Source organism: Phytoactinopolyspora mesophila (assembly GCF_010122465.1).
Classification (GTDB): Bacteria; Actinomycetota; Actinomycetes; order Jiangellales; family Jiangellaceae; genus Phytoactinopolyspora; species Phytoactinopolyspora mesophila.
In genome coordinates, this window is record NZ_WLZY01000007.1 from 1 (window position 1) to 57,671 (window position 57,671).

A 57,671-nucleotide genomic window follows, 5' to 3' on the forward strand; every position below is an offset into this window, starting at 1 on the left:
TCGTAAACGAATCCATTCAGGGATCGACTACAAGACTCCGCAAGAAGTCCGCAACGAATACCTGAATCGGCAGCTCGCAGCGTAACCGTCCGCAAATGGAGCGGTCCGGAAAGCTCCGGGCAGCCCAGCGGCCACCCATGAACTCACCCACGGATAGGTCAGAAGCCTCATTTAAGCGGCGCGGAAGATGGCGGCGAGGCGAGCTATACCGACCTCGATCTGTTCGGGACTGGCCACGGAGTAGCTCAGGCGCAACCCGTCGGTACGGCGCCGGTCCGCGTAGAACGCTTCTCCCGGCACATAGGCGACACCAGCCTCGATGGCGGCATGCGCCGTCGACGTCGTGTCGAACTCGTCCGGTCCGCTCACCCAGATGAACATCCCGCCATGCGGCCGCGTCCACCGAAACCCCGAGACCCCGGCCAGCTCGCGGTCCAGAGCCGCGAGCATGATGTCCCGACGGCTGCCATAGTGCTCGCAGACCTTGGCGATCTGCCCATCGAGAGAGCCGCCACGCGCGACCTCGAGCGCGAGCATCTGGGTGAATGTGGAGGTGTGCAGGTCGGCAGCCTGCTTGGCTCGGGTGACCGGCGCCAGGGCTTCCGGCGTGGCCGCGAGCCAGGCCAGCCTGAAACCGGGAACCATGGTCTTGGAGAACGTGCCCGCATGGATCACCACGTCCGGCGCCAGGTCCACGAGGTAGGGCAACGGGTCACCTTCGAAGCGCAGATCGCTGTACGGGCTGTCTTCCAGAATCGGCACCCCGTGGGCGCGGGCGAGGTCGACGATCGCGTGCCTGCGAGGCAGGCTCAACGTGGCGCCCGTGGGGTTGTCGAAATCGGGAATGACGTAGATCAGCTTGACGCCGGACTCCAGCGCCTCCGCCAGGGATTCCGGCACCATGCCGTCCTCGTCGATCTCCACAGCGCGAAACCGCACCTCGTACGCTTCGAAGGCGCGCAACGCCCCCGGATAGGTCGGTGCAGCCACCGCCACGACGTCACCCGGATCGAGATAACACTTGCCGACGAGGTCCAGGCCCTGCTGCGAGCCGGACACGATCTGCACGCCCTCGGGCCGCACGCCGGCGTAGCGAGACGCCACCCATGCACGCAGCTCAGGGTCACCCTCGGTGGTGCTGTACTGCAACGACACAGCACCGCGCTTACTCAAGATCCGTTCCGAGGCCTCCCGGATGGCCGCTACCGGAAACAGGTCGGGCGCAGGCAGGCCGCCGGCGAACGAGATGACCTCGCCTCGTTGGGTGAGCTTCAGGATTTCCCGGATGGCTGACGGCCGGAGCCGGCTGGTCCGGCTTGCCGCATGCTGAGACCACGCAATCATGAGACCAAGTGGACCACAGGACGCAACGGACAAGCAGGCCCGCCCTGGCGGCACCGAACCGATGCGACCAGCAGCGGCCGCCGGTTCTTACCTCTGGACCGAATCCGGGGCGCCGAACGATTCGAGGTCGCCACGATGCGGCAGACCTTCCCAGTCGCCGAGCGTGGTGCAGGCGAACGCACCTGCGGAAACGGCGGTATCCAGCCGCTTGTCCGCCGCCTCGCCGGCCATCCACTCGGCCAGGTACCCGGCCACGAATGCGTCGCCGGCACCGACGGTGTCCACGACGGGGACCGCCACCGCCGGGGTCTTGCGGATCTGGCCGTCGATGATCGAATAGGCACCCTCGGCACCTAGCTTGAGCACCACTTGGCCCGGACCGAGCCCGCTCACCGCATGGGCGAGTTCTTCGACAGACCCATCGGGCACGACAAGAGACGCCTCCTCCGGCCCGGCGAAGACCACGTGTGCGCGTTCCACCAGATGCGTCAGCGCCGCGCTCGCTTCTTCCCTGCTCCACAGGCTGGCGCGGTAGTTCAGGTCCAACGACACCAAGGTCTCGTGCTGCCGGGCAATATCCACCGCCTGTTGCACCGCAGACGCCGGTCCGGGACCGAGCGCGGGTGTGATGCCGGTGACGTGCAGCACGTCGGCCGCGGCAATCGCATCGGTGTCGATGTCGAACGCGGTGATGGCCGACGCCGCGCTGCCGGTGCGGTAATAGCGCACGTGGGTCCGCAGCGCATTCGGACGTTCCTTGATCATCAGGCCGGTGGGGCGGCTCGGGTCGACGCGAACGACGGTGTCAACACCTTCGGCTCGCAGCTCCCGTTGGATCAGTTCCCCGAATGCGTCGTCGCCCAGCCGGCTGATCCAGGTAGCCCGGCCGCCCAGCCGGCATACACCGATGGCGACATTGGTCTCCGCGCCGGCCACCGAGAGCCGCATGTCGCGGTTGCTGGCCAGTGCCCCCACCTGCGCCGCCGAGATCAGCGCCATGGTTTCGCCAAGCGTGACCAGCCCGCTCATGCGCTGCCCTGCCTGGCACGGCGGACCTCGCTGAGCGCCCGCTCGGCACGCTCGGCCAACGCGTCCAGGTCCCCGCCGGCCGCTGCGTCGCCCTGGAGCGGACCGCCCAGCCCCACGCCGATGGCCCCCGCACGGATCCAGTCACCGATGTGGTCGAGCGCCACGCCGCCGGTGGGCATGAGCCGCACGTCGGGAAATGGTCCTGCGACGTTCTTGAAGTACGACGGCCCGACCGCCGACGCCGGGAACACCTTGACCGCGCTGGCGCCCGCCCGCCACGCGGTGATGATCTCGGTAGGACTCAGCGCGCCCGGGTACACCGGCACGCCGGCCTCCGCACAGGTGCGGATCACGTCTAACTCGACGGACGGCGACACCACGAACCCCGCCCCGGCATCGAGCACGGCGCGGGCCTCGTCGGGGGTTGTGACAGTGCCCGCCCCGACGTCCACGGTCGAAGGCAGCTCCGCCCGAACCGACGCGATCGCATCGACGGCTCCCGGAGATGTCAAGGTGATCTCCAGGCAGCTGACTCCGGCATCGACAAGCACCCGGCATATCTCACCGAACCGGTCTGCGGAACTGGCCCGCAGGATGGCCATGACACCGGTCTCCTGCAGTTGTGGACTCGGCGCCAATCGGCGGAACGGGTCGGCCTTGTTCATGGCGGTATCTTCCCCTTTCGACTACCTCAGAGTAGACGCCCAACGCGTCGTTCTCATGCGCAGGCTCAGCGGAGTTCGCCTACCATGCGTGACGATCACGCGGTCCGGATCACCTGGTGTCCCGTCCGGCCTTGAACAGCTCGCGCAGCCAACGCAGCCGCTCATTCACCTGGAAGGTCTCACCGCCTTCGTGCTTGTTGAAGTTCCACACCCGGATCTCCTTGGGGCCGGCATAGTGGTTGTGAGAAGCGAAGACGGTCGACGGCGGGCACACCGGGTCCATCATGGCCACGCTGTACAGGGCGGGAGCCGTGCCGCGCGGCGCGAAGTTGATGCCGTCGAAGTAAGACAACGTGCGAAACACTTGCTCTTCGTGGTGGCGGTGGATCGACAGGTACGTGGTGATCTCGCCGTACGGCGCCCGGTCGGTGATCTCGGTGGCCCGCCGGTAGCCGGCGAGGAACGGGACGTCGATGCTGGCCCCGGCCAGCCCTGGAACCAGTGCCGCGACCGCCTGCGTGATCCCGCCGCCCTGACTGCTACCGGCGACGACGATCCGCTCGGCGTCCACGAGCCGATGCTGGGCGGCGGCCTCGACCGCTCGGACACCGTCTGTGAAGACCCGGCGGTAGTAGTAGTCGTCCGGATCGAGAACTCCCCGGGTCATGAAGCCCGGCGCCTGTGGGTTGGAACCGCCAACCGGGTCCGGAGTGTCACCGGGCGAGCCGGCCGAGCCTTGGCCGCGCGTGTCCATGACGAAGCTCGCGTAACCCGCCGCCGGCGCCGTCAGCCAGTCATGCGGCAAACCGCGTCCGCCGCCGTAGCCGATGTAGTTCACGACGGTAGGCAGGGGCTCCGTCGCCCCAGCCGGGACGAGGAGCCAGCCGGCGATCCGGTGACCGCCCCAGCCGGAGAACCGCACGTCATACACGTCGACCAGCGTCAATGCGGCGTCGTACGGGGTAAACTCCACGTCCAGCGGGAACGCTCGCGCCTCGGTCAGGGTCCTCGCCCAGAAGGCGTCGAAATCCGGCTGCTCGTCTCGTTCGGGACGATACTCACGCAACTCGGAAAGTGGTTTGTCGAACAACGGCACGGTCGGGCTCCTTCGGTCCGGGCGAGCGAAAGCTGCCTGCAGCCTATTCCGCCTGCGAAAGCAGGGCGCCGCCCGCCTCCTGGCATGAGCATCGATCCGCCTGGAATGAGCATCGATCCGCGGACGATCAACTGCCACGGGCTCGATGGTGCCCCTCCCGTCCCGGTGATCGTGAGCGGATTTCGGCTTCACAATCTAGACATTTCTCTCACCGCATCGGCTTGTCGCAGCGCGAATCCGCTCACGATCACCGAGATGGCGATCATCTTGCCCTGCAGGCAGACTCGTCGAAGGGTGCGCAGTGGCGTGATGAAAGACTCAGGGGAACAATTCATACCGACAACCTGACATTCTCATCTTCCGATGGAAGGATCCGTCCGATGCATGACGACCGCACACTGATCGAAGACCGGCTCGACCGGGTACTGCGTGAACGGATCCGGCCGGCTGTGTACCCGCGGAAGAGTCAACTGAGTGTCGAGGCGTGGCACGCCCCCGGTGAACCGGTTTCACCCGTCACCGGTTTGGCGGCCGACTACTCTCCCGCGTCGGTGGGCGATCCCTGGGGCCCGCCGTGGGGTACCACCTGGTTCAAGTTCACCGGCACCGTGCCGTCGGAATGGGCCGGACAGACGGTCGAGGCGGTCGTTGACCTCGGATTCACCGGTGGTGGCCCCGGATTCACCGCTGAAGGGCTCGTCTATCTGCCCGACGGCAGCGCTGTGAAGGGCCTGCATCCACGCAGCTACTGGCTGCGGGTCGGCGAGCCCGCGACCGGAAACGAGGAGATCCACTTCTACGTCGAGGCCGCGGCGAACCCGCTCATTCATGGCCCGGTCACGCCGCTCGGGGACACCAGGACCGCCGGAGACCAGCCGCTGTATCGCCTGGTCCAGGCTGATCTGGCCGTCTTCGACGAAACCGTCTGGGAGCTGTGCAACGACCTCGACGTGCTTGGGGAGCTGATGCGCGAACTTCCGGTCGAGCAGCCGCGGCGCTGGGAAATCCTGCGCGCCATCGGTCGGGCGCTGGACGCACTCGACCTGCACGACGTCGGCGGCACCGCCGCGAACGCCCGGGAGCTCCTCGCGCCGGCACTCGCCAGCCCGGCACAGGCGTCGGCACACCAGGTCAGTGCGGTCGGGCATGCGCACATCGACTCGGCGTGGCTGTGGCCGTTGCGGGAGACGGTGCGCAAGGTGGCCCGTACCTCGTCCAACACGGTCAACCTGATGGACGACTACCCCGAGTTCATCTTCGCCATGTCCCAGGCACAGCAGCTGGCGTGGATCAAGGAGCACCGTCCAGAGGTTTACGAGAAAGTCAAGAAGAAGATTGCCGAAGGCCGGTTCATCCCGGTGGGCGGCATGTGGGTCGAAGCAGACACGAACATGCCAGGCGGCGAGGCGATGGCCCGCCAGTTCGTGCACGGCAAGCGATTCTTCGCCGAGGAATTCGGCATCGAGACACAGGAAGTGTGGCTGCCGGACTCCTTCGGCTACTCCGCGGCACTCCCCCAGCTGGTGAAGCTCTCCGCGTCCCGGTACTTCCTCACCCAGAAGATCTCCTGGTCAACCACCAATCCCTTCCCGCACCACACGTTCCGCTGGGAAGGCATCGACGGGTCCCGCGTCTTCACCCACTTCCCGCCGGTGGACACCTACAACAGCGAGTTCACCGGCAAGGAGATGGCCCACCTGGTACGCAATTTCCGGGACAAGGGTTCGGCACGACGCTCTCTGGTCCCGTTCGGGCACGGCGACGGCGGAGGCGGCGCCACCCGGGAGATGCTCGCCCGGGCCTCCCGTTTGCGCGACCTCGACGGCTCGCCCCAGGTGACCATCGAGTCGCCGTCGTCGTTCTTCACCAAGGCCGAAGCCGACTATCCGGATGCGCCTGTGTGGGTGGGCGAGCTGTACCTGGAGTACCACCGCGGAACGTACACGTCGCAGGTCAAGACCAAACAGGGCAACCGCCGCAGCGAACATCTGCTGCGCGAGGCCGAGCTCTGGGCCGCCACCGCCGCCGTGCGCACCGGGTTCAGCTACCCGTACGAGCAACTGGACCGGATCTGGAAGACCGTGCTGCTCCACCAGTTCCATGACATCCTGCCCGGATCGTCCATCGCCTGGGTGCACCGGGAGGCGGCCGACACCTACGCCGCCATCGCCGACGAACTCAACCGCATCATCCTCGATGCGCTGGGCGCGCTGGCCGGCGAGGGCGACCGGCCTCTGGTGTTCAACGGCGCACCACACGAACGCTCAGGCGTCCCTGCCGGCGGCGCCCGGGTACGCGAAGACACCGGCGCCGACACCTCGGTCACGGCGACCGAGCAGGATGGCGGCTGGATCATCGACAACGGGCTGCTGCGCGTCGTCGTCGACGCCAACGGCCTGGTGACCTCCGTCGTCGACCACGAAACCGGACGTGACGCCCTCGTCCCCGGGCAGCCGGCCAACCTGCTGCAGATGCATCCCGATCTGCCGATCCAGTACGACGCCTGGGACATCGAGTCTTACTATCGCAACACCGTCACCGACCTGGCTGACGCCGATCTCGTGGAGATCGAGCGGTCCGGATCCGACGTCACTGTTCGGGCCCACCGCAGCACCGGCCGCAACGGGACCACCCTGGTGCAGTCCATCACCCTGCGTGCGGGCAGCCGCGTCGTCGACTTCGACACAACGGTCGACTGGCACGAGTCGGAGATGCTGCTCAAGGCCGCGTTCCCGCTGGACGTGCGCGCCGAGGTGTCGTCGTCGGAAACCCAGTTCGGGCATGTCAAGCGCGCCACACACACCAACACGTCGTGGGAGGCGGCCAAGTTCGAGATCTGTGCACACCGGTTCCTGCACGTAGCCGAGCCAGGCTGGGGGGTCGCGCTGGTCAACGACTCCACCTACGGGCACGACGTCACCCGCGACATGCGTGACGACGGCGGGACCACCACCACGGTGCGGTTGTCGCTCGTGCGTGCCCCCCGGTTCCCCGACCCGGAGACCGACCAGGGCCGGCACTCGTTCCGGTATGCGCTGGTTCCCGCGGCCGGCATCGGCGACGCCGTGCGCGAGGGGTACCGGATCAATCTGCCTGAGCACCACATCGGCGGGGGCCGCGAGGTCCAGCCGCTGCTGGCGGTGGACAACGACGACGTCGTGGTCGAGGCGGTCAAGCTGGCCGACGACGGCTCCGGCGACGTCGTCATCCGGCTCTACGAGTCCGCAGGTGGTCAGGCGACTGCTCGGGTGACAGCTGGGTTCCAGGTCGGATCCGCCGTGCCGACCGATCTGCTGGAACGGCCCTTCGAAGAAGCGACCAGCGGAGCGAAAGTGACGCTCGAGGGCGACACCGTGCAGCTCCGGCTGCGCCCATTCCAGATCGTCACCCTGAGGCTGGGCCGGGCCGCACAGACCTGATCCCTCGCCCGCTAGTTCCCCGCCTAGATGATCATGTTTGGTGGGTTTCCTCGCGCCTTACCAGGCCTGCAGGCCTATCGACGCACGGGGAAACCCACCAAACATGATCATCTAGGCGAGGGCTACGGGACAAACGCGCGCTGTGCCTCGCGGCGGAACTCCCGCGGTGTCAGCTCATACACGTCCCGGAAACAACGTGTGAAATAGGACTGACTGGAGAAGCCGCACCGATGGGCGATCGACGTCACTGAATCGGCGGTAGTGGCCAGCAACGACGCCGCCCGCTCCAGCCGGAGACCGGTCACGAAGCGCGTGGGCGTGGTCCCCGCGCAGACGCGCATGGTCCGGGACAGATGCGCCGGGCTGACGTTGCACAGATCCACCAGGCGGGCAACACCGCCACGCAGGTTCTCCTCGCGGCGCATCGCCGAGCAGGAATCGGTGAGCCACACCGGCCAGCGGCCGGCCGCGGACCACGAGTCATCGTCGCCTGGCTGCGCAACCACGGCGAGCACGTCCGTCCAGAACCGCACCAGATCCAGCTTGCTGGGCCGCCCGTAGAACCGCTCCAGCGCGGTCTCGAACGCTTGATGAGCCGAACCTGCCACGCCCTCGGGCGAACTGAAGACAACAGGATCGGCCTGGTGCTCCCAGCCATGGCTCGGGTCGGCCCCGGCCAGTTCCAGAAACTGCCGCCATGCCGTCGCCGGAAACGCCACGTTGATGAACTCGAGTCCATCGGGCGACAACCCGGCGAACGCGTGCTGATCCCGCGGACGTACCAGCACGATGTCGCCAGCGCTGAGCAAGTGCCGTCCGTCCGGGCGCAGGTGCTCCCCAGCCCCGGACGTCACGCCCATGAACTCATAGAAGTCGGCGTGACCATGCAGGCCCGACGTCGGGGCGCGGGGGCCGAAGTGCACCCGCGCGGCGTGATACGGGCGGCCCTGGGCATGCCGGTCGAACCACAGTAGCTGGCGCACATCAACAGAGTACAAATACTCGCAATCGGCGTACTATTCTCGCCCGAGCGTCGCAGCGCACCATGGCATCAACAGGCCACACCAGCCCCAGTCCCGCGGAGGACTCCATGGTCAACGAGGCACCATCCAGCTACTCCCACCAGGCCGATCGCCCTGTGACCGCGGCGGAACGTGAACGTGTGCGCAGCGATTTCCAACGCGATGGCTACGTCGTATTCCGGAACGTCGTGGATGCTGACCTCATCAAGGAAATGAACGGACATGTCGAGTGGCTCCAACGCCGCCACCCGGAAGTGCGGCCGGAGCAGCTGGGGCACACCTACCTGCGCGACGATCCGTTCTGGGTTCACGTGGTCAGCGACCAGCGTCTGCTCCAGGTCGCCGAAACGTTCATCGGCCACGACATCGCGCTATTCGCATCGCATTACATCTCCAAGCCGCCGTTCTCGGGGCAACCGGTGCTCTGGCACCAGGACGCTGCCTTCTGGCCGCTGGAGCCGATGGATGTCGTCACGTTGTGGCTCGCCGTGGACCACTCCACGCCCGAGAACGGATGTGTACGAGTCGTACCTGGATCACACACCTGGGATGTCGCCGAAATGACTGAGAACACGCAGGTGGAGAGTGTGCTCGGCAAAGAGATCGCGGTGGACGTCGACGAGACGCAGGCGCTGGATATGGTGCTGGCTCCAGGAGACGTCGAGGTGCACCACCCGAACATCGTCCATGGCAGCACCGCCAACACCTCCCCGCACCGACGATGCGGGCTCACCATCCGCTACATCCCGACCACGACGAAGATCATCGCTGCCGAACAGCCGTATCCAAGCGCATTTCACCTGCAAGGGGATCCAGGCGTCAACGTCTACCAGCCTCGGCCGCGGTACAACCCCGGCCGCCACTACGAGTTCAGCGCCGCCACCCGCTGGACCTGACACGACGCCGTGCGGCGCGCGGTGCGAAGATTTCCGGTCATGAGCAAGAAGAAGCAGGCCGGCAGGGGCACACCGGCTACCGTCATGCTGCAACGCTCCGGTACTCCACACACGGTGCATCCGTATGAGCACAACCCGGACGCCGAGTCGTACGGATTGGAAGCCGCCCATGCTCTCGGTGTGCCTCCGGAGCGTGTGTTCAAGACGCTGCTGGCCGATGTCGACGGCGGGCGGCTCGTCGTCGGAATCGTGCCGGTATCCGGCTCGCTGGATCTCAAGTCGCTGGCCAGCGCCGTCGGCGGTAAACGCGCCACCATGGCCGACATCGCCGACGCCGAGCGGGTCACCGGTTATGTGGCCGGTGGGATCAGTCCGCTGGGCCAACGCAAGCGCCTGCCGACGGTGATCGACGACACCGCGACCGCCTACGAGACCATCTACGTCTCGGGTGGGCGCCGGGGCCTGGACATCGAACTGGCGCCGGCGCAACTCATCGAGCTCACCGGGGCAACGACCGCTCAGATCGCTCGACCAGGCTTTGCCAGCTGATTCGCGATACCCAGGACGACCCACGAACGCCTCGGTTTGACTCGGGCCGGCCACACGAAGGGTGGTTCACCGCACTTGTGGGAAAATGTCGGGTGCCGCCGGCCGGCCTCGTTCAAGGATCAGCGTTGATCCCGCGAGCTGACGTCTTCAAGAGATCAAGGATCAACGTATGACCGACCGGGCGACCGGGTTACTCGACCGCCCAACGTCCCAGCAGCCACCTTCGCGCACCCACCGGCAACGAGTCGCGGCCTTCGTCGAGTCCAAAGGCTTCCAGCGGCTGATCGTCTCCCTTATCGTGCTCAATGCCGCTGTGCTGGGCCTGGAGACCTATGACGAGGTCACAGCACGCTGGGATTGGCTGCTGAGCCCGCTCAACCGTTTCATCATTGCGGTGTTCGTGGCCGAGATCGCCTTGCGGATCTTTGCCCACGGCCGCTCCTTCTTCCGCTCCGGCTGGGGCTTGTTCGACCTGTTCGTCGTCACGCTCGCGCTGATACCAGCCTCCGGAGACGCCGCCGTCCTGCGGGTATTGCGGGTCTTGCGGGTTCTGCGGTTGCTCTCCACGGTGCGGTCGATGCGGCGGGTCGTCGGCGCGCTGGTGACAGCCATTCCTGGCATAGCTTCGATCGGAGCTCTGCTGGTGATCCTGTACTACGTCGGGATCGTCATGGCCACCAACCTGTTCAGCGGGATCTCACCGGAACACTTCGGCAACCTTGGCCAGACCGCCACCTCCATGTTCCGCATCATGATCGGCGACGGCGGCCTCGGTGACATCGTCGAGCCGATCGGGCGGGAACAACCAGCGGCGTGGCTGTTCTTCCTCATCTTCGTCGTCGTCACCACCTTTGTGGTTCTCAACCTTTTCATCGCCGTCACGGTCGAGGCGCTGGACCGGCAGAGAGAGAACGAATCGCGCGACGACGACACTTCCAGCTCAGGCCCGGACCGCGAGGACCAGCTCCTCGAGGCGATCAAGGACCTGCAGCGCCAAGTCAGCTCACTGGAACGCCGCCTGGACGGCCCCGGCAATCCCCAGCAATAGTTCCGCCGCGCTCACTCGCCTCATCGGTGGTCCCAGATCCAAGGCGACCTGTCGTCACGGAACAACGACATCAACGTCACGACGATGATCGCCAGCAGCGGCCAGACGAACAACGCCGCCGGCGCTTCAAGTTCCATCGGAAGCTGCACCTCAGTGCCGGGTTCGTCGTTGACCGCGGACGGGCCGAGCAGGATGCCAACGCCCATGGCCAGCAGCGAGCCACCGAAACCACCTGTTGCGAGAGCGAGCAGAGTGGTCACCGGCCGCCGGCGGTGACGGGGACCGAACACGGCACCAAGAAGAATCCCGATGGCGGCACCGAGCAGCGAAAACACGGCCACCCGGTCGAAGAGCTGGCGAGCCTCGGCGATCGGAACAGCAACACCTTCTTCGGCGACCTGGCCGGTGATGTCAGGAGTGAACATCAACCACGCCACTCCGAAGAGCACACCGACGACCACTGACGTCACGCCGATCTCGGCGGCAACCTTACGGGTGCTGGGCAGCGGATTACGCCGGCCGGTCCTGGTTCGCGCCCCGGACGGCGTGTCGTCGCGGGTGCCCGGTGCCTGAGGTGGCCGCTCCGATGACGCGGGCCAGGCCCAGGGGTCACGGCTCATGCGAACCGGCCGGAGTCAGAATTTTCGCGCACACGCATCTATACCATCAGACCACACATGTCGGACCCAGTAGCGCCTTGAGATCACCCATCAACGCCGACGACGGTGTGACTCGCAGGCCGTCGGACAACCGCATCAGCGTGGTCCGTTCCGAGCCGGTCAGCTTGAGATGAACCTCGGTGGCGCCTGGGTGTGTCGCCAGGACATCTTTGAGCCGTTCGACAACCGGCGGCGTGCACCTGGTCAACGGCATGGTGACCATCAGCGGACCGGTGGGCGCGGCCGAGACGTCGGGCATGCTGAGTTCACTGGCGATGAATTGTGGTGCCTCGTCGCGCCGGTCCAGCTTCCCTTTCACAGTCACGACCTCGTCTTCGATCAGCTGCATGGCATGCAGCTGATAGGTGGCCGGGAAGAACAGGCACTCGATGGAGCCTTCGAGGTCTTCCACGGTGGCGATGGCCCACGTGTCGCCTCGTTTGGTGACCTTGCGCTGGATGGCGGTGATGAGCCCACCGATGGTCAGATTGGTGCCGCTCGGGACCTCGGTTTCGTCGCTGAGCGCAGAAATCGGCCGGTCAACCACTGAGGAGAGCACGTGTTCGATGCCGAGGAGTGGGTGGTCGGAAACATAAAGCCCGAGCATCTCGCGCTCGTAGCCGAGTTTGACCTTCTTGTCCCACTCAGCCAGATCAGGCACGCTGACCTCGAGACCCGCAGACTCCTCGCCGCCTGCTCCACCGAACAGGTCGAACTGGCCGATGGCTTCGTTGCGTTTCAACGTGATGACCGCGTCCACCGTCTCGTCGACGATGGATACCAGGGCTCGGCGGGCGTATCCCATGGAGTCGAACGCACCGGCTTTGACCAGCGACTCGACCACACGCTTGTTGCACACTGGCACCGGAACCTTGTTCATGAAGTCCGGGAAGTTCTCGTATCGGCCTTCGCTCTTGCGTGCGGCGACGATCCCGTCGACGACGTTGGTGCCGACGTTACGGATAGCGGCCAACCCGAAACGGATGTCAGTGCCGACCGGCGTGAAGTCACCCTCGGACTCGTTGACGTCGGGCGGGAACACCTTGATGCCCATGCGCCGGCACTGCCCCAGGTAGAGCGCGGTCTTGTCTTTGTCACCCCGGACGGAAGTCAGCACAGCCGCCATGTACTCGGCGGGGTAATGAGCCTTCAGGTACGCGGTCCAGTACGACACAAGGCCGTAAGCGGCGCTGTGGGCCTTGTTGAACGCGTAGTCGGAGAACGGAACGAGGATGTCCCAGAGCGTCTTGATCGCCGCTTCGGAGAAGCCGTTGGCTTTCATGCCGTCTGAGAAGCCGACGAACTCCGCGTCGAGCACCTCGCGCTTCTTCTTGCCCATGGCACGGCGCAACAGATCCGCTTTACCGAGCGTGTACCCGGCCAGCTTCTGGGCGATCTCCATGACCTGCTCCTGGTACACGATCAGGCCGTAGGTGGTACCCAGGATCGGCTCCAGCGCTTCGGCCAGCTCGGGATGGATCGGGGTGATCTCCTGCTGGCCGTTCTTGCGCTGGGCATAGTTGATGTGTGAGTTGGCGCCCATCGGCCCTGGCCGGTACAGGGCGCCGAGGGCGGAGATGTCTTCGAACGTGTCGGGTTGCATCAGCCGGCACAGCTGCTGGTAACCGGTGCCGTCGAATTGGAAGACACCGAGTGTGTCCCCCCGGCTGAGCAGCTCATACGTGGCCGGATCATCCAACGTGAGCTCGTCGAGGTCGACCGGATCCTTGCCGTTGCGGACGATGTTCTTCAGCGCGTCGTCGAGGATCGTGAGATTGCGCAGCCCCAAGAAGTCCATCTTGACCAGGCCGAGCGTCTCGCAGGTCGGATAGTCGAACTGCGTGATGATGGCGCCGTCTTGCTCGCGCTTCATGATGGGGATGGTGTCCAGCAGCGGCTCGGAGGACATGATGACCCCCGCCGCGTGCACGCCCCACTGCCGTTTCAGGTTCTCCAAACCCCTGGCGGTGTCGACGACTTTGCGCACGTCCGCGTCGGCCTCGTACAGCTGGCGGAATTCGCCTGCCTCCGAGTATCGCTTGTGTTCGGGATCGAAGATGCCGCTCAGCGGGACGTCTTTGCCCATGACCGAGGGCGGCATGGCCTTGGTGATCCGCTCCCCCATGGCGAACGGGAAACCGAGCACCCGAGAAGCATCCTTGACGGCCTGCTTCGCCTTGATAGTGCCGTAGGTGACGATCTGCGCGACGTGATCGCTACCGTACTTGTCGGTGACATAGCGGATGACCTCACCACGGCCGCGCTCGTCGAAGTCGACGTCGAAGTCGGGCATCGAGGCGCGTTCCGGATTGAGGAATCGCTCGAAGATCAGACCGTGTTTGAGGGGATCGAGGTCGGTGATGCCCATCGCATACGCCGTCATGGACCCGGCGCCGGAGCCACGGCCAGGACCGACCCGCACGCCGTTCTTCTTGGACCAGTTGATGAAGTCCGCCACGATCAGGTAATAGCCGGCGTACCCCTTGCCGGTGACGACGTTGGTCTCATACTCGGCCTGCTTGCGGACTTCGTCGGGAATGCCGTCGGGGTAGCGCATATGCAATCCCCGCTCGACCTCTTTGACGAACCACGAGGTCTCGTCCTCCCCCGCAGGCACGGGGAAGTGCGGCATGTACCGGCCGGCCTCCTCGATGAACTCGACCTCACACCGCTCCGCCACCAGCAGCGTGTTGTCACACGCCTCCGGGAGACCCGACCAGACCGAGCGCATCTCTTCGGCCGTCTTGAGATAGAAGTCTTCGGCGTCGAACTTGAACCGCTTGGGGTCGGCCAGCGTGGAACCGGACTGCACGCACAGCAAGACCTCGTGCGCCTTGTGGTCCGCCTTGTGGGTGTAGTGGAGGTCGTTGGTGGCCAGCAACGGCAGACCGAGCTGCTTGGCGAGGCGCAACAGGTCTTCCCGGATCCGCGTCTCGATCGACAGACCGTGGTCCATCAGCTCGACGAAGAAGTTCTCCTTGCCGAAGATGTCCCGGAACTCAGCGGCCGACGCGACGGCGTCGTCGAACTTGCCGAGCCGCAGCAAGGTCTGGACCTCACCGCTGGGGCAACCCGTGGTGGCGATCAGGCCGCCGGCGTAGGTCTGCAGGATCTCGCGGTCCATCCGCGGTTTGAAGTAGAACCCTTCGAGGGACGCCAGCGACGAGAGCCGGAACAGGTTGTGCATTCCGGCGGTGTTCTCGGCCAGCAGCGTCATATGTGTGTACGCACCGCTGCCCGAGACATCGTCCCCGCCGCCGTCACCCCACCGGACCCGGGTTTTGTCGAATCGGCTCGTCTTCGGCGTCAGATAGGCCTCGGTGCCGATGATCGGCTTGATGCCGTGGGCCTTCGCCTTGCTGTAGAACTCGTACGCGCCGAAGACGTTGCCGTGGTCGGTGGTGGCCACGGCCGGCATTCCCTGCCTGGCGGCTTCAGCGAACAGGTCATCCAGCCGAGCAGCACCGTCAAGCATCGAATACTCGGTGTGCACGTGCAGATGGACGAAGTCCCCGGAGCTGGACCCAGCACTCGACACGACTTAACCAGACCTCCTAGAACAGCCACACGCAGGCAGAAGCCAACAACTCCCACGCCGCACTCGCACCCCGCACTCACACTGGGCCCAGACGCGCGCGCAACCGAGAATAATGCCACTCTAGGTGGCCGCGCCGACAAGGTTGCGACGCCACCCCGAGGCACCCTGCGAACGCAGCCAGATACGGTGGCGGCCACAGTGACCGGCGTACGGTGGGAGCCGGGAGACCCGCCAGGGGCCACACCGCCGCCTCGCCGCATCGTGCGAGACAAACGACCAGAGGAGAGGCATGCACGTGCCACCCGCCTCATCTAGGCCCCGCTTCTCGCAGCAGATCCGTCGGCGCCCACCGGTGCCCGTGCCGAGCCTTCTGGACCAGGGCGTACGTCAGCTCAGCCAAGCAGCCAACAAGGGCCGGCTGTGGCTCGCCATCGCCGGCGTGGCCGCGTGCTTCCCGGGACGACCCCGGAGAGCTGCGATCCGAGGGGTCGCAACGCTCGCGGTGACGAGCGCGGTAGCCAACGGACTGTTCAAGCCGCTCATCCGCCGGAGGCGGCCGGACGCGGAACTGACACCGGTGATTCGCCGGCTGAAGCGCGAGCCGGTCACCACGTCGTTCCCGAGTGGTCATGCCGCGTCCGCGGCGGCGTTCGCCACCGGCGTCGCGATGGAGAATGCCGCTCTGGGGGCCGCCGTGGCGCCCCTGGCCGGTGCCGTCGCGTACTCCCGGGTTCATGTAGGTGTACATCATGTCAGCGACGTCGTGGCGGGTGCCACGCTCGGAGCCGGGATAGCCCTCGCCGGTCGCCGCTGGTGGCCCGTCCTGCCCCGTACGCCGTGGGGCGTGCACCCCTCGTCGTCGGCGCCGTCGCTTCCCGCGGGAGCCGGGCTGGTGATCGTCGCCAACCCCGGATCAGGGAACAACACCGATCCGTCCGAAGAGATCGGCCGGCTCCTCCCACGGGCCAGGATCCTGCACATGAAGCCCGGCCTCGACCTCGACTCCGCGCTGGATGAGCTGGACGATGTGCGCGCGCTGGGCGCAGCCGGTGGGGACGGCACCGTCACCACAGTGGCCGCCGTCGCAGTCCGGCGAGCTCTTCCGCTGGCCGTCTTTCCATGCGGAACCCTCAATCACTTCGCCCGCGATGTGGGAATCACCAATTTCGCCGACACTTGCGGTGCCACCGAAGCCGGCTCGGCGATAGCCGTAGACGTCGCCACCGCCGGCCCGAGGGCATTTCTCAACACCGCGAGCATCGGGGGCTATCCCGAGATGGTCCGACGCCGCGAGGTTCTCGAGAAGCGGCTGGGCAAATGGCTCGCGATGGCGGTGGCCACAGCACAAGTCCTGCGCACCCAGCAACCGCTGCGGGTGAACCTGGACGGCACGACGACCACCGTGTGGCTCGTTTTCGTCGGCAACGGCTGTTACGTACCGCGCGGAACGTTTCCGGCCTGGCGCCCGCGTCTCGACGACGGCAACCTCGACATCCACTATTTGTCCGCACGCGGGCGCTTCTCCCGGACCCGCGCCGTTCTGGCGACCCTCACCGGCGCCGGCGAGCGCAGCAGGGTCCACGTCGCACGCATCGCTGGGTCTTTGACGCTCGAGTCGCTGGACGGCGAGGTAGAACTAGCCTGCGACGGTGAGCCGGCGGGCACTGTCGCCGAGTGCGTATTCGGCAAACTGCCTGGGTCGCTGGTCGTCTACCGGCCGGACTCCGGCGCCCCCGCCCGGACTCACTGAGCCAACAGGTCCAGCGCACCCTGGAGATCGTCGGGGTACTCCGAGGCGTACTCGGTCCAATCGCCGGTGCCAGGGTGCTCGAAACCGAGCCGCACGGCGTGCAGCCATTGCCGGGACAGTCCCAGACGCGCGGCCAGGGTCGGGTCGGCGCCGTAGGTGAGGTCAGCCACGCACGGGTGCCGCAAGGCACTCATATGTACCCGGATCTGGTGTGTACGGCCTGTCTCCAGCCGGATCTCGAGCAGACTGGCCGCCGGGAACGCCTCGATCGTTTCGTAGTGGGTGACACTCGGCTTGCCGTTGGCGACGACGGCCCATCTGTAATCGTGATCAGGATGCCGGCCGACGGGGGCATCGACGGTGCCCCTGGATGGGTCGGGGTGGCCCTGGACCAGCGCGTGATAGATCTTCTCGACGACGCGCTCGCGGAACTGCCGTTTCAACGAGGTGTAGGCGGCCTCGGACTTGGCCACCACCATCAGCCCGCTGGTGCCGACGTCGAGACGGTGCACAACTCCCTGGCGCTCGGCCGCGCCGCTGGTGGAGATCCGGAAGCCGGTGCCGGCCAGCCCGGCGACGACCGTCGGGCCGCTCCAGCCCGGACTAGGGTGAGCAGCCACGCCGACCGGTTTGTCCACGACGACGATGTCGGCGTCGTCGTGCACGATCCGCATGCCCTCCACGTGTTCGGGGACCATTTCCACCGGGGCGGCAGGCTCGGGCATGTCGACCTCGAGCCAGCCCCCGGCGTGAACTCGGGCCGATTTGGGCTCAGGTACGCCGTCCACCCGGACCCGGCCTTCCTCCACGAGGTCAGCGGCTTTGCTGCGGGAGAGCCCGAAGAGGCGGGCCAGCGCCGAGTCGAGTCTTTCTCCTTCGAGGCCTTCCGGCACGGGCAACGCCCGCAGGCCACTCACCGTTCCCCTGCCTCGTGCTCGTCCGAAGCCGCGCCTATATGCCCCGGCCTGGTCGGCTCCGTGGGCGATTCGCTCACATCGGTGCCGGGCGGTGGTTGTGCGAGCCCGGTGTCGGCCCCGGCCGGTGTGCGCTCGTCCGGCGTGTCCGCGTCCGTGGTATCGCCGTCCGTGGCGTCCTCAGCCGCGGACTCGCCGGGCACGGGCTCGTCGGTTGCCGGGCCGGCACCGAGGGTCGAGAACGCCACCCCACGGAAGCTGAGCAAAGCGATCAGCGCGGCCGCGCCCACAATGGACGAATCGGCGATGTTGAATACCGGCCAGTTCGGCAGCTCGATGAAATCGACGACGTGCCCGCGCATAGGCCCAGGCTCGCGGAAGATCCGGTCGGTCAGCGTGCCCAGGGCTCCGCCGAGCAGCCCGCCCAATGCCACGGCCCAGACCAGGCTGGTCACCTTGCGGCTCAGCCAGCCGATGACCAGAACCACAGCCACCGCGATGACGGTCAGCACGACCGTCAGGTTGGTGAACATACTGAACGCCGCGCCGGGGTTACGTACCAGCCTGAACTGCAGCACGTCGCCGACGACGTTGATGACGCGGCCGTCTTGCAGCGCCTCGACCGCCCAGACCTTGGTCAATTGATCCAGCGTCAGTATGACCGCTGCGATCACCAACAGGGTCGCCGTGCGACGTCGTGTTTTCACACCTTTTGTGTCGTCGCGAGTCAGCGACGCTCCTGCCGTTGTTTGCATGTCACACACAGTGTGGCACGAGGGAACGCCAGGAGACGAGCTTTGCCGATCGGTTTGCCACAGTTCTCACAGACTCCGTACGTGCCGTCGCTGATGCGGGACAACGCCCGTTCCGTCTGATTCAGCATCTCCTGATGGCTGGCCGCGAGCGACATCTCATGCTCTCGCTCGAATGCCTTTGAGCCGGTGTCGACCTGGTCTTCGCCGCCGTCGTCGGTGCTGCGCCGCAACAGCTCAGCGATTTCCATCTCGGCGTCCGCGATCTCCTCTCGCAGCCGCGCAGCCTCGCTCTGCAGCGTTTTGTGAACCTCAGCCAGTTCGTCAGAGGTCCACGGCTCCTCATCGGTACCGACGACCAGCGCTGCCGCTTGGTCCGCCCTGGACACCGTCTCTGCACTCTCCGTGCGCTCGGTCATTCCGACGCACCCCCTAAGTCTTCCATGTGCCCGCCCACACTTTGTCCGGGTCAGGTGAGGATAGATCCTTCCTGGCTTTCCTTCAATCAGCTCTCCATACTCAGCGTTCTCACAGCATGACTGATCAGCCGTCGTTGTTGCCACGAAACAATGCCCATAACCGCCTCACGAGAAACGTGTCAGGTATCACGATCCGCCAGCGCACATGCTTTGCCCGGTACGTGCACCCGATTGTGGACCCACGCTGTGATGGCGCTCACGCATCGGCCGCCTGAGCCGAATCGGGCCCGTGGTCACAGAATTCGGGTGCGCCGATGCCGGTTGCGGCCAGTACACTGTCGGTGCGAGCAGGCGTTGATGAGGCCAGTAGCCCGCGTGGACAGCCATGAGCGAGCCGGGGACGGTGTGAGCCCGGTGGCACACATGCCGGTGAACATCACCTCGGAGCCGCCGGAAGAACAGTGCTCGGGCAGCTGTTGCCCGCACCTAGTAGAACCGGCCGCAGGAAACGAAGTGGGTCATCCGCATCGTGGATGGTCAAAGAGGGTGGTACCGCGGGGTTCGCCTCGTCCCTCTGTCGGGCACCAGCGACGGAGGAAACCACCACGATGAGCGACGCCAGCACCCGGCCCTCGCCGGACGGAGCGGCCACCGGTCCGGCGCACACCACGGATTCCGCGGCTGACCAGGTCACCGGCAACCAGTCCTACCGGCCGGTCCCGGGTCAGGTCGATCTGCCGGCCTTGGAACACGAGATCCTGGCTTTCTGGCGCGACCACGACATCTTCAGCCGAGCGCTCAAATCGAGCGAGGGCAAGCCGACGTGGATGTTCTACGAGGGACCGCCCACGGCCAACGGCACGCCTGGGACCCACCACATCGAAGCTCGGGTGTTCAAGGACGTGTTTCCGCGTTACCGCACCATGAAGGGCTACCACGTGCCCCGCAAGGGCGGCTGGGACTGCCACGGCCTGCCGGTGGAGATCGCGGTCGAGAAGGAGCTCGGCCTTTCGTCGAAGACCGAGATCGAGGCATACGGAGTCGCCGCGTTCAACGACAGGTGCCGCGAATCCGTTCAGCGCCACGTCGGCGCATTCGAAGAGATGACCGAGCGGATGGGCTACTGGGTGGATACCACCCGGCCCTACCGCACCATGGACTCCTCCTACGTGCAGAGCGTCTGGTGGTCGCTGAAGAAGATCTTCGATGCCGGGCTGCTGGTCGAGGACCACCGGGTCGCGCCATTCTGCCCACGCTGCGGCACCGCCCTGTCGTCGCACGAGCTCGCCCAGGGCTACGAGACCGTCGCCGACCCGTCGGTCTTCGTCCGGCTCCCACTGACTTCCGGGCCGCTCGACGGCGAGGCATCCCTGCTGGTCTGGACCACCACACCGTGGACGTTGGTCTCCAACACCGCCGTAGCGGTGCATCCCGACGTCACGTACGTAGCCGCGACGAACGGCGACGAGACGCTCGTCGTCGCCGAGCCGCTGTTCGAGGCCGTGCTGGGTGAAGGCTGGACCGCCACCGCCCGGTTCTCCGGCACCGAGATGGAGTTCTGGAACTACCAGCGCCCGTTCGAACTGGTTGACATCGCAGCCGACGGTCAGCCTGCCAACCATGTGGTGGTCGACGACTACGTCACCACCGCGGACGGCACCGGCTTGGTCCACCAGGCTCCCGCCTTCGGCGCGGACGACCTACGCGTCTGCAAGCGCTACGGACTGCCCGTCGTCAATCCCATCGAGCCCGACGGCACGTTCAGCGCCGACGTTCCGCTGGTGGGCGGTCAGTTCTTCAAACACGCTGACACCGCGCTCACCCACGACCTCGAGCAACGCGGGCTCATGTTCCGGCACACCACCTACGAACACGAGTATCCGCACTGCTGGCGCTGCCACACGCCCCTGCTGTACTACGCCCAGCCGTCCTGGTACATCCGGACCACGCAGTTCAATGATGCGCTGCTGCGCGAGAACGAGAAGACGAACTGGTATCCGGAGACCATCAAGTGGGGCCGCTACGGCGAGTGGCTGCGCGGCAACGTCGACTGGTCGCTGTCCCGCAACCGTTACTGGGGTACGCCGCTGCCGGTGTGGCGTAACGACGACGACCCTTCGCACCTGGTGTGTGTCGGCTCCCTGGCCGAGTTGTCCGAGCTGGCCGGCGAAGACCTGTCCGAGCTGGACCCGCATCGTCCGTACGTCGACGACGTCACCTTCACCCTGCCAGGTGTCGCCGGAACGTTCCGGCGTGAGCCGTACGTTATCGACGCCTGGTACGACTCCGGCTCCATGCCGTTCGCGCAATGGGGGTACCCGCACGAGCCGGGCAGCGAGCAGATGTTCGCCGACACGTACCCGGCGCAGTTCATCTGCGAGGGCATCGACCAGACCCGAGGCTGGTTCTACACGCTGATGGCCGTGGGAACGGCTGTCTTCGGCCGCTCGTCCTACGAGAACGTGCTGTGCCTGGGCCTGCTCCTGGCCGAGGACGGGCGGAAGATGTCCAAACATCTCGGCAACATCCTGGAACCCATCCCGCTGATGGACGACCACGGCGCGGACGCGGTGCGCTGGTTCATGGCCGCCAGCGGTTCGCCGTGGCAGGCTCGAGGGATCGGGCCGGGCGTACTCGGCGAGATCGTTCGTAAGGTGTTGCTCACCTACTGGAACACCGCGTCGTTCCTGTCGCTGTATGGACGGACCTCGTCGTGGGCACCGGCCGACGGCGCGCCGGAGCCGGCCGACCGGCACGTGCTAGACCGCTGGGCGCTCAGCGAGCTGAACCGGCTCGTCGCCGACGTCGACACCGCGTTGGAGAACTTCGACACACAGCGTGCCGGCGCTCGGCTGGCCGGATTCATCGACGACCTGTCGAACTGGTACGTCCGCCGCTCCCGGCGCCGGTTCTGGGACGGCGATCCGGCCGCCCTCGCGACGCTGCACGAGTGCGTCGAAAAGCTGACTCGCCTGCTCGCGCCCATGGTCCCGTTCATCACCGAGCGGGTGTGGCAGGACCTCGTCGTCGCAGTGGATCCGGACGCGCCGGAGTCGGTGCACCTGGCCGCGTGGCCGCAAGCCGATCCCGGTGTCGTCGACATCCAGCTTGCCGACGAGGTCGCGCTCACGCGCCGCCTGGTGGAGCTGGGCCGCGCCGCTCGCGCGGAGTCGAAAGTCCGGACCCGCCAGCCGCTGGCTCGTGCTCTGGTGGGCGCATGGGGCTGGGAGTCGCTGCGTGGCGAGCTTCGCGCTGAGATCGCCGACGAGCTCAACGTCGCCGAGGTCACCTCGTTGAGCGCGGCCGGCGCCTCCGCCGACTCCGCCGACGCACTGCTGGACGTTTCGGCCAAGGCCAACTTCCGTTCCCTGGGGCGCCGGTTCGCCAAAGACACTCCGAAGGTGGCGGCGGCGGTGTCCGAGGCCGACGCCGAGGCTCTGGCGTCGGCGCTGCGCTCGGAGGGCTCGGTGACCATCCCCGTGGCAGAAGTGGGCGAGGTGACGCTGGAACCGGACGACGTCGTTGTCACTGAAACGCCACGGGAAGGCTGGGCCGTCGCCCGTGAAGGTGAGACCGTCGCGCTCGATCTGACGCTCACCGACGAGCTGGTCCGGGCCGGACTGGCGCGGGAGGCGATCCGGCTGGTCCAGGAGGCACGCAAACAGAGCGGCTTCGATGTCGCCGACCGCATCGAGCTGGCATGGTCGGCGGCCGAGAGCTCCGGTCAGCTCGCCGAAGCGTTGAGCGAACACCAGGCGCTGCTGGCCGACGAGGTCCTCGCGGTCGCCGTGCACAGCGATCTCGACGCGCTGCCGGACGAACCCGACCACACCGACCGGGACCTCGGCCTCACCTTCCGCCTCCGCCGCGCCGCCTCCAAATGATCATGTTTGGTGGGTTTTCTCTTGCGTCACCATGTCTGCAGGCATGGTGACGCAAGAGAAACACCGGTCACGCAGGCGTACCAACCACGCTCGGTAGCCCGTCCGCGACGACGGCCCGGCTCCCGGGCGGGGCCTGAGACAGGTGGGCGCGCGCCACGCACGCGCCCACCCTGCCTTGGCTCGCACGAGCGCCCGCCCCGGCGTTACCAGGACTGCTCGCGCATCAACAGGTCTGCAGGCATAGCAGGGCACGAGGAAACCCACCAAACATGATCATTTAGGTGGGGTTAGAGGTAGCCGCGGAGCTTCGCAGCGCTGGCGACGCGTTCCACACCGATCTGGAAGGCGGCCTGGCGCGGCGTGATATTGCCAGCCGCGGCGGCCCGCTCCTTGACGGCGGTATACGCCGCCACCATGTGACGGCGCAGCTGCTCGTTCACCTGCTCTTCAGTCCACTTGAATTCTTGCAGGTTCTGTGTCCACTCGAAGTAGGAGACAGTAACCCCGCCGGCATTCACCAGGATGTCCGGCTGAACTTCGATGCCGCGGTCAGCCAGGATGTCGTCAGCGGCCGGGGTGACCGGATGATTGGCTGCCTCCAAGACCAGGCGGGCGCGGATCTGGTCCGCATTGTCCGACCGGATCGCCTCACCGAGGGCCGCCGGAATCAGGACCGTGACGTCGAGGGTGAGGAGCTCGTCGTTGTCGATGAAGTCGGTACCGGGCGTGCCCACGACACTGCCGCTCTCGCGAACATGCGTGTCCACGGCGTCGAGATCAAGACCTCCCGGGGCGTAGATGCCACCACGAACGTCGCTGACCGCAACCACCCGGAAGCCCTCGGCGGCGGCGAGCCGGGCAGCCCAGGAGCCGACATTGCCGTAGCCCTGAATCGCGACCGTTGTCTCCGCGGCGTCCCAGCCGCGGTGGGCAGCAACCTGTTCCAGGATCATCACCGTGCCACGTCCGGTAGCAGCGGCCCGCCCATGAGAACCGCCGAGCTCCACCGGCTTCCCAGTGACGATCGCTGGCGTATGGCCGCTTTTGCGACCGTATTCATCCATCATCCACGCCATGGTCTGAGCGCTGGTGTTCATGTCGGGCGCCATGATGTCCCGCCGCTCCCCGATCACATAGCTGACCTGGGACAGGTACCTGCGCGTCAACCGTTCCAGCTCAGCGCCGGGCAGGGTGGCGGGGTCAACCTGCACCCCACCCTTGGCACCCCCGAACGGCACATCGACCAGAGCCGTCTTCCAGGTCATCAACGACGCCAGTGCCCGTACCTCGTCGAGATCGGCGTCCTGGTGATAGCGCACGCCGCCCTTGTAGGGACCACGTGCGCCGTTGTGCTGGACCCGGTACCCGTAGACGATCCGGGTGGAGTTGTCAGCGGTACGTACCGGAACCTGCACCCGGATCTCGCGATACGTGCCGGAGAGAAGCTCGCGCGTGGAGTCGTTCAGCCCTAGTTGATCAGCTGCCCGGTGAAAGGAGTCGGTGACGGCCTGAAACGCCGACGGCTTGGTCAACCGGATCCCTCGTCAGCGCTGGTCGTCGTCGAGCAGGCTCGCAACAGAGCGCAACGAACCACCGGTCTGCGTGGTGGAGGTGTTCTCGTTGCCTCCGCCGCCCGGACGCGCCGGCTGCTGACCGGTGTTGTTCGGGACCGGCCGCTGCGGCTGCTGTGGCTGCTGTGGCTGCTGTTGTTGAGCCTGGGCGGCGGCGATCTCCGCCTCCGCGCGCTCGTCGTCGCTGGCACCGCCGACCTCGAGCTTACGAAGCTCGTTCTCCAGGTACGACTTGAGCCGGCTGCGGTACTCGCGCTCGAAAGCACGTAGACCTTCCAGCTGCCGCTCCAGGTCGGCGCGCTCGGTCTCCAGCTTGCCGAAGACCTGGGCACGACGCTTCTGGACTTCCTGGTCGATCGACTCAGCCCGCTGCCGAGCATCCTGCTCGAGCTTGGCAGCCTTGGCCTTCGTCTCGGAATCGAGCTTCTCCGAGCGGCTTCGAGCCTCGCCCATCAGGCGATCGGCTTCAGCCTTGGCATCGGCTACCAGCTCATCAGCGGTCTTCTGCGCCAGGGCGAGAACCTTGGCGGCAGCGTCGCTGGGCTGGGCACCAGGTGCCCCTCCTCCGGCCGTGACAGCTGGAGGAGCCGAAGTTGGAGGAGCCTTGGGCGCCTCAACCTGGCGTGGTGGCTGGACTGGTTCGGCTGAACCAACGGCCCCGGCTCCGCGGGTTACCGCGGCGAGCTTGTCTCGAAGCTCGTCGTTCTCGCGCTGTAGGCGCGCGATCTCAGCCTCGACCTCGTCCAGGAACTCATCCACCTCCTGCATGTCGTAACCTTCACGCAGGCGGACAGTCGTGAACTCTTTGTTCTGGACAGCCTCGGGCGTCAGTGGCATAACGTCACCTCGAATGTGAGCAGCGTCGTGAGTCACCGTACCGCGTCATCCCATCGATGCGACAACCGACTGGGCAATTCGCACCAGGATGATGAGCACAATGAACGCCAGGTCAATAGCAACCGAACCGATCCGGAGCGGCGGGATCACCCGTCTGAGCAGCCGAAGTGGAGGGTCGGTCACTGTGTACACGGCCTCCAACACTACAAGCAACGGGCCTTTCGGCTGCCACTCGCGTGCGAAGACCTGGATCCAGTCGACCACCAGACGGACCAGCAGGGCGATGAAGAAGAGCCATAGTGCTATCGACAAAGGCTGGGTAATGACCGACACGGGATCCGAACCTACCTGACGAAGGTTCCGTGTGCTGCCACCGGCACCCGTCTGTTGGCTTTTCTGGCTTCTGGTAGCACTGCTGATACATCAATTGATCAACTCTGGTTGAAGAACGCGCCGTCGGCGATGCGCGCCTTGTCCTCCGCTGTGACCTGCACATCTGCAGGTGTCAGCAAGAACACCTTCGCCGTGATCCGGTCGATACTCCCCCGCAGCCCGAAGATCAGCCCGGCAGCGAAATCGACCAGACGCTTGGCGTCAACGTCATCCATCTCCGATAGGTTCATGATGACTGGGACGCCGTCACGGAAGTGTTCACCCAACGTCCGTGCTTCGTTGTACGTACGTGGATGAAGCGTGGTGATGCGCGCTTCCCGGGCAGCAGGCGCCGACCGCGGCGTGGCCATTGGCCGGCGATCCGCCAAGGACGAGACAGTTGCCGAATGCTCCCGTTCACGCCTGGCGGGCGGCCGCTCTACCTCCTGAGGCTCGTATGCCTCGGGCGCGTCTTCTTCGTACTCCCGCTCATATTCATCGGCGTATTCATCGTATTCGTCCTCGTAGCGGTCCCGGTCCTCCACGAGGCCGAGGTAGACCGCAACCTTGCGCATTGCGCTGGCCATGCTCTCAAGTCCTCCGCACTAGTGGTGGACGGTCTCTACCTTGCACATCTCTGACACTAGCTCCAACCACCGCCGTGGACGAGTATTGCGCGACACGACACGCACGGTGTGTCGCCAGATGCTGGTGATACGTGTCGGCTCAGCAGTGATCACTGGGACCAATGCGTTCAATGAGACCGCTCGCGACGGCCTGACGCATCACCAAACGCCGCAGAATGGCCGATAGCAGTACGTTTCATCATCGGGCGAGAAATCCGTAGGCGTTCCTCGGGCCGACGGCTCAGCCGGCTTTCTCAGAGCGCCCAGCGTGGTGGGTCTCGATCCCGTCCGGACGGCCCCGTCCCGTCATCCCGCACACGGGGTTGACGGGGCACTAGGCGGCGAGCCAGGTGATTCCGGCGAAACGCCCGGTGATCCGGTCGCGCCGATACGAGAAGAACTCCTCGTGCTCGACAGTGCAGGGCCGCACGTCAGGCTTCCACGGCCCCTCCTCGAGCCGCACCCCCGCGTCTCGCAACTGCGCCGTCACACCAGCCGGGACGTCCAGTGCCGCAGTCCCCCATCGCGTGGTCGCCCACGACGACGGAACGGCCTCGGCGACTTCGGCTCGCAGGCTCTCCGGCACCTCGTAACACCCCCCGCAGACCGCCGGCCCGACGTGCCCCACCAGCTGCTGGGCGCCGAGGCGATACATGGTGTCGGTCACGGCCGCGACGACACCAGCCGCCATGCCCGGCCGGCCCGCGTGCGCAACCGCTGCGACTCCCGCCGCCGGGTCAGCCAGCAAGACCGGCACACAGTCGGCCACCAGCACCGCGAGAGCGAGGCCCGGCCGTGTCGTCACCATCGCGTCAACCTCGGGCGGTGGTACGTCAGTGGGCCATGGTCCGTCGATGACGGCTACGTCGGCGCCATGCACCTGGTTCATGTAGACCACGTTCTCGGTGCGGAGTCCGAGGTGCGCGGCCAGTGCGCTGCGGTTCTTCTCGACGGCAGCGGGATCGTCGCCGACGTGCCGGGCAAGGTTGAGCTGGTCGAACGGAGCCGCACTCGAGCCACCAGTGCGATCGGTGAAGGCGAACGAGGCGGCACCGTGGGTGCTGAAATGGGCGATCACGCTTCCATCCTGCCCGATCCGTGCCGGCACACACCTAACTGCGCTTCGCGATCAACCGCAGATCGGCCGACCTCGCCCAGCGGTGAACCGGTGGTCGTGAGTGGCTTTGCCTCGCTGTTGCGACGCTGCTCCGCTCACGACCACCGGACGGCCGGCGCGAGACGTTCACTTCAAGAAGTCGGGGACGTCGAGATCGTCATCCGGCGGGACAATTCGGCGCTGGTCACGGGGGCGCGGTGGGGCCGGCGGCTCACTACGCTCGGGACGCTCGCGGACGGCTTCGGCCTGCCCGGCGCCCTCGGCGCTGCCGCCACTCCCAGTGCTGGAATCGCCGTTGGTGGCGCCGGAGCCGGACTCGTCGGAACCGGTGGAGCCCTGCTCTGCCGGCGGCGGCACAGCCTGCCCCTCCGCCCGCCGGACGGTGCCGAGCTCACGTCTCGGAGGCATCCCTCCGTCGAAGCCTGCCGCGATGACCGTCACCCGGACCTCGTCGCCCAAGGCGTCGTCGATCACCGCACCGAAGATGATGTTGGCTTCGTCATGTGCGGCCTGAGCCACCAGGTTGGCAGACTCGTTGATCTCGAACAGGCCCAGGTCGGAGCCACCAGACACCGAGAGCAGCACGCCGTGCGCACCGTCGATCGATGCCTCGAGGAGCGGCGACGAGATCGCCATCTCGGCAGCAGCCACCGCGCGATCCTCACCGCGTGCAGACCCGATACCCATCAGCGCTGAACCGGCATTGCTCATGACGGACTTCACATCGGCGAAGTCGAGGTTGATCAGACCCGGCGTGGTGATGAGGTCGGTGATGCCCTGGACACCAGAGAGAAGCACCTGGTCCGCGCTCTTGAACGCATCGAGCACGCTGACCTGGCGGTCGCTGATGGACAGCAGCCGGTCGTTGGGGATCACGATGAGGGTGTCGACCTCTTCACGCAAGGCCTCGATGCCGGCCTCTGCCTGCATCGCCCGACGGCGGCCCTCAAACATGAAAGGCCTGGTCACCACGCCGATGGTCAGTGCACCCAGCGATCGGGCGATGCGCGCCACAACCGGCGCGCCCCCGGTGCCCGTGCCGCCTCCCTCACCGGCCGTGACGAAGACCATGTCCGCGCCCTTGAGCACCTCTTCGATCTCTTCGGCGTGATCCTCAGCGGCTTTGCGCCCGACATCGGGGTTGGCGCCGGCGCCCAGCCCTCGGGTGAGTTCCCGGCCGACATCGAGCTTCACGTCGGCGTCGCTCATCAAAAGCGCTTGAGCATCGGTATTGACCGCGATGAACTCGACACCTTTGAGGCCGACCTCGATCATGCGGTTGACCGCGTTGACACCGCCGCCACCGATGCCGACGACCTTGATCACCGCCAGGTAGTTCTGCGGAGCAGTCACGTCCAGTCGCCTCTCAATCGAGTCCCGTTCTAAACTCTCACCCTCAAGTTGAGGTTTATAGTTATGTCAACCTGAGCGATGGTTTAGACGCTAAGCGGGCCGGAGTCGCCTGTGGCGCAGACACGCCGAGAAGAGTCGTGATCGACATTTTTCGCAGACTGCGCCACGACCCTTCCGAGTCAGGGGTCAATGCCTGCTCACGACCCACTTCGATACCGCCAGGTCGAGGAATTGGCGATCCTCGGCCCGGAAGACCAACTGACGGTATCGAAGTGCGTCCGTGCGCGCAGGCACGTGTGCTGCGTCACGGTACGACGACGGGCCGGTCCGGCGCCGAGACGTCGTACCCCGAAGGCTGTTCCTCCTGGTCCTCGATGAGCGCGAGCAAGGCCGCGGCCTTGTCCTCGCCCCGGTCTGCCGTCCCCCACCGGACGGTGACGTCGTCGTCGAGGATCAGGCGCACGTCCGCTGCGGATTCGACCTCGACGCTGGCCACGATCTCTTCCACCCGCGCCGGCAGACCGGTCAGCACCTCGACGCCAATGGCGCGCGCCAGCACCGCCGAATCCTCCGTGGGAGCAATCAGGACAGGCACACCGTCAGCGGGTTGATCGGACCGGTCGAAGAGAGTTCCCGACTCGTCGACGCTCCACCACCGGCTGCCATCAGGTACGGCTGCTTCGGCGATTCGAGGCTCGACGGCGATGGTCAAGGTGCTCGGCCATGAGCGCTTGATCCGCACGTCGCCCACTTCCGGCAGGCCACGGACACGGTCTGCGACCTCACCCGAATCGACCCGGATGAGCGGCACCCCGATGGGCACCTCGGCGACGGCCGAAACCTCGTCCGACTTCTCGTCCTCGACGCCGGTGATGCGCACATCCTGAACCGCCAGCACGGATGACCAACCCACCAGCCACCCGCCGGCACCCACAACTGCGGCGCCGAACAGAGCGAGCAGGGCCAGGCCGACCCGCCTCTTGCGGCGCTGCCGGAGCCGAGCCGCGAAACGCTCCGCGCTCACCGACCGCGTCCCGCTCATCACACCCGCTACTCCCTGCCGACCCGGAACTCCACCCCAGGCCGCACGCTGGGCGTGCCGCGGCCCTCACGGTCCTGGGCGGCCCGCACGTGCGGGCCGGACGTGCCCGTCGCCGCCGCTTTCGACTCGAGCAGCTCGAGAATCTCCGGGCCCACCAGCGTGACGTCGCCGGCGCCGAGGGTCAGCAACACATCGCCAGGCTGAACCCAGGACGCGGCCACGTCCGGCACCGCCGACCAGGAGCGCTCAAAAGACACTTGGGTGGGGGGCAGCGTGACAGCTGAGGCCACGAGTTCGCCCGTGACACCTGGCTCGGGGTCCTCACGAGCCGCATAAACGTCCATCACGATGACCTCGTCGGCTGCCCCGAGGGCGGAGCCGAACTCTTCGGCGAAGATCCGCGTGCGGCTGAACAAGTGCGGCTGGAACACCGCGATCAGTTTGCCGTCTCCGGCCACCGAGCGCGCGGCCGAAAGTACGGCCGCCACCTCGGTGGGATGGTGTGCGTAGTCGTCGTACACGCGCACTCCGGCAGCCACCCCCTTGAGCTCGAAACGGCGGCGGGTGCCGGTGAACCCCGCCAGACCGTCACGCAGGTCGCCGCTGGAGAAGCCGAGCCCGAGTCCGGCGGTGAACGCTGCCGCGGCGTTCAGGGCATTGTGCCGGCCGGGTACTCGCAGCTGGATCCGGCCCTGCCTGCGGCCACGCGCCACCGGTTCGAACGACGCCCCGGAGTCGGAGAGCTCGAGATCGTCGAGGCGCACCATCGCATCCGGCGACTCTCCGTAGGTGTGGACGGTCACGCCGCTGGCGGCGGCCCGCTCGCTCAGAGCCCGCGCCCCCGGATCATCGATGCAGATCACGAGGAATCCGCGCACCCGTTCGACGAAAGCGTCGAAGGCGGCGATGTACGCCTCATCGGTTCCGTAGTGATCGAGATGGTCGGCCTCGAGATTGGTCACGATGGCGACCTCGGGGTCGTAGGCGAGGAACGACGCGTCGCTCTCGTCGGCTTCGGCGACGAACAGGTCGCCACTGCCGTTGTGGGCATTGGCCCCGGACTCGTTGAGGTGCCCGCCGATGGCGAACGAGGGGTCGGCGCCACAATGCTGCAACGCCACAGTGAGCATGGACGTGGTGGTGGTCTTGCCGTGAGTGCCGGCGACGGCAATGGCGCGGCGACCGGACATCACCGCCGCCAGCGCCGACGCCCGCGGCAGCACTCGGAGGCCACGTTCTTGTGCGGCCACGACCTCCGGATTTGTCTCCCGGATCGCCGTGGACACGACCAGGGTGTCGGCGTGCCCGAGGTTCTCCGCGGCATGCCCGACGTGAATCCGCGCTCCCAGAGCGCGCAGTCCGGTGAGCACACCGGAGTCTTTGGCGTCGCTGCCGGACACCTCGACGCCCCGGGCCAGCAGGATGCGGGCGATCCCGCTCATGCCTGCTCCCCCGATGCCCACGAAGTGGACGGCACCGAGTTTCTCGGCCGGCACGACGCCCTCCGGCGGTGGAACGATCACTTACTGACCTCCGCTGTCCGTGCCGTCCCCCGAATTTACGTCGCTACCCGACGCCTGCTCTACGGCATGCCGCATCATGCGCACGAGGTGGTCGTCGGCGTCCCGCCGGCCCAGGTCCGCCGCGGCGGCGCCCATGGTGCGCAGCCGATCAGCGTCCCGCAGCAACGGCACCACTGAGCCGATGAACTCGTCGGGGGTGAGATCGGAATCCCGGATCAGCACGCCACCGCCGGCTGAGACCGTCGGCTCGGCGTTCAGCCGTTGTTCGCCGTTGCCGTGCGGCAGCGGCACGTACACCGCGGGCAGGCCCACCGCGGCGAGTTCGGCGCAAGTGATCGCGCCTGCTCGGCACAAGACCAGATCAGCGGCCGCGTAGGCGAGGTCCATCCGATCGATGTAAGGCACGGGAACATAGCCCGGCCTGGCGGTCACCGAATCGATGTTGCCGGCGCCGACGGCGTGCAGGATCTGTGCGCCCGCGTCCAGCACGGCATCCACAGCGGCCATGATCGTGTCGTTCAGCCGCCGTGCGCCCTGGCTGCCACCGAACACCAGCAAGGTGCGTTTGTCGGGCTCCAAGCCGAAGAAGGCCCGCGCCTCGGCGCGCTGGGCGCTGCGGTCCAGCAGAGCGATGGAGCGCCGCAGTGGGATTCCCACGTGTTCGCCGTGTGCGAGCTGGACGCCGGGTGAGGCGACCGCGACGTGGGACGTGAAGCGGGCGCCGATGCGGTTGGCCAGGCCGGGCCTGGCGTTGGCTTCATGCACGACGATGGGGATACCCACCCGGCGGGCGGCCAGGTATGCGGGCAGTGCCACATATCCGCCGAATCCGACCAGCACCTCCGCTTGGCGCTCACGCAGCACCGTGGCAGCTTGACGCACCGATCCACGCATCCGGGCAGGGATCCGGACCAGCTCGACCGTGAGCCGCCGCGGCAACGGCACCGGCGGGATCAGCTCGAGGTCGTATCCGCGCTCGGGGACCAGGCGTGTCTCCAGTCCGCGCTCGGTGCCGAGCATAGTGATCTGAGCGTCGGGCTCGGCCCGGCGCAACGCGTCTGCCGTGGCCAGTGCGGGCTCGACGTGCCCGGCCGTACCACCTCCGGCCAATACGACCTTCACGCCGCCGCCTCCCGCCGGCGCAGCCGGCGCTCGCGTTGAGCGGCGAGTGCTTCCTTGGCTCCTGGCTCTTGCTTCGCCAGGGCCAGCAAGACCCCGACGGCGGCCACCGTCGCCACGATCGACGCTCCTCCGTACGAGACAAGTGGAAGCGGGACGCCAACCACTGGAAACACCGCCAACACCATGCCTAGATTGATCACGGTCTGCACCATGAACCAGCCGGTGATACCGGCCGCTGCCAACCGGACGAATGTGTCTTTCGTCCGCATCGCGATGCGCAGGCCAGCATAGCCGAAAGCCAGGAAGAGCACGATGACCATCAGGGAGCCGGGCAGTCCGAGCTCTTCACCGAGGATGGCGAAGATGAAGTCCGTGTGCCGCTCCGGCAACGTTCCCCACTTCTGTGTGCTGGCACCCAGGCCGGTTCCCCACCAGCCGCCGTTGGCGAAGGCGAATATCGAGTTCGCTGCCTGATACCCGGTGTTGGCGTAGTCGGCGAACGGGTCGAGGAATCCCAGGACTCGCTGAGTCCGGTAGCCCGTGGAGAAAATGAAATACACGCCTAGGACGCTCACACCTCCGACGGCAAGACCGAACAGCCAGGTCGGCACCCCCAGCACCCACAGCATGCTGAGCAGGATCAGCACCATGACCACCGACGTGCCCATGTCGCCTTGCCCGATCGTCAGTCCGATGATGATCAGCGACACCGGCGCGACCGGGATCAGCAGCTGCCGCCATTGGCGCACGAGCGCGCCTTTGTTGGCGAAGACGTGGGCCACCCAGACGATCAGCGCCAGCTTGGCCGCCTCCGAGGGCTGCAATAGGAACGGCCCGCCGAAATCCAGCCAGTTGCGGCTGCCGCCGCGAACAACGCCCAAACCCGGGATGTAGGTCAGCGCCAGGAGGCCGATGGCGACAATGACCAGCAATAACGCCATCGCCCGCAGGACGCGGATCGGCATCCGAGTGATCAGCCACGCGATGGGCAGCGCCACCAGGACCCAGACCAGCTGCCGGGTGAAGTAGTAAGCAGGATGCCCGAATTGCGTCGTGGACATATAGGTGGTGGATGAGAACACCATCACCAGGCCGAGCAGCAGAAGCAGACCAGCCGATCCGAGAATGAGGTAGTACGAGGCCAGCGGGCGACGCAGGAACCTGCTCAACGCCGCCCGGCCGGACCCCGGCGTCCGGACAGGCCCGGTTTCAGTCGCTGCCATAGCGGCGCACCGCCGCCGCGAAAGCCTCTCCGCGACTGGCGTAATTGACGAACATGTCCATGGACGCGCACGCGGGTGCAAGTAGCACGGTGTCTCCCGCCTGGGCGGCTCCGGCCGCCGCCTGCACTGCACGGTCCATAGCCATATTGTCAGTGTCAGGGAGCTCGATCACCGGCACATTCGGCGCGTGTCGCTCGAGTGCCTCCCTGATCAGGTGCCGATCCGCGCCGATCAGCACGGCGGTCCGCAGGCGCTCGCGGGAGCCGATCACGAGATCATCGAACTCCGCGCCCTTGGCCAGCCCGCCGGCGATCCACACGACAGATTCGTACGCGCCCAACGATGCGGCCGCGGCATGGGGGTTGGTCGCTTTGGAGTCGTCCACGTAGGCGACATCACCCAGGACCGCGACCTCCGAGGCCCGATGCGGGTCCGGGGTGTAGTGGCGAAGCCCGTCGCGCACCGCGACGGTGGGCACGCCGATGGAGCGGGCGAGGGCAGCGGCGGCCAGTGCATTGGTGATGTTGTGCGGGGCAGCCGGGTGGATGTCGGCGACGGTGGCCAGCTCCGCGGCCGACGTCTGCCGCTCGGCGATGAACGCTCGGTCCACCAGCACGTCGTCGACCAGCCCGAGCATGCCGACTCCGGGTACACCGAGCGTGACCCCGATGGCCCGGGCTCCGTCGGCGACGTCGGCGTCTCGGACCAGTTGCTCGGTGACTGGGTCGGCGAGGTTGTAGACGCAGGCTGACTCGACACCCTGGTAGATGCGGCCCTTGTCCGCGGCGTACGCCTCGAATGAGCCGTGCCAGTCCAGATGGTCCGGTGCCACGTTGAGCACGGCCGCCGAACGGGCCGCCAGAGTGTGAGTCCAGTGCAGCTGGAAACTCGAGAGTTCGACGGCGAGCACATCGTGACCGGCTGGATCGAGCACGGCGGAGACGATGGGATCACCGACGTTGCCCGTGGCTCCGACCCGTAACCCGGACGCCCGCAGGATCGACGCCAGCATGCGAAGCGTGGTGGTTTTGCCGTTGGTGCCGGTCAGAACCAGCCACGGGGTAGCCGGATCGCGCAGCCGCCACGCCAGCTCCACCTCTCCCCAGATCGGTATGCTCGACGCGGCCGCCGCCTCGAGTAGTGGTGCCGTGGGACGCCAGCCCGGCGATGTCACGACCAGCTGCACGCCAGGTGGGAGGGTGGAGGTAGAGCCGGGGCCGAGCCGGGTAGTCGCCCCGAGGATCTCGAGGATCTTCGCTCTCTCGCGCTCGCTGTCGCCATCACGCTCGTCGACGACGCTCACCTGTGCGCCCAGCTGAACCAGCGCGTCGGCCGCGGCAAACCCGGACACACCAATACCGGCCACGAGGACGGACAGCTCCGGCCAAGGGCTCTCCCGCTCCGCGACGTCCAACCAGTCAGGCACGCTCACACCCACACCGCCATCCTTCCCGTGACAGACAACGACCTATTCATACCGCAGACCCATGGCACGTTGGGTACACGCGATTCTGGCTGGCAAGCCGCTTCCCAACGTGTATCCAACGTGCCATGCCCCGAACCGTGCCGGGCGAGGCGCGGACCGGCACCAGCTGAGCAGAGGGCGGACGGGAGTGGTGCCCCGGCCATGGTGCGGACCGATCGTCCGTGGAAACCGGCGCACAACAAGTAGAGCGGGGAATGAGCGGAAGGAATCTCCCGGCCTTGGTGCGGACGGGCATCGGCGAGCGAGGAACGAGCGAGTCCGCGGGCGGGGCCGGGAGATTCCTTCCGCTCATTCCCCGCGGGCTTAACGATGGAATCAACGAGCGAGTCCGCGGGCGAGGCCGGAAATCTCTTCCCATCCCTCCCACACTCCCCTGTCACGACTCACAGCGTCGCGACCCACTCCGCGTAGAACAGCCCCACGCCGGCCATGACGAAAAGCCCGGCGATGATCCAGAACCGGATCACAATCGTCACTTCCGCCCAGCCTTTGAGCTCGAAGTGGTGTTGTAGCGGCGCCATTCGGAACAGCCGTTTACCGCTGGAGAGTTTGAACCAGGCCACTTGCAGGATCACCGAGAGGGTGATGATGGCGAACAGCCCGCCGAGGACGACGAGCAGCAGTTCGGTACGGCTCATGATGGCGAGCCCGGCCAGGGCGCCGCCCAGGGCGAGTGAGCCGGTGTCGCCCATAAATATCTTGGCTGGCGCCGCGTTCCACCAGAGGAAGCCGAAGCATGCGCCCATCAGCGCAGCGGCAACGACGGCGAGGTCATGTGGGTCGCGGACTTCGTAGCAGCCGGGTCCCGGCGACACGCTGCAGCTCTGGTTGAACTGCCAGATACTGATCAGGGTGTAGGCACCGAAGACCATCACCGATGCGCCGGTGGCGAGTCCGTCCAGACCATCGGTGAGGTTGACCGCGTTCGAGGTGCCCGACACCATCAGCAGGGCCCAGATGACAAACGCGGCGGCGGGAAGGACCACTGGCGTGTCGCGGAGGAACGAAATCGCCTCGGAGCCTGGGGTGTAGCCCTGCTCGTTCGGGAAGTTCAGCGCCATGATGCCGAAGGCGACGGCCACGCCGATCTGGCCGGCCATCTTCGCCCGGCTGCGGAGTCCGAGGCTGCGCTGTTTGGAGATCTTGATGTAGTCGTCCAGGAAGCCGACCAGACCAAGTCCTACCAGCAGAAAGAGGACGAGAAGCCCGGACGCGCTCGGGGCGGACGGCCGCACGAGGTGTGCTAGCGCATATCCCGCGACCGCGGCGATGATGATGACCGCGCCGCCCATTGTGGGCGTGCCCCGCTTGGTGTGATGGCTGGTGGGGCCGTCGTCTCTGATGAGCTGGCCGTAGCCGCGCTTGACCAGAACCCGGATCGCGACAGGCGTGCCGAGAATCGAAATGACCACGGCGACGAGGCCGGCCGTGAGGATCGAGATCACGCGGTTCCCTCCCCCGCTGGCGCGGCCTCGGCCAGCCGTTCGCCCAGGACGCGGAGTCCGGCGTCACGGGACGATTTGACCAGCACGACGTCTCCGGCCCGCAGCTCCTTGGTCAGGAGCTCCTCCGCGGCTTCGCGGTCGGGGACCCAGACGGACTCGCCTGCCCATGAGCCTTCCAGGGTCGCACCCTGGTGCATCGGCCGGGCTCCTTCGCCGACGACGACGAGCCGGTCGACATTCAGCCGGACCACGAGCCTGCCGATGGCGTCGTGTTCGGCCGCCGAGGCGTCCCCCAGCTCCAGCATCTCGCCGAGCACGGCCCAGGTCCGGCGCCCGGTGGCCATGGACATCAACGACTTCAGGGCCGCACGAACGGCTTCCGGGTTGGCGTTGTACGCGTCGTTGACGATCGTCGTGCCGTCCGGGCGTTCGGTGACCTCCATCCGCCAGCGCGACAGCGCCTTCGCTGCTGACAGTTGGCTGGCGATGACATCCGGTTTCATGCCGAGAGCGAGCGCCACCCCGGCGACGGCCAGCGCGTTGGAGACCTGGTGCTCGCCGACGAGTTTCAACGCGACGCCGGCTCCACTCGGGTTCTCGGGCGTGACCAGTGTGAACGAGGGCCTGCCCGTCTTGTCGAGCTGGACGTTCTCGGCCCGGACCTCGGCATGTACCGACTCACCCACCATCAAGACATTGGCGGCGGTGCGTTCGGCCATGCGGCGCACGACGGGGTCGTCGGCGTTGAGCACCGCGATGCCACCCAGTGGCAGAGCCTCGACGAGTTCGCCCTTGGCCCGGGCCACGGTGTCACGGTCGCCGAACTCGCCGAGATGCGCGGAGCCGACGTTGAGCACGACGCCGGCCCGTGGCGGGGCGATGCCGCACAGGTAGCGGATGTGTCCGACGCCGCGGGCGCCCATTTCGACGACCAGGGTCCGGGTCGATTCGTCAGCCGTGAGCACGGTGAGTGGAACGCCGACCTCGGTGTTGTACGAGCCGGGGGGCGCGACGACCGGCCCGAGCGGGGCCAGCACCTGTGAGAGCAGGTCCTTGGTGGTGGTCTTCCCGGACGAACCCGTGACTCCGACGACGGTCAGCTGCGGCAGCCGATCAAGGACGCTTCGGGCTAGACGGCCCAGAGCTCCTTCGGAGTCGCCGACCACGACCTGGGGAATCGATGCTCGCACGGGGCGCTCCACAAGAGCCGCGACCGCGCCCATCTTCGCCGCCGAGACCACGTAATCGTGGCCGTCGCGTTCGGCGCCGACCCGCGCCACGAACAACGCGCCGTCGACAGCCAGCCGTGAGTCGATCACAACCGGGCCGGTCACCCTCAGCCCGGCGTGCTGGGCCGAATCTTGCGCGGTGTCGTCGACCTCACCACCGACAGCATCGGCGATTTCGGCCAAGGTCATCGGTATCACCGCGTCGCCACCTCTATTTCACTCACCATGTCTGCCGATCTTGTCCAGGTGCTCCTCCCGGAGCACATCGCGGTCATCGAACGGGTGCACCGTGCCGCCGATCTCTTGGCCGGGCTCATGTCCCTTGCCCAGGACGACCACCGTGTCCTGAGGTCCATGAGCGCGAGCCAGAGCAGCGCGGATCGCGGCTCGCCGGTCCGCGACCTCCACCACCTCAGCACGCTCCTCTTCACTTATACGTTCCGCGCCGGCCAGAACTGCCGCTCTGATCTCCGGCGGATGCTCGAGCCTCGGATTGTCATCCGTCACTATCACGACGTCAGCGTTGCGTGCCGCCGCCGCCCCCATGAGTGGCCGTTTGTCTCGATCCCGGTTGCCGCCCGCCCCGGTCACGACCACGAGTCTCCCAGCCGGCCGCCCGGGCGTCTGGCTTCGCAGTGCTCGCAGTACATTCTCGATGGCGTCAGGTGTATGTGCGTAATCGACCACCATCATCGGCGCGTCAGGGTCGTCGACTCGCACCTGCTCCATGCGCCCGGGAACGCCTGGGCATCGTCCCACTCCGGCGGCCGCCACCTCCGGGTCCACACCGGCCTGTACGAGCATCACGACGGCAAGCGCGGAGTTGGCGACGTTGAAATCACCAGGCAGCGGGACCTGGAGTTCCACCGACCGGCCGCCGTCGACCAGCCTGGTCACCTCTCCCCGTTGGACTCGCCAGCCGGCTCGCGGATCCGCGGCCGGCCCGGGCGCCGACGCCGCGGCAGAGCTCGCTGCGGGTGCGGGCCCGCCGCTGGAGGCTGTGGCGACGGTGACGACCGGGATCTCGACCTCCGCCGCCAGCCGGCGTCCATGGGTGTCGTCGACGCAGATCACCGCCTGCCGGCTACGTCGCACCGAGAACAACCGGGCCTTCGCGCCGAAATAGTCCTCAAGATCGGTGTGGAAATCCAGATGGTCCCGTGACAGATTGGTGAATCCGGCGACGTCGTAAGAGATTCCGTCGGCGCGACCGAAAGCCAGGGCATGGCTGGACACCTCCATGACGCAGGCTTGAATGCCCCGCTCACGCATGACGGCCAGGATCGCCTGCATATCGGTCGCCTCGGGCGTCGTCCGCACGCTGGGCACCACCTCGTCCCCGACCCGGATCTCCACGGTGCCGATCATGCCGGTCACATATCCCGCATGACGGAGGCCGGACTCGAGCAGGTAAGCGGTGGTGGTCTTGCCGTTGGTGCCGGTCACGCCCAGCATGAGCAGGTCGTGCGCCGGATGCCGGTACACGGCCGCCGCGATCCCTCCGAGCCAGGCCCGCGGATGATCCACCACGATCATCGGCACCGCACCGCTCACCGAACCCCCAGCGGGTGTGTCCGGCGCCGCCCAGCCGGCGATCTCGGCGCCTTCCTCGTCGGTGAGAACCGCCGCCGCCCCGGCCCCGACGGCTGCGTCGATGAATCGCGCACCGTGTGTCACAGCTCCGGGCAAGGCCGCGTACAGGTCTCCCGGTCGTACTTGCCGGGAGTCATGTGTGATGCCCGATACCGTCAGGTCCCCGACCTCAGGTACCGCTCCGAGCGGAAGCAGCGACCTGAGGTTGGCCACTGGGTACGGCGCAAGGCCGCTCGGGCGCAAGCCTGACCACCCCGGACCAGATCCTGGGCCGGCGCTTCGCGGGGCTGCACCCGCACCAGACGCGTGCTCCTCAGTCATAGCTCAACCCCAGCGCGTTCCCCATCCCGGTCAAGAGATCGCGCGATTCTCGGGCGCATAGCCAGTCTCCGGGCTCGTCGGCCCGGAGACAAGGCTCGTCCACCCTGTACGGGTTCAGGAACAGGCTCTCGGCGGCTCTCTGCGACACGGCAGCAAAATCTACTCGGCGCGCAGCACGACGTGTGCGACGGCTCCGCCGTGAGCCGCTCGGTCAGCGCGTGTCTCAGGTGTCCGCGTCATCGTCCTCATCATCGGAGTCGCTTTGGTCCTCAATGATCTCGTCGGCGAAGAGCGGTAGTCGCGGCGGGTCGTCGGGCGAGGGCTGAACGCCCTCCATCTCCAGCGCAAAGCGGAGGATGTCCGCGAAGGCAGGCCCCGCGAGGCCACTCCCGGAGTTTCCGTTGCGTGGGTTCATGACCGAGACGGCGACGACGTACTTGGGGTCGTCGGCCGGGGCGAAGCCCATGAACGACGAGTTGAACTGCCGGTAACAACCGCAATCGGGGTCGATCCGCTGAGCAGTACCGGTCTTTCCGGCCACCCGGTACCCCTCGAGGGCCGATCCCTGCCCGGTGCCGCCCTCACCCATCACCGCTTCCATCATGGCGGTGACCTCCGCGGCGGTCTCCTCGCTGACCACACGTACCGGCTCGGCCTGATCGACCGGGTGCTCGTTGCCGTCGGCGTCGATCGTCGCCGAGATCAACGTCGGGTCCAGCCGCACTCCGCCGTTGGCGATGGCGGCGTACGCGGAGGCGATCTGGACGGCGTTCACCGAGACACCCTGCCCGAACGACACGTTGTCGCGTGTCAGGTCGGACATGTCGGACGGCAACCGCCCCGCGGTCTCGGCAGGTAGACCGATGCCCGTCTGGCTGCCGAGCCCGAAGTCCGCCAGGTAGTCGTACAAGACGTCCTGGTCGACCGCTTCGGTCGCCAGCAACGTCCCGACGTTGCTGGACTTGGCCATGACGCCGGTCAAGGTCATCTGCTGTTCGGGGTGGTTGTAGTGGTCCCGGATGGTGTGACCGCTACGCCGGATCCGGTCCGGTACCGAGAAGACTGACTCCGTCGTTGCCGCGCCTTCCTCGATGACCGCCGCCAGGCTGAGTGGCTTGAAGACCGAGCCGGGCTCGTAGGCCTCCTCCACCGCCTTGCTACCCCGGTCGGCCGCTTCCACGCTGTTGGGATCGGTTGGGTCGAGCGAAGGCACGCTCGCCATCGCGGTGATCTCGTGCGCGTCTGGTTCGAGTTTGATGACGACGGCGACGCCTGAGTCCGCGGCAGCGTTCTCTACCGCCTCGGCGAGCACTTCTTCGGCATACCACTGCATGTCCCGGTCGATGGTCAGTCGTAGTCCGTCTCCGGTGACCGGATCCTGCCGCGCGACGGCACCGGTGGGGATTCGCTGCCCGCCCGGGCTCTGCCGGTAGACGACCTGGCCGTCCTCGCCGGCCAGGAGATCGTCCTGGGAGAACTCCAACCCGGCGAGCGGGGTTCCGTCGGAGCCGATGAACCCGACGATGCTGCCGGCCACCGACCCTGCCGGATAGTCACGAAGTTCGGCGTTCTCCGCGCCGATGCCGGGAAGCTCCAGCTCCTGAATCTCTCGCCATACAGAGCCGGAAACGCTCTTCGCCACATAGGTGAACTGGCGATCTCCGGTCATCTTCTCCTGGAGTTCTGCGGCGCTATGCTCCAGGATGTCCTCCAGCTGGAGCGCGTAGCGGGCGGGGTTAGTGACCTCCGTCTGATCAACGAAGACGTGATATGCCTCGACCGCTTTGGCGAGAGGGGCACCGTTGCGGTCGACGATATCGCCACGGTCGGCGACCAGAGGTGTGGTCGTACGACCGATCTGGCTGGCGGTCACCGCGTAGGTCGACGCGTCGAGCCCCTGCAACTGCACCAAGCGACCGGCGAACAGGGACAGCAGCACACACCCGGCCACCATCAGCACCTTGAGCCGCTTGCGCGGATCGGCCAACCGGAGCATCCGCGGCGGGTGCTTCTTCTTCGCGACCTTGGGTTTCGGTGGCCGCCGAGCCGGCGGTCTGGCGGCCGGCTCACGTGCCGGCCTGGTACGACGGGTGGTCGCGCTCGGCGCGGAGCGGCCCGCCGCCGAGGGCGCACGGCGCGGTGCCGGCTTGGCCGCGCGCTTGGGACTGCCGGCGGACGGCGCAGATCTCCTGGCGCTCCCGGACGACGCCGGCCGTTTGCGTCCGGACGGCGGTTTGCCTTGGCCCCGGCCGGTGGACGAGGCAGCCGGGCGCGGAGTCCGGCGAGACTTGCCTGTTTGCTTGGGTTTGCCCCCCGACGAACGGCGGCGCGGCGGCTCCCGCCCGGTCACTCGCCCCCACCGCCTCCCGACGGCGTGCCCAGTTCTATGAACTCCAGGTTCTCGCCCGGGACCATCCCGAGCTCTTCGGCCCGCTCAGCCAGCCCCGCAGGGGACTCGAGAACGGCAACCTCGCTCGCCAGCATCTCGGCGCGGTCCCGCAACGCGGTCGTCTCCGCCTCGAGGCGGGCCAAGGCGAACGAGCCCTGTTGCAGTGCGGTGTTCAGCAGAAGAAGCCCAACCAGGCCGACACCCAGCAACAGCAGCACCAGCACCACGAACGGTGCCCGGGGCGACCGGGACGTACCCGGCAGCACGCGCAGCGTGTTATGCCGCCGTGGTGATCTCTGGATTCTCGGCGGCGTCAGCGCCTTTTCCGCACTCATGGGCATTCCTCCCCGTGTCCCCCGTGCCGGAACGTCTTCGCGACATTCCGTCTTTCACCCGAGCCGGCGCCACGTTCTCCCTCGCGAATCCGCTCGACGGCGCGTAGCCGGGCCGAAGCTGCGCGAGGGTTGGCATCGATCTCGGACTCGGCTGGTGCCTCCGCTCGGATCAGCAGCCGGAGTTCAGGGCGGTGCTCGGGAAGTTCGACGGGCAGGCCGGGCGGCGCAGTGCTGGACGCGCCGGCCGCGAAGGCCCGCTTGACGATGCGATCCTCGAGCGAGTGGTACGAAAGCACGACGGCGCGGCCACCCACGGCCAGAGCGCCCAAGGCAGCCGGTATCGCCCGGCGAAGCGAGTCGAGCTCGGCGTTGACCTCGATGCGCAGCGCCTGGAAGGTGCGTTTGGCAGGATGGCCACCGGTGCGCCGCGAAGGCGCCGGGATGACGTCGCGCAGCAGCTGTACCAGGCGCCCGCTGTCGGAAAACGGGCGCTCCTGCCGGGCCCGCACGACCGCCCGCGCGATTCGCGAGGCGAATCGTTCCTCGCCGTACTCACGCAGGATGCGGGTGAGATCCCCAGCGCTGTACGTGTTCAGCACATCGGCGGCCGTAGGCCCCTGAGAGTGCTGGTCCATACGCATGTCGAGAGGGGCGTCGTGGGCGTAGGCGAAGCCACGCTCTGCCTCATCGAGCTGGAGCGAAGACACTCCGAGGTCGAAGAGCACACCCTGCACCTGGCCGACCCCTTGGTCGGCCAGCACGTCCGTCAGCTCGTCGTATACGGCGTGCACGGGTGTGAAGCGGGCTCCGAACCGGGCCAGGCGCCGGCCGGCGCGCCGCAGCGCTTGCTGATCACGGTCTACGCCGATCAGCCGTGCTTCAGGACATGCCTCGAGCAGGGCCTCGGCATGTCCACCGAGGCCCAGCGTGGCATCGACCACGACACTGCCGGGCTGCTGCACGGCCGGGGCGAGCAGCTCGGTGATCCGCGGTAGCATAACCGGGACGTGGGCGGCGTCCGGCGAACCTTCTTCGGCCACGGTCGCCTCCTCACTGGCTCTGCTTCCCGGCAGGGAGTTTCTTGGTCCCGGTTCCTTCGCTCTGGCTCGACCGCTCATGCGACCAGGTCCCCGCCCGCTCGATTTCGTCGGTACTGCCTGGCACCGGGGAAGGTGCGCCAGGGAGTTGTGAGCGGGCCGGAGACCTCGTCGCACGAACTGAATGGGCCTGAACGGCTCGGTGACGGCTCGAGGCAAGTGCGCGGCCATCAGAAGATTCCCGGTAGCACCTCCTCGGAGATGTCGGCGAACATCGGCTCTTTCTCGGACTGGTAGGTCTCCCACGCCTCGGAGGACCAGATCTCGACCCTCGTCATGGCGCCGACGACAGTGCACTCCCGCTCCAGCCCCGCGTAGGTGCGAAGCCCGGCCGGAATGGTGATGCGCCCCTGCTTGTCCGGAACCTCGTCGCTGGCTCCGGCGGCGAGCATCCTGGCGAAATCCCGCGTGCCTTTGTGGGTGAACGGTGCGGCGCGCAGTTGCTCGGTGAACCGCAGGAACTCCGCGCGTGGCCACACGTAAAGACAGCGCTCCTGCCCCCGTGTGATCACAACGCCCTCCGCCAGGTCTTCCCGGAACTTCGCGGGGAGAAAGAGCCGCCCTTTGTCGTCCAGGCGAGGGGAATGGGTGCCCAGAAACATGAGCCCCACCTCCCCGTCGGCTAGGCCACTCTCGCTCCATTGACCGCCACTCTACTCCACTTTCCCCCACTTGCAACCACATGGCGCCCCACCACTCCCCCTCGTGCCCCACCGCCGCCCAATTCGCCCGTGATCATGAGCGCCGCAATGTCGCCCAGGCGACCGAAATCTGCTCATGATCACGGCGTCGAAACTCAACCGCCACGCCACGGCCCAGGCGGTGAGCCGCGATTCAAGCGGCGCCCCGAGCGGGCGGGGGCTCGTTTCTCGGCGCGCAATTTGCGAGACTCGGAACACGAGCACCACGCTCGAAGCCGGTCCGAAGGAGAAGCCCAGTGCCCGAGCCCCCGCCCCCGCCTCCACCTGCCGGGCCCGCCAGTACCGGCACGCCCCGTGAGGACCGCTCAGGTGAGCTCGATCTTTCGGATCTCACTGAGACCGCGGATCGCCTTCAAACCGCTATCGGCGCGGTCGTCGAGGGCAAGCCGGAAGCCATCGAGCTCGCCCTCACGGTGCTCTTCGCCGAAGGCCACCTGTTGATCGAGGACGTACCTGGTGTCGGGAAAACGCTGCTGGCCAAATGCATCGCACGGGCCGTGGACTGTTCGGTCCGCCGGATCCAGTTCACCCCGGATCTCATGCCCAGCGACGTCACCGGTGTTTCAGTGTTCAACCAGGAGAGCCGTCAGTTCGAGTTCAGGCCCGGAGGTGTCTTCGCCAACGTCGTCGTCGGCGACGAGATCAACCGCGCCTCACCCAAAACACAGTCCGCCTTGCTCGAGTGCATGGAAGAGCGTCAGGTCACCGTCGACGGCACCACATACCAGCTCGAGTCCCCGTTCATGGTGGTGGCCACTCAGAACCCCATCGAGATGGAAGGCACCTATCCCCTGCCCGAGGCCCAGCGCGACCGGTTCATGGCGCGGTTGTCCATGGGATATCCGTCAGCGTCCGCCGAACTCGACATGATCGACACGCACGGCGCCTACACCGGACTCGACGCTCTCGAACCGGTCACCGATGCCGCGCACATGACCAAACTGATCGGGCTGGTCCGGTCGGTCTACGTCTCCGACGCCGTCAAGCAGTACGCCGTCGCGTTGTCCAGCGCGAGCCGCAACTCCCCCGAACTGCGGCTCGGGGCTTCCCCCCGGGCCACCCTCCACCTGGTGCGAGCCAGCAAAGCGTGGGCGGCACTCGACGGCCGTGACTACGTCCTCCCCGACGACCTCCAAGCGCTCGCGGCGCCTGTCCTCGCACATAGGCTGCTGCCCACGGCCGAGGCACAGATCGGCCGACGCGAGGCCGCCCAGGTGGTCACCGATCTTGTCCAGCACGTTCCGGTTCCGGAAGGTCATCCGCGCGCGTGAGTCGCTCTCTCTCCGGCCTCACTCGCCGCGGCTGGATGTTCGTGTCGCTCGGCGGGGGGATAATCCTGGGCGCTGTGCTCGTCGGACAGCGTGATCTTCTGCGGGCTGGAATCCTGCTGTTCATTCTTCCGCTCGGCAGCCTGATCGTCGCTGCCCGCAGCCGCGTTCGGCTCGAAGCGCAACGCACCATCGACCCCGCTCGAGTAGAGGCAGGCTCCCGCGCCACCGTCCATCTGAGACTGTCCAACCGCAACCGGATACCGAGCGGCGTCGTTCTCGCCGAAGACACCCTGCCTTACACGTTGGGCCAGCGGCCCCGATTCGTCCTCGACCACGTCTGGTCACGTTTCAGCCGCGACGTCACTTACACCCTCCAGCCATCCTTGCGCGGCAGGTTCTCCATCGGGCCGCTCGCCATCCGGATCACCGACCCCTTCGGGCTGGTCGAGTTGCGCCGGTCGTTCAGCGACGTCGGCACCCTCATCGTGACCCCCACGGTGCGGCCGCTCCCGCCAGTCCGGCTGACCGGCGAGTGGAGCGGCAGCGGCGAGACCCGGCCCCGGGCGATCACCACCTCCGGAGACGAAGACGTCACGGTCCGGGTGTACCGCGACGGCGACGACATGCGGCGGGTACATTGGCGTGCCACCGCGCACCACGGCGAGCTGATGGTGCGCCGCGAAGAGCAGCCATGGCAGAGCCGGGCCAGCATCCTGCTCGACAACCGCCTCAGCGGGCACGCGGGAGACGGCCCTGATTCCTCCCTCGAATGGGCCGTGAGTGCTGCCGCCTCGATCGGCGTCCACCTCGTCGACCGCGGATATGTCGTTCGGTTGCTGAACGACGACGACGATTCCCAGCCCGCGGACTGGCACCACTCCGTCCGAGAGCCGGCCGACTCCCGGATTCACCTCCTCGACACGCTTGCGGTCGCCTCGGCCAGCCGGCGTGCCTCGGTCGCGCATTGGGCCGACTTGATCGCGGGCACGGAGTCTGCCACCGGCATGCTGATCGCTGTCCTCGGCCGAATGCAGCCCGAGGAAGCGAAGCTGGTTGCCCGGCTGCGCCAGGGCACGTCCGCGGCGCTCGCGGTACTCGTCGACGCCGCTTCATGGACAGCGATGGCCGAATCGGAGACCGAACGGGTCAGGCAGACCGAGGTCACCCAGATCCTGCGTCGTGGCGGATGGACGGTCATCGACGCTCAACGCCACGAATCGGTCTCCACGGTGTGGGAGCGGCTGGGCCTCGAGCGCACACTCGGAGGTGCAGCGTGAACAGCCGGACCCGGCCGACCGTGGTGGGTGGCATCGCCGCACTGGTCTCGATCGTTCCGTTGCTCGAGCTCACGGTCGACGCCAGCTGGGTCGCGCAGGCCGTGCTGGCAGTTGTCATCGTGGTCGCCATCGGCTACACCGGCCGTTACTTCCGCGTCCCCGCGGTGCTGACGCTACTCGCGCAGATCTTGGCCCTGACATGGTGGATCGGCCTGCTCATCGCCGCCGATCTCGCATGGTTCGGCGTGTTCCCCAGCACCACGTGGCCGGCTCGATTCATCGATGTGTTCACCCAGGGCGCGGAGAGCATCAGCGTGCTCAGTACGCCGGTGCCCATCACCGACGGCATCCTTGTGTACCTCGTGGCGGGCGCCGGCGGCATCGCGATATTCGTGGACCTGCTCGCAGCGGCCCTGCGCCGTTCGGTCCTGGCCGGCGTGCCTCTTGCCGCGGCATACACCGTCACCGCCAGCATCGAAGGCGGCGACATCGGGTGGTGGTGGTTCGTGCCGCCGGCCGCAGGTTTCATGGCGCTGCTGGTGGTCGAAAGCCGTGCCCGGGTCTCGGCGTGGGGGCACCCAACCGATCCACATCGCAACGCGTCGGGATTGCCCGCCACCAACGCGTTGGCACGCAACGGCCGCCGGGTGGGGGTTGTCGCGCTTTCAGCGGCGATCGCCGTGCCGGCATTCGCTCCCGTCCTCACCGATGGCCTCGTCGACGGACGCGGTGGTGGCGGCGGAGGAAGCGGCGACGGCCGCACCATCCGTACCGACAACCCCATCCTCGATCTGCAACGAAACCTGACCCGCCCGGACAACGTCGACGTCTTACGCTACGCCGCGTCGGACGAAGCGCCCCACTACATTCGCACCGTGACGCTGGATGCGTTCGACGGCGAGGTATGGAAGACCTCGGACCGGCCGGTTCCGGAATCGCAGCGAGTAGCGGATGGCATGCCGGAGCCGCCGGGCCTGGATCTCGACGATCCGGCGGAGGTCGAGTTCGAATTCGCGATCACCGACAACTACAGCTCTCGATGGCTGCCTCTGGCGTATCCCGCGCAGCAGATCGAGATTGCCGGAGACTGGCGTTACGACGTCACCACCCTCGATGTGGTCTCCACCGACGAGGATGTCCTGGGCGCGGACTACACCGCCGTCAGCCTGGACATCACCATCGAAGCCGAACAGCTGCAAGAAGCCCGCTCACCCAATCCCGACGTCGAGGAGCTGACCGAGCTCCCCGAAGAACTCCCGGCCATCGTCACGGACCTCGCCGACGAAGTCACCCAGGACGCGGAGGACGACTTCGCGAAGGCCGCGGCACTCCAGCAATGGTTCCGAGGTCCGGCATTCACCTATGACCTCTCCACGCAGCCCGGGACATCATCCTCCGCGCTGGCGGACTTCCTCGAAGACCGACGCGGATACTGCGAGCAGTTCGCCGCGACCATGGCGATCATGGCTCGCTATCTCGACATCCCGGCCCGGGTGGCCGTCGGATTCACACCTGGGACGTTCGAGGGCGGCGGCACCTGGCTGGTCCGTGCCCACGACGCCCACGCCTGGCCCGAGCTCTATTTCGAAGGTGCGGGTTGGGTGCGATTCGAACCCACCCCCGCATCGCGTACCGGCACGGCGCCGAGCTGGACCATCGAACCGAGCCCGGACACCCCCGACGACCAGCCCGACGAGCCCGACGCCACCAGCACGGCCGACTCGCGGGACAATCTCGACCAGTTGCCTGAGGACGATCTGCTCGGCGGCGGCGGCGGAGCTACCCCCACGGATTCCTCGCCTTGGCCTCAAGCCGTGGCACTGGCATTGCTCGGCGCGTTTGTGCTGGGCAGCACACCATCCGCGATCGCGCGGCTACGTCGCTGGCGGCGCTGGCAGCGCGCCGGTCAGGACACCACGGCCGCCGCGGCGGCAGCATGGTCTGAGGTCAGTGAAGCCGTCCGGGACGCCGGTTACTCGTGGAATCCCGCGGCGACTCCGCGGGTGGCGGGACGCACTATCGCTACCAGCACCGGCATCAGCGGAGAGATGCGCACGCTTCTCGATCATCTGGTCAGTGTGGTGGAGCGCGCCCGCTACGCCCGCTCTGCCGAGCCGGTACCGGAGCTGCGCACCGATACCGCCCTGTTCTGCAGATCGCTGCTACGTTCGCAACCGGTACATCGGCGAGCGCGCGCCTTCTTGTGGCCCGCCACGCTGACCGATGCCTGGACCAATGCGGCACAGAAGGTCAGCGCGGCCCTGGATTGGCTCGACGACGCCGGGCCACGCCTCCGGGCGTCCCTGGCTCGTTCGCGACGATAACGCGCTGGCTCCCGACGCTGCCCGGGTATGGCTGCGCAGCGCTTGCTGGCGGGAGCATTGATCGGCGCCCGTCCCCCAGCCACACCCCGCCTGGGCGCCACAGACGGAAAGAGACCGGCATTACGGAGCACTAGCCCGCTGCCGTTTCGGAAAGGACCGACGCGAGCAAATCGGACAGTCTGTTGGCGAGCGAGACGAAAAGCCCCGCCTCACCACAGCCGTGGTTGGGCGGGACATCACGACAAGGCCGCAACACCGCGAAAGCGGCAACGAGTGACCTACCGGCCGACCCGAACGGACGTCGTCAGTTGCCGAAGCCGCGCTCGCGCCGCTGGCGCCAACGTTCCTCCAGGCGCTGCATATACGAGCTGTTGGGTTGCCTTCGGCCGGACGAGCGACGCTGCCGTCGCGGCGCGCCCGGACTGATGTCAGGCACGTCTTCCGGCTCCGCGGTGGCTTCGGGCGTGCGTCTCCAGGACGTGACGCCGAGCCATGCCGAGCCCAGCATGACGACGAACCCAGCGACACCGACCGGGATCACCTGGGTGATCGCGCCAGACATCAACAACACGACACCAATGACGAACGCGATGCCAGACCAGACGGCGCGGCGCACGTATTGGCGACGTAGGTCCGAGCCACGCATGGTGGTGGCGAACTTCGGATCCTCGGCCTGGAGCGCCTGCTCCATCTGCTCGAGCAGCCGCTGCTCATGATCGGAGAGAGGCACCGTTCCCCTCCAACGAACGCGGGCTTACATCTGTCTACTGCTGTGACTTCAAGCATATGCCCTGATAGCGCCAGGGGAAAGCCAGGGTCGCCTATGTTGGACGTTCGATAGGCCTCAGCCGGCCGGCCCGGCCGGTGACCCGCCTGCTCCAGGCCGCTTTACGGGGCTCGACGCATCGAAACGATCGCGTGCAGGGCGCCGGCGAGGGGACGCAGTTCCGGGTGGGAAGCGGCTTGAGCTTCCAGCGCTGAGAGCGCACGGACGTCGGCGGGATCGTCGACGAGTGTCCCCGGCACCAGGTCGGTGAAGATCCGTACGCCATGAATCTCGTCGACGACGAATCCCACGCTGGCGAGCAGCGCCCCCAGGCCGGCCTCGCTGAATCGTCGCGGCAGTGGATCCGTGGCGCCCCAACGTCCGTCCGGATCCTCGAGCAGGTGCTTGGCTTCTTCCAGATGCCCCGCGACTGCCTTTCCGATGACAGCCGCGTTCCGCTGGGCCGTGACGATGCTTCCGATCGCCGAAGGGCGCAGGCAGGAGGCGATACCCGCCAACGCCGTGGCGGGGTCGTCGGCCACTTCCAGCACGCCGTGGCAGAGCACGACGTCCGCCGTTTCCGCTCCGATGAGCCCAGGAAGCCCGGCAGCGTCTCCCTGAACTGCTTCGACCTGATCGGTGACCCCGGACTCCAGTGCCCGTTGCCTCAGCGTCGCCAGCGCGTTCGGACTAGGATCGACGACGGTGATCCGGTGCCCTTGCGAAGCCAGCGCGACCGCGAAGACGCCGCTGCCGCCGCCCACGTCGAGGATGTCGAGCGCGGAGTGTCCCAGCTGCGCTTTCCGGCGCTCGAGCAAGGCGACCACCTGGCTCCACAAGGCCGCCGTGCGAGCTCCCTGGTGCGGATTGTCCGGCATCTGGTCTCCAGTGTTGGTCCGGTGCATGAGCGTGGAGTCGACGACGACAATAGGTCCAGTATCGGCTGATCGTCACCCGAATGGCTGCCATGACACGGCGACCGGTCCGCTGACGCTCCCTTTCGCGGCGGGCCCGCGCCGACGATCATCGCGGCTGTGGCGGCCCGGGTCTCGGGTGCGGAACAAGGATCAGCTGTCGCTCGAGCGCGCCCACAGGTTGAGCCCGGCCTCGAACAGATGCTCGTCGATGGTCGCGATCTCGTCAGCGGTCAGCTCCGCATTCTCCAACGCGCCCAGGCTGTCGGTCAGCTGCTCGACAGTGCGGGCACCGATCAGGACTGACGTCACCCGCTCATCTCGCAAAGCCCAGCTGAGCGCGAGCTGTGCCAGAGTCTGATTGCGCCCGGCCGCGATCTCGTTGAGCGCGCGAAGCCTCGCACGTATGTCGTCGGTGATGATCGAGGCGTCGAACGATCCCGGCCGCGCCGCTCGGGCGTCGTCGGGAATACCGTTCAGATACTTGCCGGTCAAGAGTCCCTGCCCCAGCGGCGAGAACGCGATCACTCCGACACCCAGTTCGCCCACGGCGTCCAGCAGATCGTTCTCGATCCACCGGTTGAACATCGAGTACGAGGGCTGGTGGATGGTCAGCGGCGTTCCGAGTTCGGCCATGATCCGCGCGGCTTCTCTGGTCCGGTCCGCAGAATACGACGAGATACCCGCGTACAACGCCCGGCCGGACCGCACAGCCGTGTCCAGCGCACCCATCGTCTCTTCCAGCGGCGTGTCCGGATCGAACCGGTGAGAGTAGAAGATGTCGACGTAATCGAGGCCCATCCGCTCCAGCGAGGCGTCGAGGCTGGCCAGGAGGTACTTACGCGAACCCCACTCTCCATAAGGCCCCGGCCACATGTCGTAACCGGCCTTGGTGGAGATGATCAGCTCGTCACGATACGGCCGGAAGTCCTCGGCAAAGATCCGGCCGAAGTTCTTCTCGGCCGAGCCAGGGGGCGGCCCGTAGTTATTGGCCAGATCGATGTGATTGACGCCATGGTCGAAGGCTGTCCTGATGATCTGGCGCTGGGTGGCCAGCGGCGTCTCGTCGCCGAAGTTCTGCCACAGGCCGAGTGAGACCTCCGGCAATCGCAGGCCGGTGCGGCCACAGCGCCGGTACGTCATGGACTCGTAGCGGTCCTCCGCTGCCCGGTGCGGAGCATGGACACTGAGGTCTTTTGGTGGTCGTTGACTCATACATGGGAACCTACATCTCGTGCCGAAACGCCGTTCACGCCGCCGCCCGGATCCGCAGCCGGGGCAACATCCTATTGACACCGGCACCGCTGAGCTCGTTCCAGACGGCGACGGATCCGGCGGCTGGACCGTCGTCGTCAACGGCGCACCCAGTTCATATGTTGATCTCGACAATCCCACGCGACTCGAGTTCGAGTACGTTCAATGGACCGGTCACATACTCGACGTGGTGGCTCCCGAGGCAGCACCGATCGACGCCGTGCACATCGGCGGCGCCGGCTGCACACTCGCGCTCTACACAGCCGCCACCCGGCCCGGGTCTCGTCAGCTCGTCTTCGACGTGGACGCCGCGCTGGTCGTCCTCGCCCGCCAGGCATTCGGCCTGAAGAACGTCAACGGTCTACGACTAAAGGCAGCCGACGGCCGCGCCGGCCTCGCCACTCTCCCCGACGCCAGCGCCGACGTCGTCATCCGGGACGCGTTCGACCAGACGGCGGTGCCGCCCCATCTCGCGACGGTGGAGTACCACCGGGAGGTGGCCAGGGTGCTGCGTCCAGACGGTATCTACGTGGCCAACGTCGCCGACAACGTCCAGGTGCGCGACTCGCGGGTGGAAGCGGCGGCGGCCCAGACCGTCTTCACCGACGTAGCCATGGTGGCCGAGCCGGCGCAGCTCCGCGGTCGCCGCTACGGCAATGTGCTGATCCTCGCGTCACTGACGCCCCTCCCGGAGGACGCGCTCGTCCGCCGCCTCGCGGGCGGGGCGGTACGGGCCCGGTACGTCGGCGGCGAGCGCGTGCGCGAACTCACCTCCGGCCACCACCCCCACCACGACCCCACCTAGATGATCATGTTTGGTGGGTTTTCTCGTGCGTCACCACGCCTGCAGACATGGTGACGCACGAGAAGTCCTCGGTATGTGCCCGTCGGTCATCGGCCCGCAAGCCTGCCGCGGCATCGCGCCGAACTCCTAGCCGAGCTTCTCCTTCAGGATCCGCGCGTCGACCTGCCGGCGGGACTCGAGATAGTGCTCGGGGTCGTAGCTGAACGAGTTGTATCGCAGCTCGCCCCCCTGATCCACATAAGACCGCGCTGTCGCGTCATCGGTCAGCTCGCGCAGCAGTTGCAGTGCTCGGTGGTCGTCCATGGCCTGGGTGAAGACCCGATGACGCAACGAGAGCAACGGGTGTCCGTCATCGCCGGGGTAGACGATGAACGCGTCACCGGCCGGGAACGCCCCACCGGCACATGTGTCCTGGAACGGGTTGACGGCCCGGAGCGAGAACTGGGTCCGCCAAAAGTTGAAACCCCAGTGCAGGAACCCCGGAGCTCCGGCCACGAAGAGCTGACGCCCCAGGACCCGGTTCCGCAGCGAGGGCAGGCCGATGAATCGGTTGGCGACATCGCGGTGCTGGGATACGCAGTGGTAGACCCACGGGCTGGTGCCGCTCTCGAGGAACGGCCGCACGTGGTTGGTGGCCACGATGGGTGTTTCCACAACGCCGTCTTGCACGAATGTGAAGTCGCTGAGAGCGTCTGCCACCGTCGCGCCCTGAAGAAGGTCGGCCACGACCGCACGCGCCGAACGGTAGTCCTCGAGCATCTCCTCACGAGGCTCGTCGCTGATGTGAAAGAAGACGTCGCCACCCCAATGTAAGTCGAGGTAACGGCGCAGTTGCGGGATGAGCTGCTCCATCAGATCCCGGTAGCGTGAATCGGTGGCGGGGATGTGCCAGCCGAAGCGGTGCTCGATTCCTGCCGGGGTGTCGACATAAATCGCGGGTGTGGCGCGGGCACCCCACTGGGTGAACAGATGGGCTATCTCGAGCGTGCGGATGCCGTGCCGTTCACACATCCGTAGCCACCGCTCCAGCCGCTCGAACCCGAACCGGTAACCGCTGCCGTCGTCGGCGATCTGAATCAGCTGGACAGGGGTGCGGGTATGTCCGACAGCGGTGTCGAGCGGCGGGGTCCAGGTCGGCGTGAGGATCGAGTTGACGCGCATCTGGGCCGCGGCGGCAACGTAGCGGTCGAGGATCTCCCAGTGATCCTCGCTGAAGACGTCGGCCCCGTAGTACTCGGCAAGGCAGTCAGCGTGAAGCCAGTGGGTGTTGATGATGTCGAGCTCCGGCAACGCCACCGGATGGATCGTGACGGGCAACTCGGTCCGGTATAGCTGTTCGTCCGTCCTCTTGTCGGTCACGACGATGGCGAGCTCGTGCTGACCCGCGAGCGCGGGGTCGTCGAGCTGAATGTCGATCCAGATCGAACGCCAGTAGCCGACGGCAGGAGCGATCTCGTCCTGGGGACCGAGCGGGCGCAGCAGGTCCGGGTACAGGCCGGGGGTGTCTCTCAGGTAACCGTCGTCGTGCCCGTCGAACGCGAGGAGTGTGGCGGGTACCAACTCGACCACACTCATCCGCACATGTTCCGCCAACGGTCCTTCGGCCCAGGCGCGCAGCGGCGGCAGAGATTGGAGATTGTCGACCGCGGGAGGCAGGAACGCGATCTGCGCGCAGAGCGTCTCGCCAAGGAACCCGGATAGTGCAGATCCGCTCCGGGCCGGACGTGGACGTTCGTCGGGGAAGACCTTCTCCAGGCAGTCGACGGTGTAGAAACTCCATTCGGGCCGGAGTTCGCGGCCATGGCGCACAATGATCATCCTTTCAGTCCGACGGAGGCAACGCCCTGGACAAACTGTCGTTGCAGCACGAGATAGATCAGGAACGGAACCAGGAAGGAGACCGTCGCACCGGCCATCACGAGGCCGTACTCGGTGACGAAACGGCCCTGAAGCCTCGCTGCCGCCAAGGTGACTGTCTGCATGGATTCGTCGGAGATCACGACGAGCGGCCACAGGAAGTCGTTCCATGTCGTGAGAAACGTGAAGACCGTGAGAGCGACGAGCACCGGCCGGATCAAGGGGACCACGATGGCGACGAAGACCCTGCGGTCAGAAGCGCCGTCGATCCGGGCCGCCTCGAGCAACTCGTCCGGCACGTTCGACATGAACTGACGGATCAGGAAGACCCCGAAGGCGTTGATGATCGGCAGGATCAGGGCGATATGAGTATTGAGCAGGCCGAGGTCCCGCACGATCACGAAGAGCGGGATCATCGTCACCTGAACCGGGACCATCATCGTGGCGATGTAAATCCAGAACAGCGTCTCAGATCCGGGAAACGGCTTCTTGGCGAAGGCGAAGGCGGCAAGCGAACTGACAACGAAGTTGACGACGCAGGCGAGCGTCACTACCAGAGCGCTGGTGACGAGTGCGCGGCCGAACCCGTAGTCGGTGAACAGCCGGACGAAGTTGTCGAGCTGCAGGCGGTCCGGGTCAAACGAAAGCGACACGGTGTCGGCCCGCTGGATGCCTGTCACGACCATGAAGGCGAACGGCAGCAGAGCCACCACGACCAGCAGAAGCAGTACACCGTTGACCCCTAGGTCGGCAATTCTCTTGAGCATCGTCTCCCCTACTTCCGGTTCAGCAAGACACGCTGGGCAAAGGAGACCAGGAAAACGATCACGAAGAGCACCATCGCCATCGCCGAGGCATACCCCATCTGCATGTTCTGAAAGGCCGCGCCATAGATGGCCATGACCAGCGTGACGGTGCCACCTCCCGGCCCGCCGGCCGTCATGGTGTACACGAGGTCGAAGACCTGGAACGACCAGATCGTGCCGAGGATGACCACGAGCAGTGTCACTGGCCGCAGTGAGGGGATGGTGATGCTCCAGAACTGCCGGATCCCCCCAGCACCATCGATGGAGGATGCCTCGTAGATCTCGTTGGGGATGGCGAGCATCCCCGCGTAATAGATGACCAGGAAGTACCCGATGTTCTTCCACACCGTGACGAGTGAGACGACGACGAGCGCGGTGACGGGCTGTCCCAGCCAGTTGACGTTGTCAATCCCGGCGACGCCGAGCACAGTGTTGACCAGACCATGGTCGGTAGCCAGCAGATACCGCCACACACTGCCGACGATCACCATTGAGGCGATCACCGGGATGAACAGGGCGGATCGAACGAATGCCCCGAACCGGTGACGGGTCCGGCGCGCGACCATCGCCGCGATGACCAGCGCGAGCACAGTCTGCAACGGCACCGATATGAATGTGTAGACGAGCGTCTGCCACATGGCTTGCCGGAACGCGCCGTCGCTCAGAAGGGTCCGATAGTTGTCCGGCCCCACCCAGCTCGGTGATCGCAGCAATGAGTAGTCGGTGAGGCTGTAGTACGCCGACAACAGGATCGGCGTCACGATGACCACCGCGATCACGACCAGGCTCGGCATGACGTACCAGACCCCGGAGAAGGGGCGGAGCTTGCTCGGCCGTCGTCCCGGCTTTCCCACGGTGCGACCGGTGCCGACGTCGGCGTCGGCCTGAACCGCGCTCGCCTGCGTTCTGTTCGTCGTCATACCGTCAGTTCTGCGCGTTCTCGAGCGCGCGGTCGCCTGCCTCGGCGGCGTCAGTGAGCGCCTGCTCCGGGCTCTTCTGGCCGAGCATCATCTGTTGCAGATTGGTGTGCAGGGCGTTGTAGACCGACGAACTCCCGGCGACGATCGGGAGGCTGCGCTGAATCTCCGGCTGTGCGTAGAAGCTCTCAAACACCTGCGGGCCGACGTACTCCGCGCCTTCGGTGAGCGGCGGGTACGGGGCGAGCTGATGGAACTGGGCCATTTGCTCCGGCGAGGTGATGTACGCAACCAGATCGGCACAAAGCTGCTTGTCCGGGCATTTGTCGAGCATCACCAGCGCATCCGCTGCCACGAAGGTCGCTCTGGTCTGCCCTTCGAGGCTGTCGACGAAACCGAGTTCGAAGTCTCCCTCCTCGAAATTCGGATAACGTGCGTCCGAGGAGAAGACAAACGCCGTTTGACCCTGAGTGAACTGCGCCTCCACATCGTCGCCGATGAGACTCGTGACCGCCTCGGTCATGATGCCGGACTCACGCAACTCCCACAGGAACTCCGCGGCGGCAAGACCCTCGGCCGAGTCGAAGGCCGTCGCGGTGCCTTCCTCGTTGAAGAGTTCGCCACCGGCTTGCCATAGCAGCGGAAAGAAGGTCTCGTTCAACATCCCGGGGTGGCCGCCCCACGGCTGCTGGACGGGCGTGATACCCGCGTCGAGAAGCCTCTGGCAGGCCTCGAGGAATTCCATCCACGTCTGCGGAGGTTCGTCGACCCCGGCCTCCCCGAGGAGATCAGCGTTGTAATAGAGCACCCGCGCTCCGCCGACGACGAGCGGGATCGCTACCTGCTCACCGCCTACCTGACCTTCGTCGAGGTAGAGATAGTCGGGAGCATCCGAGTTCGGCAGATAGTCATCGAACGGGACCAGCGCTCCTTGGGAGTGGTAATCCCCAATCATCTCGGCGTACATCAGGCCGACATCCGGCCCTTCACCTCCAGTGATGCCGGTCAGATACGCTTCCTCGTAGTTCTCCCACGGGATGATCCGGACGTTGACGTCGACGCCATGCTCGTCCTCGAAGTTCTCGAGGATCGGCGCCCAATCCGAAGCGTCACT

General features: G+C 66.6%; 47 protein-coding genes (1 of these 47 running past the window's edge). 10 read left to right on the top strand and 37 right to left on the bottom strand.

What is annotated here, in order from left to right; all coding sequences use genetic code 11:
- Positions 1-171: 171 nt before the first annotated feature.
- The 4 genes from F7O44_RS19070 to F7O44_RS19085 form a co-directional block, all read right to left on the bottom strand.
- Positions 172-1,344, bottom strand: a complete 1,173-nt coding sequence (locus tag F7O44_RS19070; RefSeq protein WP_162451888.1) for an aminotransferase-like domain-containing protein — start codon at positions 1,342-1,344, stop codon at positions 172-174.
- An 87-nt stretch (positions 1,345-1,431) separates the two neighbouring features.
- Positions 1,432-2,373: a sugar kinase gene (locus F7O44_RS19075; protein WP_162451889.1), complete on the bottom strand. Its 942-nt coding sequence runs from the start codon at positions 2,371-2,373 to the stop codon at positions 1,432-1,434.
- Complete coding sequence (locus F7O44_RS19080; RefSeq protein WP_162451890.1) at positions 2,370-3,038, bottom strand: bifunctional 4-hydroxy-2-oxoglutarate aldolase/2-dehydro-3-deoxy-phosphogluconate aldolase; 669 nt, start codon at positions 3,036-3,038, stop codon at positions 2,370-2,372. The genes F7O44_RS19075 and F7O44_RS19080 overlap by 4 nt, the downstream gene beginning before the upstream one ends.
- A gap of 109 nt (positions 3,039-3,147) precedes the next feature.
- Positions 3,148-4,134: an acetylxylan esterase gene (locus tag F7O44_RS19085; RefSeq protein ID WP_162451891.1), complete on the bottom strand. Its 987-nt coding sequence runs from the start codon at positions 4,132-4,134 to the stop codon at positions 3,148-3,150.
- A 380-nt stretch (positions 4,135-4,514) separates the two neighbouring features.
- On the opposite strand from F7O44_RS19085, the gene F7O44_RS19090 reads away from it, so the two are divergent.
- Positions 4,515-7,553 carry an alpha-mannosidase gene (locus F7O44_RS19090; protein ID WP_162451892.1) on the top strand — a complete coding sequence of 1,013 codons (3,039 nt, stop codon included), beginning with the start codon at positions 4,515-4,517 and terminating at the stop codon, positions 7,551-7,553.
- Between the two features lie 122 nt (positions 7,554-7,675).
- Here F7O44_RS19090 and F7O44_RS19095 read toward each other — a convergent pair whose 3' ends face one another.
- Entirely contained in the window at positions 7,676-8,536 is an 861-nt protein-coding gene (locus F7O44_RS19095) for a helix-turn-helix domain-containing protein (RefSeq protein ID WP_162451893.1), read from the bottom strand.
- Between the two features lie 107 nt (positions 8,537-8,643).
- Between F7O44_RS19095 and F7O44_RS19100 the strand changes: the two genes are divergently transcribed.
- From F7O44_RS19100 to F7O44_RS19110, 3 genes are all read left to right on the top strand, one after another.
- Positions 8,644-9,471, top strand: a complete 828-nt coding sequence (locus F7O44_RS19100) for a phytanoyl-CoA dioxygenase family protein (RefSeq protein WP_162451894.1) — start codon at positions 8,644-8,646, stop codon at positions 9,469-9,471.
- A gap of 39 nt (positions 9,472-9,510) precedes the next feature.
- On the top strand, positions 9,511-10,020 hold the full coding sequence (ybaK, locus tag F7O44_RS19105) for a Cys-tRNA(Pro) deacylase (RefSeq protein WP_162451895.1): 510 nt from the start codon (positions 9,511-9,513) through the stop codon (positions 10,018-10,020).
- A 169-nt stretch (positions 10,021-10,189) separates the two neighbouring features.
- The gene (locus F7O44_RS19110; protein ID WP_162451896.1) at positions 10,190-11,068 is read left to right on the top strand and encodes an ion transporter; all 879 of its coding nucleotides are present in this window, start codon (positions 10,190-10,192) and stop codon (positions 11,066-11,068) included.
- 20 nt (positions 11,069-11,088) lie between these two features.
- Here F7O44_RS19110 and F7O44_RS19115 read toward each other — a convergent pair whose 3' ends face one another.
- Together F7O44_RS19115 and dnaE are read right to left on the bottom strand one after the other, a co-directional pair.
- The gene (locus F7O44_RS19115; protein ID WP_162451897.1) at positions 11,089-11,688 is read right to left on the bottom strand and encodes a hypothetical protein; all 600 of its coding nucleotides are present in this window, start codon (positions 11,686-11,688) and stop codon (positions 11,089-11,091) included.
- Positions 11,689-11,734: 46 nt separating this feature from the next.
- Positions 11,735-15,202: a DNA polymerase III subunit alpha gene (gene dnaE / locus F7O44_RS19120; protein WP_187361479.1), complete on the bottom strand. Its 3,468-nt coding sequence runs from the start codon at positions 15,200-15,202 to the stop codon at positions 11,735-11,737.
- A gap of 352 nt (positions 15,203-15,554) precedes the next feature.
- Between dnaE and F7O44_RS19125 the strand changes: the two genes are divergently transcribed.
- Positions 15,555-17,015 carry a bifunctional phosphatase PAP2/diacylglycerol kinase family protein gene (locus tag F7O44_RS19125; protein ID WP_162451899.1) on the top strand — a complete coding sequence of 487 codons (1,461 nt, stop codon included), beginning with the start codon at positions 15,555-15,557 and terminating at the stop codon, positions 17,013-17,015.
- Here the strand turns inward: F7O44_RS19125 and F7O44_RS19130 are convergent.
- The 3 genes from F7O44_RS19130 to F7O44_RS19140 are packed head-to-tail and all read right to left on the bottom strand — an operon-like array spanning position 17,009 to position 19,100.
- Positions 17,009-17,932: an RluA family pseudouridine synthase gene (locus F7O44_RS19130; protein ID WP_343073896.1), complete on the bottom strand. Its 924-nt coding sequence runs from the start codon at positions 17,930-17,932 to the stop codon at positions 17,009-17,011. The two genes, F7O44_RS19125 and F7O44_RS19130, sit on opposite strands and share 7 nt — an antisense overlap.
- Entirely contained in the window at positions 17,929-18,684 is a 756-nt protein-coding gene (lspA, locus tag F7O44_RS19135; protein ID WP_162451900.1) for a signal peptidase II, read from the bottom strand. Before lspA ends, F7O44_RS19130 begins: the two co-directional genes overlap by 4 nt.
- The gene (locus tag F7O44_RS19140; RefSeq protein ID WP_162451901.1) at positions 18,657-19,100 is read right to left on the bottom strand and encodes a TraR/DksA family transcriptional regulator; all 444 of its coding nucleotides are present in this window, start codon (positions 19,098-19,100) and stop codon (positions 18,657-18,659) included. The genes lspA and F7O44_RS19140 overlap by 28 nt, the downstream gene beginning before the upstream one ends.
- A gap of 608 nt (positions 19,101-19,708) precedes the next feature.
- Between F7O44_RS19140 and ileS the strand changes: the two genes are divergently transcribed.
- Positions 19,709-22,984, top strand: coding sequence for an isoleucine--tRNA ligase (ileS, locus tag F7O44_RS19145; protein ID WP_162451902.1), 3,276 nt, complete (start codon positions 19,709-19,711; stop codon positions 22,982-22,984).
- 287 nt (positions 22,985-23,271) lie between these two features.
- On the opposite strand, the gene F7O44_RS19150 is transcribed toward ileS, so the two are convergent.
- From F7O44_RS19150 to mraZ, 19 genes are all read right to left on the bottom strand, one after another.
- Positions 23,272-24,516: a Glu/Leu/Phe/Val family dehydrogenase gene (locus tag F7O44_RS19150; RefSeq protein WP_187361469.1), complete on the bottom strand. Its 1,245-nt coding sequence runs from the start codon at positions 24,514-24,516 to the stop codon at positions 23,272-23,274.
- A gap of 12 nt (positions 24,517-24,528) precedes the next feature.
- Positions 24,529-25,392 carry a DivIVA domain-containing protein gene (locus F7O44_RS19155; RefSeq protein ID WP_162451903.1) on the bottom strand — a complete coding sequence of 288 codons (864 nt, stop codon included), beginning with the start codon at positions 25,390-25,392 and terminating at the stop codon, positions 24,529-24,531.
- 45 nt (positions 25,393-25,437) lie between these two features.
- Positions 25,438-25,725, bottom strand: a complete 288-nt coding sequence (locus F7O44_RS19160) for a YggT family protein (protein ID WP_162451904.1) — start codon at positions 25,723-25,725, stop codon at positions 25,438-25,440.
- Positions 25,726-25,823: 98 nt separating this feature from the next.
- Entirely contained in the window at positions 25,824-26,351 is a 528-nt protein-coding gene (locus F7O44_RS31235; RefSeq protein WP_162451905.1) for a cell division protein SepF, read from the bottom strand.
- A gap of 373 nt (positions 26,352-26,724) precedes the next feature.
- The gene (pgeF, locus tag F7O44_RS19170) at positions 26,725-27,468 is read right to left on the bottom strand and encodes a peptidoglycan editing factor PgeF (RefSeq protein WP_162451906.1); all 744 of its coding nucleotides are present in this window, start codon (positions 27,466-27,468) and stop codon (positions 26,725-26,727) included.
- A 165-nt stretch (positions 27,469-27,633) separates the two neighbouring features.
- On the bottom strand, positions 27,634-28,860 hold the full coding sequence (ftsZ, locus tag F7O44_RS19175) for a cell division protein FtsZ (RefSeq protein WP_162451907.1): 1,227 nt from the start codon (positions 28,858-28,860) through the stop codon (positions 27,634-27,636).
- Positions 28,861-29,164: 304 nt separating this feature from the next.
- The gene (locus F7O44_RS19180; protein WP_162451908.1) at positions 29,165-29,902 is read right to left on the bottom strand and encodes a cell division protein FtsQ/DivIB; all 738 of its coding nucleotides are present in this window, start codon (positions 29,900-29,902) and stop codon (positions 29,165-29,167) included.
- An 8-nt stretch (positions 29,903-29,910) separates the two neighbouring features.
- Positions 29,911-31,425, bottom strand: coding sequence for a UDP-N-acetylmuramate--L-alanine ligase (gene murC / locus F7O44_RS19185; protein WP_162451909.1), 1,515 nt, complete (start codon positions 31,423-31,425; stop codon positions 29,911-29,913).
- Entirely contained in the window at positions 31,426-32,547 is a 1,122-nt protein-coding gene (gene murG / locus F7O44_RS19190) for an undecaprenyldiphospho-muramoylpentapeptide beta-N-acetylglucosaminyltransferase (protein WP_162451910.1), read from the bottom strand.
- The gene (gene ftsW, locus F7O44_RS19195) at positions 32,544-33,770 is read right to left on the bottom strand and encodes a putative lipid II flippase FtsW (RefSeq protein ID WP_162451911.1); all 1,227 of its coding nucleotides are present in this window, start codon (positions 33,768-33,770) and stop codon (positions 32,544-32,546) included. Before ftsW ends, murG begins: the two co-directional genes overlap by 4 nt.
- Positions 33,757-35,196: a UDP-N-acetylmuramoyl-L-alanine--D-glutamate ligase gene (murD, locus tag F7O44_RS19200; RefSeq protein WP_222851503.1), complete on the bottom strand. Its 1,440-nt coding sequence runs from the start codon at positions 35,194-35,196 to the stop codon at positions 33,757-33,759. The genes ftsW and murD overlap by 14 nt, the downstream gene beginning before the upstream one ends.
- Positions 35,197-35,639: 443 nt before the next feature.
- Positions 35,640-36,701, bottom strand: a complete 1,062-nt coding sequence (gene mraY, locus F7O44_RS19205) for a phospho-N-acetylmuramoyl-pentapeptide-transferase (protein WP_162451912.1) — start codon at positions 36,699-36,701, stop codon at positions 35,640-35,642.
- On the bottom strand, positions 36,698-38,128 hold the full coding sequence (locus tag F7O44_RS19210; RefSeq protein WP_162451913.1) for a UDP-N-acetylmuramoyl-tripeptide--D-alanyl-D-alanine ligase: 1,431 nt from the start codon (positions 38,126-38,128) through the stop codon (positions 36,698-36,700). The genes mraY and F7O44_RS19210 overlap by 4 nt, the downstream gene beginning before the upstream one ends.
- A gap of 18 nt (positions 38,129-38,146) precedes the next feature.
- Positions 38,147-39,766 (bottom strand): UDP-N-acetylmuramoyl-L-alanyl-D-glutamate--2,6-diaminopimelate ligase, encoded by a 1,620-nt coding sequence (locus tag F7O44_RS19215; protein WP_162451914.1) that lies wholly within the window; start codon positions 39,764-39,766, stop codon positions 38,147-38,149.
- A 70-nt stretch (positions 39,767-39,836) separates the two neighbouring features.
- Complete coding sequence (locus F7O44_RS19220; protein WP_162451915.1) at positions 39,837-39,992, bottom strand: tudor domain-containing protein; 156 nt, start codon at positions 39,990-39,992, stop codon at positions 39,837-39,839.
- A 75-nt stretch (positions 39,993-40,067) separates the two neighbouring features.
- Positions 40,068-41,840, bottom strand: a complete 1,773-nt coding sequence (locus F7O44_RS19225) for a peptidoglycan D,D-transpeptidase FtsI family protein (RefSeq protein WP_162451916.1) — start codon at positions 41,838-41,840, stop codon at positions 40,068-40,070.
- Positions 41,841-42,190: 350 nt separating this feature from the next.
- The gene (ftsL, locus tag F7O44_RS19230) at positions 42,191-42,568 is read right to left on the bottom strand and encodes a cell division protein FtsL (protein ID WP_162451917.1); all 378 of its coding nucleotides are present in this window, start codon (positions 42,566-42,568) and stop codon (positions 42,191-42,193) included.
- Positions 42,565-43,686, bottom strand: coding sequence for a 16S rRNA (cytosine(1402)-N(4))-methyltransferase RsmH (gene rsmH, locus F7O44_RS19235; RefSeq protein ID WP_162451918.1), 1,122 nt, complete (start codon positions 43,684-43,686; stop codon positions 42,565-42,567). The genes ftsL and rsmH overlap by 4 nt, the downstream gene beginning before the upstream one ends.
- Positions 43,687-43,835: 149 nt before the next feature.
- Positions 43,836-44,267 (bottom strand): division/cell wall cluster transcriptional repressor MraZ, encoded by a 432-nt coding sequence (mraZ, locus tag F7O44_RS19240; protein WP_162451919.1) that lies wholly within the window; start codon positions 44,265-44,267, stop codon positions 43,836-43,838.
- Between the two features lie 335 nt (positions 44,268-44,602).
- Here mraZ and F7O44_RS19245 point away from each other — a divergent pair, with 335 nt between their 5' ends.
- Both F7O44_RS19245 and F7O44_RS31240 read left to right on the top strand, forming a co-directional pair.
- On the top strand, positions 44,603-45,637 hold the full coding sequence (locus F7O44_RS19245; RefSeq protein WP_162451920.1) for an AAA family ATPase: 1,035 nt from the start codon (positions 44,603-44,605) through the stop codon (positions 45,635-45,637).
- Positions 45,634-46,914 carry a DUF58 domain-containing protein gene (locus F7O44_RS31240; RefSeq protein ID WP_162451921.1) on the top strand — a complete coding sequence of 427 codons (1,281 nt, stop codon included), beginning with the start codon at positions 45,634-45,636 and terminating at the stop codon, positions 46,912-46,914. The genes F7O44_RS19245 and F7O44_RS31240 overlap by 4 nt, the downstream gene beginning before the upstream one ends.
- Here the strand turns inward: F7O44_RS31240 and F7O44_RS32340 are convergent.
- Positions 46,832-47,032: a hypothetical protein gene (locus tag F7O44_RS32340; protein WP_425501398.1), complete on the bottom strand. Its 201-nt coding sequence runs from the start codon at positions 47,030-47,032 to the stop codon at positions 46,832-46,834. The two genes, F7O44_RS31240 and F7O44_RS32340, sit on opposite strands and share 83 nt — an antisense overlap.
- On the opposite strand from F7O44_RS32340, the gene F7O44_RS19255 reads away from it, so the two are divergent.
- The gene (locus tag F7O44_RS19255) at positions 46,938-49,238 is read left to right on the top strand and encodes a transglutaminase TgpA family protein (protein ID WP_425501406.1); all 2,301 of its coding nucleotides are present in this window, start codon (positions 46,938-46,940) and stop codon (positions 49,236-49,238) included. The two genes, F7O44_RS32340 and F7O44_RS19255, sit on opposite strands and share 95 nt — an antisense overlap.
- 304 nt (positions 49,239-49,542) lie before the next feature.
- Here the strand turns inward: F7O44_RS19255 and F7O44_RS19260 are convergent, their stop codons facing one another.
- From F7O44_RS19260 to mgrA, 3 genes are all read right to left on the bottom strand, one after another.
- Positions 49,543-49,968, bottom strand: a complete 426-nt coding sequence (locus F7O44_RS19260; protein ID WP_162451923.1) for a DUF3040 domain-containing protein — start codon at positions 49,966-49,968, stop codon at positions 49,543-49,545.
- A 158-nt stretch (positions 49,969-50,126) separates the two neighbouring features.
- Complete coding sequence (locus F7O44_RS19265) at positions 50,127-50,909, bottom strand: class I SAM-dependent methyltransferase (RefSeq protein WP_222851504.1); 783 nt, start codon at positions 50,907-50,909, stop codon at positions 50,127-50,129.
- Positions 50,910-51,071: 162 nt separating this feature from the next.
- A complete protein-coding gene (mgrA, locus tag F7O44_RS19270) occupies positions 51,072-52,133 on the bottom strand; it encodes an L-glyceraldehyde 3-phosphate reductase (RefSeq protein ID WP_162451924.1) in 1,062 nt (353 codons plus the stop codon).
- Between the two features lie 19 nt (positions 52,134-52,152).
- Between mgrA and F7O44_RS19275 the strand changes: the two genes are divergently transcribed.
- Complete coding sequence (locus tag F7O44_RS19275) at positions 52,153-52,977, top strand: spermidine synthase (protein WP_222851505.1); 825 nt, start codon at positions 52,153-52,155, stop codon at positions 52,975-52,977.
- Between the two features lie 126 nt (positions 52,978-53,103).
- On the opposite strand, the gene F7O44_RS19280 is transcribed toward F7O44_RS19275, so the two are convergent.
- The 4 genes in view from F7O44_RS19280 to F7O44_RS19295 are tightly spaced (at most 8 nt apart) and all read right to left on the bottom strand, a layout consistent with a single transcriptional unit that may run on beyond the window.
- On the bottom strand, positions 53,104-54,795 hold the full coding sequence (locus F7O44_RS19280) for a DUF4091 domain-containing protein (RefSeq protein ID WP_162451925.1): 1,692 nt from the start codon (positions 54,793-54,795) through the stop codon (positions 53,104-53,106).
- Positions 54,792-55,601 carry a carbohydrate ABC transporter permease gene (locus tag F7O44_RS19285; protein ID WP_162451926.1) on the bottom strand — a complete coding sequence of 270 codons (810 nt, stop codon included), beginning with the start codon at positions 55,599-55,601 and terminating at the stop codon, positions 54,792-54,794. Before F7O44_RS19285 ends, F7O44_RS19280 begins: the two co-directional genes overlap by 4 nt.
- Positions 55,602-55,609: 8 nt before the next feature.
- Positions 55,610-56,560, bottom strand: a complete 951-nt coding sequence (locus F7O44_RS19290) for a carbohydrate ABC transporter permease (protein WP_162451927.1) — start codon at positions 56,558-56,560, stop codon at positions 55,610-55,612.
- Positions 56,561-56,564: 4 nt separating this feature from the next.
- Positions 56,565-57,671: the 3' portion of an extracellular solute-binding protein gene (locus F7O44_RS19295; RefSeq protein WP_162451928.1), read on the bottom strand. 129 nt of this gene lie beyond the right edge of the window; 1,107 of the gene's 1,236 nt are visible here — the last part of the coding sequence; the start codon falls outside the window, past its right edge — the gene reads right to left on this strand; its stop codon occupies positions 56,565-56,567.

Bases quoted from the DNA above. Each gene is read 5' to 3' on its own strand.
- F7O44_RS19070 (WP_162451888.1), bottom strand. From the start codon at position 1,344: ATGATTGCGTGGTCTCAGCATGCGGCAAGCCGGACCAGCCGGCTCCGG.
- F7O44_RS19075 (WP_162451889.1), bottom strand. From the start codon at position 2,373: ATGAGCGGGCTGGTCACGCTTGGCGAAACCATGGCGCTGATCTCGGCG.
- F7O44_RS19080 (WP_162451890.1), bottom strand. From the start codon at position 3,038: ATGAACAAGGCCGACCCGTTCCGCCGATTGGCGCCGAGTCCACAACTG.
- F7O44_RS19090 (WP_162451892.1), top strand. From the start codon at position 4,515: ATGCATGACGACCGCACACTGATCGAAGACCGGCTCGACCGGGTACTG.
- F7O44_RS19100 (WP_162451894.1), top strand. From the start codon at position 8,644: ATGGTCAACGAGGCACCATCCAGCTACTCCCACCAGGCCGATCGCCCT.
- ybaK (WP_162451895.1), top strand. From the start codon at position 9,511: ATGAGCAAGAAGAAGCAGGCCGGCAGGGGCACACCGGCTACCGTCATG.
- F7O44_RS19110 (WP_162451896.1), top strand. From the start codon at position 10,190: ATGACCGACCGGGCGACCGGGTTACTCGACCGCCCAACGTCCCAGCAG.
- F7O44_RS19115 (WP_162451897.1), bottom strand. From the start codon at position 11,688: ATGAGCCGTGACCCCTGGGCCTGGCCCGCGTCATCGGAGCGGCCACCT.
- dnaE (WP_187361479.1), bottom strand. From the start codon at position 15,202: ATGCTTGACGGTGCTGCTCGGCTGGATGACCTGTTCGCTGAAGCCGCC.
- F7O44_RS19125 (WP_162451899.1), top strand. From the start codon at position 15,555: ATGCACGTGCCACCCGCCTCATCTAGGCCCCGCTTCTCGCAGCAGATC.
- lspA (WP_162451900.1), bottom strand. From the start codon at position 18,684: ATGCAAACAACGGCAGGAGCGTCGCTGACTCGCGACGACACAAAAGGT.
- F7O44_RS19140 (WP_162451901.1), bottom strand. From the start codon at position 19,100: ATGACCGAGCGCACGGAGAGTGCAGAGACGGTGTCCAGGGCGGACCAA.
- ileS (WP_162451902.1), top strand. From the start codon at position 19,709: ATGAGCGACGCCAGCACCCGGCCCTCGCCGGACGGAGCGGCCACCGGT.
- F7O44_RS19155 (WP_162451903.1), bottom strand. From the start codon at position 25,392: ATGCCACTGACGCCCGAGGCTGTCCAGAACAAAGAGTTCACGACTGTC.
- F7O44_RS31235 (WP_162451905.1), bottom strand. From the start codon at position 26,351: ATGGCCAGCGCAATGCGCAAGGTTGCGGTCTACCTCGGCCTCGTGGAG.
- F7O44_RS19180 (WP_162451908.1), bottom strand. From the start codon at position 29,902: ATGAGCGGGACGCGGTCGGTGAGCGCGGAGCGTTTCGCGGCTCGGCTC.
- ftsW (WP_162451911.1), bottom strand. From the start codon at position 33,770: ATGGCAGCGACTGAAACCGGGCCTGTCCGGACGCCGGGGTCCGGCCGG.
- F7O44_RS19225 (WP_162451916.1), bottom strand. From the start codon at position 41,840: ATGCTCCGGTTGGCCGATCCGCGCAAGCGGCTCAAGGTGCTGATGGTG.
- ftsL (WP_162451917.1), bottom strand. From the start codon at position 42,568: ATGAGTGCGGAAAAGGCGCTGACGCCGCCGAGAATCCAGAGATCACCA.
- rsmH (WP_162451918.1), bottom strand. From the start codon at position 43,686: ATGAGCGGTCGAGCCAGAGCGAAGGAACCGGGACCAAGAAACTCCCTG.
- mraZ (WP_162451919.1), bottom strand. From the start codon at position 44,267: ATGTTTCTGGGCACCCATTCCCCTCGCCTGGACGACAAAGGGCGGCTC.
- F7O44_RS32340 (WP_425501398.1), bottom strand. From the start codon at position 47,032: ATGACAACTGCCAGCACGGCCTGCGCGACCCAGCTGGCGTCGACCGTG.
- F7O44_RS19265 (WP_222851504.1), bottom strand. From the start codon at position 50,909: ATGCACCGGACCAACACTGGAGACCAGATGCCGGACAATCCGCACCAG.
- mgrA (WP_162451924.1), bottom strand. From the start codon at position 52,133: ATGAGTCAACGACCACCAAAAGACCTCAGTGTCCATGCTCCGCACCGG.
- F7O44_RS19280 (WP_162451925.1), bottom strand. From the start codon at position 54,795: ATGATCATTGTGCGCCATGGCCGCGAACTCCGGCCCGAATGGAGTTTC.
- F7O44_RS19285 (WP_162451926.1), bottom strand. From the start codon at position 55,601: ATGCTCAAGAGAATTGCCGACCTAGGGGTCAACGGTGTACTGCTTCTG.
- F7O44_RS19290 (WP_162451927.1), bottom strand. From the start codon at position 56,560: ATGACGACGAACAGAACGCAGGCGAGCGCGGTTCAGGCCGACGCCGAC.